The sequence below is a fragment of the Bradyrhizobium sp. genome (genome assembly GCF_052389815.1).
Classification (GTDB): domain Bacteria; phylum Pseudomonadota; class Alphaproteobacteria; order Rhizobiales; family Xanthobacteraceae; genus Bradyrhizobium.
In genome coordinates this window covers 1-50732 of record NZ_JBQTHN010000130.1, presented here as the reverse complement: position 1 = coordinate 50732, position 50732 = coordinate 1, and the positions used below count along the sequence as shown (strand labels likewise).

Below are 50732 nucleotides of genomic sequence, written 5' to 3'. Positions count from 1 at the left end.
GCTGATCGGCGTCGACCAGGCGCTGCATCACCTGCCCGGCTTCGGCCTGTCGATCTTCATGGCGGCGAATTGAGGGGACCCGCCTCCCGACAATACACATCGAGTTCATGCGGTCCGACGCCGCGCTCGATCATCGTCCAGCCCAGCCGCCGGTAGAACTCTGCCATGCGTGCCCGCGCGCAGAGATGAACTCGCTGCCGGCCGAGCGCGAAGCAGGCTTCCGTCGCGCGATTGACCAGCGTGCCGCCGACACCAAGCTTGCGTGCATCTTCCTCGACCCAGACAGCGGCGACCCATGGCGTGAGCTGCGGCCGTTCCTCGAGGTCCGACGCGATCACCGATGACGTGCCGAGGAATCGTGGGCCCTCGTGAGCGACCAGTGCGAATGGGATCGATGTATCCGCCATGCTTTCGGTGAGACGCGCTGCGATGTACCCGCGCGGAAAACCGGAAGGCTGCCACCACGCCTGCCAGATGCGGTCGGCGACGATGTCGAAGAACTGCGGCTGTCGGCGCAAGTCGGAGATGGCGAAGGGCATGGCGATTTTCTCTGTATTCTCCCGGTGCTTCTTACTTCACCTCTCTCGCCCAGGGGAGTGCTGCGCCGATTCGCGGCCTTGCAACACCCCCCGGGAGAGTACCGGCGGGCAGGGTTAACCCTTCGTTAGAGAATTGCGGCGCATCTTCCCAAACAGGAGAACTGCAATGTTTTCAAGCCGCAACGTCTTCGAGAACGATTTCTGCCCGGTGCGGGACGAGTTGCTCGGCGAGATGTATCGCGCCAGCGAGCACGGTTTGCCGAAACTCGTCGAAAGCGTTTCGCCCGAGGTCCGCGCCATGCTGGCGCTGTTTTGCTATCGCCGCAGCCACCTGCATCAGCTGGCGCTGGCCATTGCCGCAAGCTGCAGCGAGCGCGAGCTGATCGAGATCGGCGGCCGCGTCGGCTCGACCCTCTACGCATTGTCGCGTGAGCCGGCGGCGCGCACCTCCGCCTCCACCTCGAGCGGCAACCGCAAGCCGATCACGCTCTCGACCAAGCCGCTCTCCGCGTTCAAGCCGCTGGAGGACGTGCTCGACGACGAGGACGTCGCGGCGGCCGTCACGGCGTAGTGTCGTGCCGGCGAAGCAGGCTGTGTAAAAACTCAAAGACCGCGAGTTTCGATAGAACAGAATGCTATGCGACCGGTTTTTTCTGGCGTTCGCGATGCATTCGATCTTCTCTTCCCACTCGCGATAGAATCAGATTCTAGCGCGAATCGCGATGCGCGAGTTTTTACACGGCCTGGAAGGCCGGAACCCATAACCTCGAAAGCCTTTTGTAGTAGAGGGCGTCTCTCCGATTGCCCAATCGCTAGATCACGCAGCATGGGCCCCGGCCTACGCCGGGGCGACAAGTGGAGAGAGCCCATGCCGCCGGCGCGCCATGTTGCATTCGTCATCGCCGGGCAGGCAGGTGCGGCAGACTTCCGGCCGTACTGCGTAGATCGCGCATGACGTCGCAGCCCCGACATCGCCGGTCAGCGCCGAGCAGCGTTCGCCCTCGCAGCGCATGCCGGACTGTCGTTCGTTGACATACTTCGCCGGGATCAGATCGAGCGCCGCGTCGTCCTCGATGGTGAAGCGCGGCCAGTTGGCCGAATAGGCGCAGCAGGCGCCGCAGCTCTGGCAGGGATTGTCGGCGATCGCGGCCATCACGGTTCCTTCGGCTGTCCCCACACCATGCTCTGTCGCCATTTCGCCCGCAACACGTCGCGCCTTTCCGGATATTTCTCCTCGAGATAATCCGCATCGATCACGCGGTCGGTGCGGAAGCTGCGAAAGTCCTTGCGCAATTCGCACCAGGCCGCCAAGAGCCGCACCGCCTCGTGATAGCCGATCGCGATCGGCCAGATCGTGCGCTCGCTGTCGCGGCCATGCTCGTCGCGGTAGCGCAGCGCGATCTTCCTGCCCTCGTGGATCTGCGAGCGGGTCCGCGCCATGTCGATGCGGTCGGGCTCGCGCCGCCAGTTGGGGCGCGCGCCGCTCGCCGGCTCCAGCACGAAGGGCCGCAGCCGCTCGGGCACCGTGTCGGCGATCTTCGCCTTGAGATCCTCGGCCGCGCGCGCCAGCACGGGATCGGCATTGCCCGCCACCCATTGCGCGCCGAGCACGGCGGCCTCGATCTCGTCGGGCGTCAGCATCAGGGGCGGCAGGTCGAATCCCTTTTCGAGGATGTAGCCCATGCCGGCTTCGCCGCGGATCGGCACGCGCTGGCCGATCAGGGTGGCGATATCGCGATAGATGGTGCGCTTCGAGGTTTCGAGCTCGGCGGCGATCGCGTCCGCCGTCAAGGGCTTACGCGTGCGCCGAAGCACCTGGATGATCTGGAACAGCCGGTCGGCGCGTCTCATGGTCGTTCTCTTTTTCTCGGTTCACCGCACCGATGCTGACAGGATGTTGGCAGCAGGGGACGGGTACATCAGGGACAACGATCGAAGGGGATTTGTCCATGATGATTCTGTGCGAGCTCGGAAATTACCAGCCGCTCTGGCGGCTTCAAACCTGGATGCTGGAGCGCCTGGTCGCCGCCCAGCTCGGTTCCACCGACCTGCGCTGGGGCATGATCGCGCTGGTCCTGAACCTGCTTGCGGCCGCCGGGGCATTCGGACGCCGGCGGTTTGTATCGCCGCGGCCGCCTCGTGCAAGCGGCCGGCAAAACCCTGCTGACACCATGGTGGCAGCAGCCCTCCGCTAGCGTTTGCGCGATGTGCCTGAAGGAGCCCGAAATGATTACGTTATTTGGCTTCGGCGCCGGGTTTGGCCTGCCGGAAATCAGCCCGTTCGTCACCAAGACCGAGGTGCAGCTGCGCATGGCGGGCCTTGCCTACCGAAAGGAAAAAGCCATGCCGCCGGCTTCGCCGAAGGGTCAGTTGCCCTATATCGAGGACGAAGCCGAGCGCGTCGCCGATTCCACCTTCATCCGCGCCCATCTCGAGGGCAAATACGGCTTCGATTTCGATGCGCCGCTCAGCCTGCAGCAGCGCGCGCAGGCCTGGGCGTTCGAGCGCATGATCGAGCACCACGTGTACTGGGCGCTGGTGGGCGCGCGCTGGGTCAATCCGGAGAACTTCGCCAAGGGGCCGGCGCATTTCTTCGACCGCGTGCCGGAGCATCAGCGGGAGAAGGTGCGCGAGGACGCGCAATTCCGTGTCGCCGAGAACTACCTGTTGAGCGGCCTCGGCCGCCATGGCCCGGACGAGGATGTCGACCTCGCGGTGCGCTCGCTGTTTGCGCTCTCAGTGCAGCTCGGCGACAAGACCTATCTGATGGGAGAGGAGCCCTGCGGCACCGACGCCACCGCCTTCGGCGCGCTCGCGGGAATTTTGACGCCGTATTTCGATTCCGCCCTGCGCGAGCGGGCGGAAAAGTTCGACAACCTCGTTGCCTATGTCGATCGCATGATGGCCCGGTACTATCCGGAATTCGCCTGGAAGCCGCTGCAAGAGGCCGTGGCGGCGGCCTGATCCTTTAGCGTGCGGGAGCTGGCCGACCCTTCAGGGCAAGGAGCTCCGCCTCGAGCTCGGCGATGCGCGCGTCGCGCACAGCGAGCGCCGCTGTAACGTCGGCGGCGTCGAATTTTTGCGGGATGTGCTGCGGGCAGTTGGTGTCCCACGCCGTGATCCTGAACACCAGCGCCTGCTCGGGCCGCGCGCGATAGCCCTTCGGCATCAGGGCCTCGATCAGCGCAGGGTCGTCCTCGACCATGCGCGCCTCGCCCCAGAGCTTGACGCGGCGGCGATGCGCGTAGTCCATCACGAAGATGTAGGCCCTTGGATTCTCCGAGAGATTTCCTTGCGTGATGTATTGCCGGTTGCCGGCATAGTCGGCGAAGGCGATGGTGTTCTTGTCGAGGATTTTCACAAAACCTTTCGGTCCGCCGCGGTGCTGGATGTAGGGCTGACCGTCCGCCGTCGCCGTCGCAAGATAGAAGCTGTCGGCCTGGCCGAGGAAGGCCGCGAGATTTTCGTCGATCTCGGTGCGCCAGCCGCCGCGCGCTTCCTGCTCGGCATAGGCCTCGCGCGAGCCCTTGCGGGCCTGGATGGTTTTCACGGCCCGGGTAAAGGCGACGTCGCTGGAATAGGTATGAACGTCAGACATCGGTTTTTGTCTCCCGTATCGCCTCGACGGGGCGGCGCGCGGGAGGAGAGCCGCGCGACGCCCCTGCCGTTCATGCCGCCTTGCGCAGCGGATTGGTCGTTACCGCCGGGAAGTCGATCTCCGTCTTCACCGTCTCGTTGACGTAATTGGTGAGCGTATTGAGCGCGACGTGCAGCACGATCTCGATCACCTGCGCGTCGGTATAGCCGGCGTCCTTCACCGCCCCGACGTCGGCGTCGGACGGATGGCCGCGCCGTTGCGCAAGCTTGACGGCGAAGCGGACGGCGGCGTCGGCCTTTGCGTCGGTCGAGCCGCCGTCACGGTTGGCGGCGATTTCGGCGTCCGAAAGCTTGCTGAGGTTCTTGCCGAGATAGCTATGGGCCGAGGCGCAATAGTCGCAGCCGTTCACCTCGGCGATGGCGAGCGCGATCCGCTCGCGGGTCGCCGGCTCGAGCGCGCCCCTGGCCAGCGCGCCGTTCAGGCCGAGATAGCCTTCCAGCGCGGCGGGGCTGTTGGCGATGGCGCGGAACATGTTCGGCACGACGCCGAGCTGCTTGTGGACGGCCTGCAGCAGCGGCTGGGCGGCTTGCGGCGCGGCTTCGATCGAGGCGGGAGTGGCAATGCGGGGCATTGGCGTTTCCTTTCATCGGGATTTTGCGAGTGATCGGGGTGTGCGGGCGCCGCGCCCCACTCATATGTTCCAATTCGATCTGTGGGACAATTATGGGAATTGACACTTCATAATTGCAGATTATGAAATAATGAGCATGGACCGTATCGACGCCATGCAAGCCTTTGTGGCGGTGGCCGATCTGCAGGGCTTTGCGCCGGCAGCGCGCAAGCTGCGGCTTTCGCCCTCGGCGGTGACGCGTCTGATCGCGGCGCTGGAAGAGCGCCTCGGCGCCCGGCTGCTGCAGCGGACTACCCGCTCGGTCACGCTGACCGACGCCGGCACGCGCTTTCTCGAGCGGGCGCGGCGGATCCTGGCCGATGTCGAGGAAGCCGAGCTTGCGGCGGAGGGCGAGCGCACCCGGCCGAGCGGACGGCTGGTGGTATCGGCGCCGGTCGGCTTCGGCCGGCTGCATGTCAGCCCGCTCATGGCCGCCTATCTGCAACGATATCCCGACGTCTCCGCCGAGCTGCGGCTGGAGGATCGCATCGTCAACCTCGTCGAGGACGGCATCGATCTTGCCGTGCGCATCGGCTTCCTCGCCGACTCCTCGCTGGTGGCGCGCCATGTCGGCGAGATGCGGCGCATCGTGGTTGCCTCGCCCGATTATCTCAGGCGCCACGGCGAGCCCACGACGCCGGCCGAGATCGCCGGCCACCAGACCATCCAGTTCGGCGCGAGCAGCGTGACCGGCGAATGGCGCTTCACGGAGGCGGGCCGCGAGTTTCGCCTCAACATCGCGCCACGCTTCTCCTCCAACGGTGCCGACGCCGCGATCCAATATGCCGAGCAGGGTGGCGGGCTGACGCGCGTGCTCGCCTATCAGGCGGCGGACGGCATCCGGCGCGGCGCGCTCAGGATCGTGCTGCAAGAATTCGAGCAGCCGCCGCTGCCGATCCACGTCGTCTATCCGACCTCGCGCCTGCTCTCGGCCAAGGTGCGCGCCTTCATCGATCTCGTCACCGAGACCGCCGACTGGCATTTCGGTTAGCTCATGCTCTGGTGCCGCCGCGGACGCAGCGCAGCGCTTGCGGTGCGCTGCCGAGCCGGGGCCCATGTCGCTTCGCACGCGTGCGTGGGTCCCGGCCCTGCGGAGCAGCGTACACGCTGCACTGCGTCCGGGACACGAGCGCGCGTTACGCCTCCTTCCTCGGCACTACGCGGAACGTGGCGTTGGCGCGCGCGATCACGACGTCGTCGGCCTTGATCAGGCTTTGCGCAAAGCAGATGGTGCTGCCGGTCCTGATCACTTCGGTTTCGATCGAAAGCCACTGGCCGATGTCAGCGGTGCCGATGAAATCCACGGCAAGGCTGATGGTCACCAGCGACTTGCTCGTGTCCCATCCCATCGCCTGCGCGCAGCTGTAGCCCATCGTGTTGTCGGAGAGCGCCGCGATCAGGCCGCCATGGATGAGGCCGCGCGAATTGGTGTGCGCTCTCGCCAGCCGCAGGCCCATGTGCACGGCATTCTCCGTGCGCCTGGAATAGAGCGGTTCCCAGGGATCGGTGAGCGGGCTCTTGCGGAAGTGCGGCTCGAAGCCTTCGGGGATCGAAGTCAGCTCGGTACCGGTCATGGTCATGCGGCCTCGGATGTCATGCTGTCTTCGGCATTGAACGTGATCGTCGCGTCGAACGCACCGCCTACAAAGTTTTAAACGGTCTTGCAGCGCCCGTTTGAAACGCCCACCATTGCTTATCTAGACCAGTCTATATAGAATTGCCTTAACTGCCAACCGGGAACCATCGGGCATGCCGGCACCGCCAAAACATAGGGGCGCGATCGTGCGGGCGGCGGCGACGCTGTTTCGCCGCCACGGCTATGCCGCGACGGGCATCAACGAGATCGCCGAAGTGGCGGGCGCCCCAAAAGGCTCGCTCTACCACTACTTTCCCGACGGCAAGGACCAGATCGGCGAGGCCGCGGTGCGCTTCGCCGGGAGGGGCGTGGTCGCCACCCTGGAGAAGCTCGAACAGGAGCACGGGACCACGGCGGCGATGGTGCAGGCCTATTGCCGGCTGGTGGTCGGCTGGATGGCGAAATCCGGCTTCCGCGACGGCTGTCCGATCTCGACCACGCTACTGGAGTCCGCGCCGCAATCGGAGGCAATTGCGCTGGCCGGCCGGGAGGCCTTTGCCGCGTGGCGCGCCGTGATTGCCCGAGCGCTGTTGCGCGACGGTTTCTCGAAACTGGAAGCGCGGCGGCTGTCGACGCTGGCGGTCTCGGCACTCGAGGGCTCGCTGATTCTCGCCCGCGTGGAATGCAGCGGCGCACCGATCGAGGACATCGCGAAATCGCTGGCGGTTGTCCTGCGAAAGGACGCCCCGAACCGGAAGCGGGCGAACGCGTGAGAAGGAGGCTGTCTCATGGTTGACGTAAAAGACCGGCTCAGCACGGCCGAGATCGAGGCCTTTGCCACCTCGATGGACTTCGTGCGGGCCTATTCCATCGGCATCGTCTCTGTCTCGCCCGGCGAAGTGACGATCGAACTGCCCTTCGATGAGCGCTTTTCCGGCCCGCCCGGTCAGTTTCCGGCCTCCATCGTCGGCACCGCCGGCGATGTCGCCGCAGTCACCTCCTGCCTGTCGCTGCTGCCGCCGGGGTGGGCGCTGGCGACGCTCGATTTCACGGTCAAGATGACCGGCGCGGCCAAGGGCGACAGGCTCAGGGCAAAGGGCCGCGTGCTGCAGGCGGGCCGGACCAATTCGGTCGGCGCGGCCGATGTCTATGCCGTCTCCGGCGACAGCGAAATCCTGTGCGGAACGGTGCTTGCCACCACCCGCAATTTCCAGATCAAGCCCGAGAAGACCGCGGCATGAGCCGCGGCTTCGTCGCTTGCGCTCCTCGCAATGACGAACGTGAGACAGCCCGACTTAAAACGGCAGCCCGACGTAATTCTCCGCCAGCGACGTCGAGGCCGCTTTCGAGCTGACGAGATATTCGAGCTCCGCCTCCTGGATCCGCTGGCCGAATTCGCCCTGGTCGGGGAATTTGTGCAACATCGAGGTCATCCACCAGGAGAAGCGCACCGCTTTCCAGACCCGCGCCAGCGCGCGTGCCGAATAGGCGTCGATCCCGGCGGAAGATCCTTCGTCGTAGTATTCGCGCAGCGCCGTCGATAGATAGTGTACGTCGCTGGCGGCGAGGTTGAGGCCCTTGGCGCCAGTCGGCGGCACGATGTGCGCGGCATCGCCCGCCAGGAACATGCGTCCGAACCGCATCGGCTCGGCGACGAAGCTGCGCAGCGGCGCAATGCTCTTCTCGATCGATGGACCGGTGACGATGCTGTCCCGCGCCCGTTCGTCCAGCCGCGATTTCAATTCGTCCCAGAACCGCTTGTCCGGCCACTGGTCGATGTGATCGTCCAGCGGGCACTGCACGTAGTAGCGGCTGCGCCGCATCGAGCGCATGGTGCAGAGTGCAAAGCCGCGCTCGTGGTTGACGTAGATCAGCTCGGGCGAGACCGGCGGGGTCTCGGAAAGGATGCCGAGCCAGCCGAACGGATAGATGCGCTCATAGGTCTTGATCGCCTCGGGCTTGACGCTGGTGCGGCTGACGCCGTGAAAGCCGTCGCAGCCGGCGATGAAATCGCAGGCGATCTCGTGGGTAACACCGTCCTTGACGTAAGTGACGCGGGGATGGTCGGTGTCGAAGTCGTGCGGCGTGACGTCCGCCGCGCGATAGATCGAATGCAGGTTGGCGGCCTTCCGCGCATTCATCAGGTCGAGCGTGACCTCGGTCTGGCCGTAGATCATCATGGACTTGCCGGTCGGGCCGTGCAGGTCGATGCGATGCCGCAAGCCGCCGAAAGCGAGCTCCAGGCCGTGATGCACCAGCCCCTCGCGGCGGGCGCGCGCGCCGGCCCCGGCCTTTTCGAGCAGCTCGACCGTGCCTTCCTCGAGCAGGCCCGCCCGGATGCGGGCGAGCACATAGTCGCCGGTCTGCCGCTCCAGTATCACATTGTCGATGCCGTAGCGGTGCAGGAGCTGTCCGAGCAACAATCCCGCCGGCCCGGCGCCGATAATGACAACTTTCGTCCGCAAGCCCGTTCCCCGTGCGCATGTCAGGCGGTGAGAATACCGCCCGCCGCAGCCTCCTTGCCATGACAATTATACTGTATAACAGTCGCAGCAAGGACGATTGTGTGGGAGAATGCGACTTCGCTGCAAGGCAAGAAATGACCCCACGAATGACGTATGGCTGGGGCCCCGCCGTCGGTCAGGGTGTGTTCCGCCTTGAACGGTCCACGCAGGATAGATAACATGTTAATTAATGAGCCGGCGTGCAGCCGGCCTGCTAGAGGGAGAGGACGTCGATGAAGATGAGGATGACCTGTCTGGCGCTGCTCGTTGCCGCCGGTGTGACGCCCGCGTTGGCGCAGGACAAGACTTTCGAGCTGAAGATCTCGCATTGGGTGCCGGCCTCGCACCCGCTGCAGAAGTCGCTGGAGGACTGGGCGGCCGCGGTCGACAAGGACTCCGGCGGCACCATCAAGTCGAAAATCTTCCCGGCCCAGCAGCTCGGCAAGGCCTTCGACCATTACGACATGGCGCGCGACGGCATCGCGGACGTCACCTATATCAATCCCGGCTACCAGCCCGGCCGCTTCCCGGTCATCGGCGCGGGCGAGCTGCCCTTCCTGATGTCGGACGCCAAGGGCGGCTCGATGGCGCTGGATGAGTGGTATCGCAAGTACGCCGGCAAGGAGATGAAGGACGTCAAGTTCTGCCTCGCCTTCATCCATTCTCCGTCGTCGTTCCATTCCCGCGCCAAGAAAATCGTGGTGCCCGACGACGTCAAGGGCATGAAGATCCGCCCGGCGCATGCCACCATGGCGAACTTCGTGACGATGCTCGGCGGCACCAACGTGCAGTCCTCGGCGCCGGAAGTGCGCGACATCATCGAGCGCGGCGTCGCCGACGCCGTCACCTTCCCGTGGGGGTCGCTGCTGCTGTTCGGCATCGACAAGGTCACCAAGTACGACATGGAGGCGCCGCTCTACGTCACGACCTTCGCCTTCGTGATGAACAAGGACAAATACAACCAGATGTCCGACAAGCAGAAGAAGGCGGTCGACAACAACTGCAACACCGAGACCGCAGGCAGGGTCGGCGAGCACTGGGGCAAGATGGAGGATGCCGGCATCGCGAAGATCAAGGCGGAGCCGAGTCACGAAGTCTACAAGCTCACGCCGGAGCAGATCGCGCTGTGGAAGAAGGCGTCGGAGCCGCTGGCCAAGACCTGGGGCGAGGGCGTCAAGAAGAACGGCGTCGATCCGGACCCGGCAATGGCCGAGCTGCGCGCCGCGCTGAAGAAGCACAAGGCACTGGCAGACTGACCTGATCCCCTGGCGCGGCGCGGCGGATCGTCCGCCGCGCCTTTTCCTTACCCTGGTCAGCCTTCGGAGCGGACATGAATCGCGTATGGATGGACCGGTTCATCGACACCATCGAATGGATCGCGGCCGCCTTTGTCGGCATCGTTGCGCTGAACATCTTCCTTGCCGTGATGCTGCGCAACACGCTCAGCTACAACATCCCGGATTCCTTCGATATCGGGCGTATGCTGCTCGGCATCCTGATCTTCTGGGGCATCGCCGCCACCTCCTATCGCGGCGGACACATCACGGTTGACCTCGTCTGGGCCAATGTCGGCCCGACCTACAAGCGCATGATCGACGTGTTCGCCACCCTCGTGCTGCTTTTCGTGGTGGCGGCGCAGACCTGGACGCTGTTCGACAAGGTGCGCGGCACCTACAACGACAACGTGCTCACCTTCGACCTGCACATGCCGACCTGGCCGTTCTTCGCGCTGGCCTGGGCCGGCGATTTCGCCGCGGTGCTGCTGATCGCGATCCGCACCTATCGCCTGATCTTCCATCCCGAGGAGATGCAGGAAGAGCCCAAGATCAAGGCCGTGGAGTAGGCGATGAGCACGGATGCGGTCGCGGTGCTGGGATTCGTCGCGCTGTTTGCGCTGATGCTGCTGCGCGTGCCGGTCGGCATGGCGATGGGCCTCGTCGGCGTCTGCGGGTTCGGTTACCTCGTCGGCTTCACGCCGGCGCTGAAGCTGGTCGGCCAGACCTCGATGCGGACCGTCACCGACTACACCTTCGGCGTCATTCCGATGTTCCTGCTGATGGGAGCGTTCGTCAGCAATTCGGGCATGAGCCGCGAGCTGTTCCGCGCCGCCAACGGTTTTGTCGGCCATCTACGCGGCGGACTTGGGATAGCCACGGTCGGCGCCTGCGGCGGCTTTGCCGCGATCTGCGGCTCCTCGGTCGCGACCGCCGCGACGTTCTCTGCGGTCGCCTATCCGGAGATGCGTCGTTTCGGCTATCCGCAGTCCTTCGCCACCGGTGTGATCGCCGCCGGCGGCACGCTGGGGGCCATGCTGCCGCCGTCCACCGTGCTCGCGGTTTACGGCATCATCACCGAGCAGGACATCGGCAAGCTCTTCATGGCCGGCATCGTTCCCGGCCTGCTCGCCATAGCCATGTACATGCTGACGATTGCGCTGATCGGCTGGCTTCGCCCCGGCTTCCTGCCGACCGGCAAGCAAACCAGCTGGCGCGAGCGTTTCGCCGGCCTGAGGAATATCTGGGCGCCGGTGCTGCTGTTCGTCTTCGTCATCGGAGGACTGTACGGTTTGCCGTTCCTGCCGCGCTTCACCCCGACCGAGGCCGGCGGCGTCGGCGCCACCGGAGCATTCCTCATCGGCGTCCTCACCGGACGGCTCGACAAGCAGAAAATCCTCGGTTCGCTGCTGCAGGCGACCCGCACCGCCGCCGCGGTCTTTACCATCCTGATCGGCGCGTTGATCTTCGGGTACTTCCTCACCGTGACGCAGACGCCGCAAAAGGTCACGGAGCTTCTCACCGGCCTCGGGCTCGGGCCCTACGGCGTTCTCGCACTCATCATGGTGATGTATCTGGTGCTCGGCTGCCTGATGGACGCGATGGCGATGATCATCCTCACGGTACCGATCATCTTTCCTGTCATCACTCACCTCGGATTCGACCCGATCTGGTTCGGCGTCATCATCGTGATGACGGTAGAGCTCGGATTGATCTCGCCGCCGGTCGGCATGAACGTCTTCGTCATCAAGAGCGTGATCCACGACGCATCGTTCGCTACGATCTTCCGGGGCGTCATGCCCTTTGTGGTGACCGACCTGATCCGGCTCGTCATCCTGATCGCATTTCCGATGCTGGCGCTATGGCTGCCCGCGCGCATGATGGCGCACTAGGAGCACGCGCGATGGCTCCGACGCTGGAAACAAAATACGTCTTCACCATCACCGCACGCATCGCCGAGGTGACGACCGTCGGCGACATCGGCCACGGCGTCCGCCGTATCATTCCCATCATCGGCGGAGAGGTGAGGGGCGAGGTCAACGGCAAGGTGCTGCCGTTCGGCGCCGACTTCCAGATCATCCGCCCCGACGAGTTGATCGACCTCGAAGCCAAATACGCCTTCGAGACCGACGACGGCGCGGTAGTCTATGTCGAGAACAGGGGCATCCGCTTCGGGCCGGTCGAGCTGCTGCAGAAGCTGAAGCGGGGCGAGCCGGTCGACCCCAAGCTGATCTATTTCCGCACGTTGCCGAAATTCGAGACCGGCGCCGAAAAATACCGCTGGCTCATGCACCACATCTTCGTCGCCTCCGCCGCCCGCCACGCGGACCGGGTGGTGATCGACGTTTTTCAGGTGATGTAGGGATTCCAGCCAGCGTTCCCCGGATGCCGCGCAGCACGGAAAGCGCGTTCACGCGCGTCTTTGACGCGCTATGGTGATGCGCCGCTGATCCGGGGTCCATCGCTCCCATCCATGGGCCCCGGCTCTGCGGCGCAGCGTTTCACGCTGCACCGCGTCCGGGGCGCGAGAACTGGCCTTGTTGACTCCCGCGTCATTCGTTATAAAGTATAACTATTCTGAAACGGAAGCAATGAACCCATGGGAAACGCCGCCCCCGCCCAGCCAGCGGGTCAATCCGAACTGCTGAAGATCGAGCAGAAAGGCGCGGTGCTGACCGTGGGCCTCAACCGCCCCGCCAAGCGCAATGCGCTCAATGACGGCATCATCCTCGAGATCGGCGATTGCTTCGCCAGGCTCCCCGACGGCGTCGGCGCCGTCGTGATCCATGGCGTCGGCGACCATTTCTCCTCCGGTCTCGACCTTTCCGAGCTCACCGACCATGACGCCACCGGCGGCCTGCTGCATTCGCAGATGTGGCACCGCGTGTTCGACCGCATCCAGTACAGCCGCGTGCCCGTCATCGCAGCGTTGAAGGGCGCCGTCATCGGCGGCGGGCTGGAGCTGGCCTGTGCCGCGCATATTCGCGTCGCCGAGCCGTCGGCCTATTTCGCGCTGCCCGAGGGCCAGCGCGGCATCTTTGTCGGCGGCGGCGGATCGGTACGGCTGCCGCGGCTGATCGGCGTGCCGCGCATGGTCGACATGATGCTGACGGGGCGCGTCTACTCCGCGACCGAAGGCTCGTCCTACGGCTTCTCGCAATACCTGACCGAGCCCGATGGCGCGCTGCCCAAGGCGCTGGAGCTCGCCGCGCGCGTCGCCGCCAACGCGCCGCTGACCAACTTCGCCGTGTTGCAGGCGCTGCCGATGATCGCGGAGGCCAACCCGCAGACCGGCCTTCTGATGGAGTCGCTAATGGCGACGGTGGCGCAAAGCGACAAAGAGGCAAAACGCCGCATCCGTGCCTTCCTCGATCACAAGACCGCCAAGGTGAAACCGGGCAAATGAGCGCCAAGGCCAACACGTCAGCCTCTCACGGTTCAGGCCGCGGCGCCGCCGGCCATCCGCTGCGCGCGATCTCGTTCGGCACGCCCGCCGTCAATGTCGAGCGGCGCCCCGACGGCACCATCTACCTGCGGCCGAAGGCGCCGCTCGGCGACTATCCCGTGCGCATCACCGACCGCTTGCATCACTGGGCCAATGCCGAGCCGAACCGCGTGTTCATGGCCGAGCGCAACAAGAGCGGCGGCTGGCGCGAGATCACCTATGCGGAGCTGCTGGTCTCGAGCCGGCACATTGCATCTGCCTTGCTGGCGCGCGGGCTCTCGGCGGAGCGGCCGGTCGTCATCCTCTCCGGCAATTCCATCGACCACGCGCTGCTCGCCTTCGGTGCACTTTATGCCGGCATTCCCTTCTGCCCGGTATCCCCGGCCTATTCACTGGTCTCCAGGGATTACGGCAAGCTCGGCTATGTCATCGGGCTCCTGACGCCCGGCCTCGTGTTCGCCGACGACGCCGACAGGTTCGCCGATGCGCTGAAGGTCAATGTGTCCCTGGGGACGGAGATCGCAGCGTCCTTTGGCGCGGTGCCCGGCCGCACCGTGACCAGGCTCGCCGATCTCATGGCAGCGCCCATCCACCCCAAGCTCGATGCGGCGCATGCCGCGATCGGGCCGGATACGATTGCGAAATTCCTGCTCACCTCCGGCTCGACCGGCAATCCCAAGGCCGTCATCAACACCCAGCGCATGATCTGCGCCAACCAGGTGATGCTGCGCGAGACGCTGGCCTTCCTGAAGGACGAGCCGCCCGTGATCGTCGACTGGCTGCCGTGGAATCACACCTTTGGCGGCAACCACAATATCGGGCTGACGCTGTACAACGGCGGCTCGATGTATCTCGACGAGGGCAAGCCGATGCCCGGCGGCATCGAGGAGACCGTGCGCAATCTGCGCGAGATTTCGCCGACGGTCTATTTCAACGTACCCAAGGGCTATGAATCGCTGCTGCCCTATCTGCGCGACGATGCGGGCTTGCGGGAAAAATTCTTCGGCCGGCTGCATGCGATGTTCTTCTCGGGCGCGGCGCTTTCGCCTTTCGTCTGGAACAGACTCGACGAGCTCGCGGTACAGGCCAAGGGCTATCGCGTGCCGATGCTGACGGGCCTTGGCGCCACCGAAACCGCGCCGTTCTTCATGTCGGTCAATCCCGTTACCAGCCGCTCCGGCCATGTCGGCCTGCCGGTGTCGGGCAACGACGCAAAACTGCTGCCGAACAACGGCAAGCTCGAGGTCCGCGCCAGGGGGCCGAACGTGATGCCGGGCTATTGGCGCAAGCCGGATCTGACCGCGGCTGCCTTCGACGAGGAAGGCTTCTACAAGCTCGGCGATGCGCTCAAGCCTGCCGATCCGGACGACTTCAACGCGGGCTTCGATTTCGACGGCCGCATCGGCGAGGACTTCAAGCTCGCCAGCGGCACCTGGGTTTCGGTAGGTCCGTTGCGCGCGCGGTTCGTTGCGGCTTGTGCGCCGCTGGTGCGCGACGTCGTCATCGCCGGCATCAACCGCGACGAGATTTCGGCCCTCGTCGTGCTCGATCTCGACGGCTGCCGGCTGATCAATCCGGCGCTGCCGCACGACGATCTCGCAGCGGTCGCCGCCGATCCCCTGGTGCGCGCCGCCTTCCGCGAGCGCTTCGTGAAATTCCTCGCCACCGCTACCGGATCCTCGACCCGCATCACCCGCGCGGTGCTGCTCGATACGCCGCTGTCGATCGACCGCGGCGAGGTCACCGACAAGGGATCGATCAACCAGCGTGCGGTGCTGGAGCATCGCAGCGGCCTGATCGAGGCGCTCTACGCAGAACAACCGCCGGCGCAAGTCATCGCGCTCGGCTAGCTCAGGATTTTCAAGGAGAAAAAAACATGCAATTGAAGGATCAGGCCGCCATCGTCACCGGAGGCGCATCGGGATTGGGCGCCGCCACCGCGCGGCGGCTGGCCTCGCTTGGCGCAAAGGTCGCGGTGTGCGACCTCAACACCAAGCTTGCAGAGGCCGTCGCTGCCGAGATCAAGGGCGTTGCCGTCACCTGCAACGTCGCCGATGCCGCTTCCGCCGAAGCCGCGGTCGCCGCGGCCGAGAAAGCGCACGGCCCGGCGCGGGTGCTGGTGAACTGCGCCGGCATCGGCGTTGCCAAGCGCGTGATCGGCAAGGAAGGCCCGATGCCGTTCGCCGATTTCGACAGGGTGATCCAGGTCAACCTCAACGGCACCTTCAACATGATCCGGCTTGCCACGGCAGCGATGGCGAAGCTCGAGCCGCTCGCGACCGGCGAGCGCGGCGTCGTCATCAACACCGCTTCCGTCGCCGCCTATGACGGCCAGATCGGCCAGGCGGCCTATTCCGCGTCCACGGGCGGCATCGTCGGCATGACCCTGCCGATCGCGCGCGAGCTCGCGCAGTTCGGCATCCGCGTGCTCACCATCGCGCCGGGCCTTTTCCTCACGCCGCTGCTCGCCAACCTGCCGCAGGAAGCGCAGGACTCGCTCGCAGCCGCGATCCCGTTCCCGCGCCGGCTGGGTGCGGCCGACGAGTTCGCCTCGCTCGCCGCGCACATGATCGACAATCCATATCTGAACGGCGAAGTGGTGCGGCTTGATGGCGCACTCCGCATGGCGCCGCGCTGACTATGGTTGCGAGATGATGCGAGATCGTACGGCAGGTTCAATTCCACCTCTCCCTATGGGAGAGGTGGCGTACTGCCATTTCCGAACGATTGGGGATATCTAGCAACCATGTTCGTCAACCGGCGCGACGTACAGATCCAGTGGGGCGATTGCGACCCCGCCAACATCGTGTACTACCCGCGCTATTTCGCGATGTTCGACGACTCGACCTCGATCATGTTCGAGGCCGCCGGTTACTCGAAGCAGGACCTGGTGCACAAATATGGCCTGGTCGGCATCCCCATGGTGGACACGCGGGCGAAATTCTACGTCCCCTCCACCCATGGCGACTGGATCGCCATCGAAAGCCGGATCGAGAGCTTCAAGCGTTCGAGCTTCGAGGTGATGCACAAGGTGTTCAAGAAGGATGCGCTGGCGATCGAAGCGTGGGAGACCCGCGTCCTCGTCGGCAAGCACCCCGACGATCCCGACAAGCTGAAATCCGCACCCATACCGCAGGAGATCGTCGACAAGTTCGTGCGGGGCTGACAATCGCCCCGCATCACCACCAAAGGAGGGGCTGAACCCTCTTTCGCTATCTGGTTTAACGAAGTCAACGTCCAAGGGAGGAGTTAATGAAGAAGTTCCTGCTGTCTGCTGCCGTTGTCGCAGCGCTGGCGCTGCCTGGTGCAGCTCTCGCGCAAAGCAACGAAATCGTCATCGGCATCTCGATTTCCACAACGGGTCCAGCCGCGGCGCTCGGCATTCCCGAGCGCAACTCGCTGGAGTTCGTCGCCAAGCAAATCGGCGGCGTACCGCTCAAGGTCATCGTGCTCGACGACGCCGGCGATCCCACCACCGCCACCACCAACACCCGCCGCTTCGTGACGGAGTCCAAGGCCGACATCATCATGGGCTCGTCGACCACGCCGTCGACCATTGCGGTGGCCAACGTCGCCAACGAGGCGGGCATTCCGCACCTCGGCCTGGCGCCATTGCCGATCACGCCGGAACGCGCCAAGTGGTCGGTCGCGATGCCGCAGCCGATCCCGATCGTCGGTAAGGTCATGTACGACCACATGAAGAAGAACAACGTCAAGAACCTCGGCTTCATCGGCTTCGGCGATTCATACGGCGATCTCTGGCGCAACGATCTCAAAAACCAGGCCGAGCCGATGGGAATCAAGGTCGTCGCCGAGGAGCGCTTTGCGCGTCCGGATACCTCGGTCGCCGGTCAGGCGCTGAAACTCGTCGCCGCCAATCCCGACGCGATCCTGGTCGTCGCCTCCGGCACCGCCGCCGCGCTGCCGCAGTCCACGCTGCGCGAGCGCGGCTACAAGGGCCTGATCTATCAGACCCACGGTGCCGCCAGCATGGACTTCATCCGCATCGCCGGCCCTGCGGCTGAGGGCGTGCTGATGGCCTCCGGTCCGGTGATGGATCCGGAAGACCAGCCGGATACGGCGCTGACCAAGAAGCCGGGCCTTGCACTCAACAAGGCCTATGAAGGTAAGTACGGGGCGAACAGCCGCAGCCAGTTCGCCGGCCACTCCTACGACGCCTTCCTCGTGCTCGAGCGGATCGTTCCAGTGGCGTTGAAGAAGGCAAAGCCGGGAACGCCGGAATTCCGCGAGGCTCTTCGCCAGGCCATGCTGACCGAGCGCGAGATCGCCGCGAGCCAAGGCGTCTACAACTTCACCGAAAAGGACCGCTACGGCGTCGACGAGCGCTCCCGCATCCTGCTGACGGTGAAGGGCGGGAAGTACCAGCTGGTGAAGTGAGGCACACTGTCATCGCCCGCGAAGGCGGGCGATCCAGTACGCCGCGGCCCCTGAAACAAGCTTCGACGTCTCGGCGTACTGGATGCCCCGCTTTCGCGGGGCATGACATTTTGAGCGGGGAATTCGTGGGGTGGGCAAAGGCGCTTCGCGCCGTGCCCACCTTCCTTGCACCGTGCCGGAGAAGGTGGGCACGGCGCACGCGCGCCTTTGCCCACCCTACAGCATCCGGACTGGGATCACACCGCGCTCGCGCCTTCGTGCGTAAAGCCGAGATAGCTGGCGGCGACGCGGCTGTTGGCGGCGATCTCCTGTGCCGAGCCTGACAGCACGAACTCGCCGAGCTCCATGACATAGGCGCGGCCGGCGATCTTCAGCGCGGCTTGCGCGTTCTGCTCGACCAGCAGCACGGAGACGCCGCTCGCGCGCAATTCGCCGATGGTGCGGAAGATATCGGCGACGATGATCGGGGCGAGGCCGAGGCTCGGCTCGTCCAGCATCAGCAGGCGCGGCGCGCCCATCAGGGCGCGGCCCATGGCGAGCATCTGCTGCTCGCCGCCGGACAGCGTGCCGGCAAGCTGCTTGCGCCGCTCCTTCAGCCGCGGGAACAGCGTATAGACGCGCTCGAAGGATTGCGCGGCGGTCGCCTTCGGGATTCGGAAGGCGCCGAGCTGCAGATTGTCCTCGACATTCATGGTCGCGAACAGGCCGCGGTGCTCCGGCACGAGACTGAGGCCCAGCGCGACGCGGTCCTCGATCTCGAGCCGCGCCATGTTTTCGCCGGCGAAATCGACGCGGCCCTTCAGCGGCAGCACGCCCATGATGGCATTGAGCAGCGTGCTTTTTCCGGCGCCATTGGCGCCGATGATGGTGACGATCTCGTTGCTCCCAACCTCGAGCGAGACGCCGCGGACGGCCTCGACCTTGCCGTAGGCGATATGGACGTCGGTGACCCCCAACAGCGCGCTCATGCCGCCGCTCCGAGATAGGCCTTGATGACTTCGGGATTGGTCTTGATCGCCGCGGGCGTGCCTTCGGCGATCTTGGTGCCGAAATCGAGCACCACGACGCGGTCGGCGAGATCCATCACGAATCCCATGTCGTGCTCGACCAACAGCACGGACATGCCGCCATCGCGCAGTTGCCGGAGCAACGCGGCGAGCCTTTGCTTCTCCATATGGCGCAGGCCGGCGGCCGGCTCGTCGAGCAGCAGCAGCACGGGGTCGACGCAGAGCGCGCGCGCGATCTCGACGATGCGCTGCTGGCCGAGCGAAAGCGAGCCCGCGAGCTGGTCGATCTGGTCGCCGAGCCCGACGCGCTCGATCTGCCGGGTGGCTTCCGCCAGTAGCCTTGCCTCGTCGGCACGGTCGAGCCGCAGCATGCTGGAGATCGCGCCGGAAGTCCCGCGCAGATGCGCGCCGATCGCGACGTTCTCCAGCACGGTCATATCGGGCACCAGCTTGACGTGCTGGAAGGTCCTGCTGATGCCGAGCTTGACGATCTCCTGCGGGGCGGCGTTGTCGACGTGCTTGCCGAGGAAGGAGATGGCGCCGCCGGTGGTGGGCAGCACGCCCGTGATCAGGTTGAAGGTCGTGCTCTTGCCGGCGCCGTTGGGGCCGATCAGGGCGACGATCTCGCGCGCCTGCACGTCGAAGGAGACGTCGTTGACCGCGATCACGCCGCCGAACTGCTTGCGGGCCTTGTCGATCTGCAGCAGCACGGCGGGCTCGGCCGGCGAGCGCACGCGGGAGGGCAGGGTAAGCGCCTTGTCCGCGTGCTTGCGGCCCGATTTGAACGGCAGCCACGACATCAGCCAGGGCCAGACGCCGGTCGGTGCGAGCTGCAGCAGCAGCACCAGCAGGATGCCGAACACGATGGTCTCGAGCTGCGCCTTGCCGCCGAAGACGTAGGGCAGGTAGCTCTGCAGCACTTCCTTCAAAATCACGACGATGCCGGCGCCGAGCACGGCACCCCAGACATAGCCGGCGCCGCCGACCACGGCGATGAAGAGATACTCGATGCCGGCATGCGCACTGAACGGCGTCGGCGTGACCGCGCGCTGGAAATGGGCGTAGAGCCAGCCAGAGAGTCCGGCGAGCACGGCGGCATAGATGAACACCAGCAGCTTTGCACGCGGCGTCTGCACGCCGAAGGCCTCGGCCGCGACATGCCCGCGGCGCAGCGCGCGGATGGCGCGGCCGGTGCGGGAATCCAGCAGGTTCATCGACAGCACCGCCGAAATCAGCACCGCGACCCAGATTACGAAATAGATGCTGCCCGGATCGAGCATTCGCAGCGTGCCGATCGACAGCGGCGGGATGTTGGAGATGCCGTCGTTGCGGCCGATGAATTCGAGCTTGCTGAAGAGATAATACAGGCCGATGCCCCAGGCGATGGTGCCGAGCGGCAAATAGTGGCCGGAGAGGCGCACGGTGATGATGCCGAGGATGACGGCGGCAATGCCGCTGACGATCAGCGAGGCCGGCAGGGTCAGCCAGGGCGAAACGCCATAGGTGGTGGCGAGCACCGCCGTGGTGTAGGCGCCAAAGCCGCAGAACGCAGCCTGGCCGAAGGAAGTGAGACCACCCAGGCCCGTGAGCAGCACGAGCCCCATCGCGACCAGCGCGGCGAGACCGATATTGTCGAGCAGCACGATCCAGAACGGCGGCACGCCGGGAAGCAGCGGGATCGCCGCCATCACGGCGGCAAAGACGAAGAAAGGCCAGCGGTTCATCATCGCTTCAGTCTCCCTCTTCCTCGACCGCGGGCGCGGCAAGCGAGCGCAGCACCAGCACGGGGATGATCAGGGTGAATACGATGACTTCCTTGAAATTGGAGGCATAGAACGAGGAGAACGCTTCCACCGTGCCGACGACCAGCGCGGCGATTGCGGTCAGGGGATAGCTGACCAGGCCGCCGATGATCGCGGCAATGAAGCCCTTGAGGCCGATCAGGAAGCCGGTGTCGTAATAGAGCGTGGTGATCGGCACGATCAGGATGCCGGAGATGGCCCCGATCACCGCTGCCAGCAGGAAGGCGATCTGCCCGGACAGCGTGGTGCGGATACCGACGAGGCGCGCGCCGAGGCGGTTGACGGCGGTGGCGCGCAGCGCCTTGCCCATCAGCGTGGCGCCGAAGAACAGCCACAGCGCGACGATGAAGGCGACGGTGACGACATAGACCGCGATGCTCTGGCCGGTGAAGCGCAGGTCGCCGACGGTGAAGGCGGCATTCGACAGCGGCGGGCCGCGCAGGCCCTCCGCACCGAAGAAGACGAGGCCGAGGCCCTGCAGCGCCAGATGACAGCCGACCGAGGCAATCAGCAGCACCAGCACCGAGGTGTGCGCCAGCGGCTGGAAGGCGAGGCGATAGAGATACAGTGAGATCGCCGCCACGGTCAGCAGCGCGAGCACGATGTTGACCGCGATCGGGGTCTTGGGGCCGACGAGCAGATAGGTCGCCGCCAGCAGGGCGGCGGGGAAGACGATGTTGAGGGCGAGGCTGCGGGCGAGCTTCCGCAGATGCAGCCCGCGGCGGGCGGCGAACAGGTCGAAGGCGAAGGCACCGGCCCCCATCGCCATCGCCAGCCACACCGTGCCGGGCACGTTGCCGGCGCACAGCATGGCGTAGCTCAGCGCGCCATAGGTGACGAATTCGCCTTGCGGAATCAGGATGACGCGGGTGACGGCGAACACCAGCACCAGCGCCAGACCGAGCAGCGCGTAGATCGCGCCGTTGGTAATGCCGTCCTGGATCAGGAACAGCATGATTGTCGTATTCAACCGGACGCTCCCCCTCGACGCCAGCGGACCGGGCCTTGGATGGTCGCCGGGCCGCCCCAACTCGCCGGTTGAAAATTACCGGCATTTGATATACTGGATAACAATTATCGAGTATAACCTCAAGGCCCGACCGGCCCAACGGGCGCATCGCGTGTCCCCCGGGCTTTTTAGCGGGATTGCGAGCTTGGAGCGATGACTGTTTCAAAGACCGCCGGCGCCGACGCCAGCAAGCCGACCCGCCCGCCTCGCAAGGAGAACGGCCAGGGCGATGAGCCGGCCGCGCTGCAGCTCGGCGAGCTTTCGGAACTGCTCGGCTATTCGCTGAAGCGAGCCCAGCTCAGGGTGTTCGAGGATTTCCTCAATTGCGTGGCGCCGCTGCAGCTGACGCCGGCGCAGTTTTCCGTGCTGCTGCTGCTCGACCGCAACCCCGGCCGCAACCAGACCGAGATCGCCAATACGCTCGGCATCCTCAGGCCGAATTTCGTATCGATGCTGGACGGGCTCGAGAGCCGCGACCTCTGCGCGCGGATGCGCTCGACCAATGACCGCCGCTCGCACATTCTGGTCCTGACCGACAAGGGCCGTGCCGTGCTGGCCCGCGCCAAGAAGCTGGTCGCCACCAAGCACGAGGCGCGGCTCAACGAAGTCCTCGGCCCCGCCAACCGCGCCGCGCTGCTCGAGATGCTGGCAAAACTCGCGCGGGAGTTTTGATTCGGATCCACAACACTTGTAGGGTGGGCAAAGGCGCGCACGCGCCGTGCCCACCTTTCAATCCTGCTCGAGATGGTGGGCACGCTTCGCTTTGCCCACGCTACAATTTTGGAAGTGGTCGCCAGGGTCGCGCGGAAGTTTCAACGGCGGCTCAAGCGACCGCCGCGGTCTTGCTATCGTCTCGCCCCGGCAGCCGCGACAGGAACAGCCGCTCGATCTCGGCAACGGGCAGCGGTTTGGAGAACAGGTATCCCTGCATCTCCGTGCAGCCGACGGCCGCGATGTTGTCGCGTTGCTCGGTCGTCTCGACGCCCTCGGCGGTCGCCGTCATGCCCATGCCTTTCGCCAGCGCCGCCACGGCGCGCACGATGTAGAGCGAGCCGGCATTCTCCGCGATGTCCTGCACGAAGGAGCGGTCGATCTTGATCTTGTCGAATGGGAACGATTGCAGGTAGGTCAGCGAGGAATAGCCGGTGCCGAAATCGTCCATGGCGATGCGGACGCCGAGCGCGCGCAGCTGGTGCAGCACAGCCAGCGTCGCTTCGCGATCCCGCAGCAGCACTGTTTCGGTGATCTCGATCTCGAGCCGCGTCGGCTGCAGGCCGGATGCCGCCAGCGCATTGACGATGACGGGCAGCAGGCTGGTGCCGCGGAACTGCACGGCCGAAATATTGACGGCGACCTTGAGATGCTCCGGCCATCGCGCCGCGGCGAGGCAAGCCTCGCGGATCACCCATTCGCCGAGCGGCACGATGAAGCCGATCTCCTCGGCCAGCGGAATGAAGATCGAGGGCGGCACCTGGCCGGCGTCCGGACGATTCCAGCGGATCAGGGCCTCAAGGCTCGAGATATCGTTGCTTTCCAGGTTCACCACCGGCTGGTAGTAGAGCTCGAACTCGCCCGCCGGCAGCGCCTTGCGCAGGTCCTGCTCCATGATGCGGCGGGCCTGCATCTGCTCGTCCATGTCAGGCTCGAAGAAGCGGAAGGTACTGCGGCCGTCGCCCTTGGCGCGGTACAGCGCCAGGTCCGCATTGCGCAGCAGCTTGTCGGGCGCATTGCCGTCGCCGGGGCTGACGGCGATGCCGACGCTGGTGCCGACGATCGCCTGCTGGCCTTCGATGTCATAGGGCTCGCTGATCCAGCCGATGATCTGCTGCGCCAGCGTGGTTGCCTCGGTGGGGTCCGATATCGGCGCCTGGACGATGACGAACTCGTCGCCGCCGGTCCGCGCAATGGTGTCCGTCTCGCGCACCAGGGCGCGCAGGCGGTCAGCCACCGTCTTGAGCAGCTTGTCGCCCGTGGGGTGGCCGAAAGTGTCGTTGACCGCCTTGAACTGATCGAGGTCGAGGTGATGCACCGCAACTTTCTGGGCGCCGTGGCAGCGATTCAGCACCTGCTCCAGCCGCTCGTTCAAGAGCGCCCGGTTGGCCAGATCGGTCAGCGCGTCGTGGTGCGCCATGTGCTCGATCTTGACTTCGGCCTGCCGCTGCTCGGTGATGTCCTCGTGGGTGGCGACCCAGCCGAGATCGGGCATCGGCCGATGGCGGATCTTGAACGTCTTGCCGTTCTTCAGCTCGACGATGCTGTCCCTGGCCTCGTTGGACATCCCGATGTTGGTGCGCCACCGTACGTATTCGTCGCGGGGCATCGCCGGACAGCTGCCGGCCTCGTAGCGAAGGTCGACGATTTCGCTCAGCGTGGTGCCCGGCCCGACCTTGTCGGCTGGAATGTCGTAAAGTTCGAGAAAGCGGTCGTTGCAGATGATCAGCTTGTGGTCTGCGTTGAAGAAGCACAGGCCCTGCGACATGTTGTTGACCGCGGCGTCGAACTGGAAATTGCGGACGCGTAGCGCGTCTTCCTGCTCCTTGCGGCGCTCGCACTCCTGCTTGAGACGCGCCTGGAGCTCTTCGCGCTCGGTGATGTCCTCGTGCGTCGCGATGCCGCCGCCGTCGGGCAGCGGGCGGACCGTGTAGGCGATGATCCGGCCGTCGGTGAATTCCTGCACGGTGGTGTCGAGCGCGATGTCGCGGCCGATCCGCTCGCGGATGTATGCGTCGTGCGATCCCCCGACCTTCAGGCCGAGGTCGAGCCGGCGCCGGATCAGTTCGCTGGTCGGCGTGCCCGGCTTCACCTGTTCGGGCGTAAGCCCGTACATCTCCACGTAGCGCCGGTTGCAGAAGACGACCTTGCGGTCCCTGTCGAAGATGACGATTCCAAGGGACAGGCTATGGATGGCTTCCTCGAGCCGCGTCTGCAGGCCGGCAGGCCCGGCCTCGGCGGCTGGTTGCTCGCTATCTGTCATATGGCGTTTCCCGTCGCCATTTGCGGCGTCCCTTATCGCAGGTCGTCGCCATTACAAACCAGCGCGGGTGAATTGCATCCTAGAAGCATCGCAAATTGCGGCGGGTTCCTGCGAACGCGCTGAACAAAGCGTTAATGGTCCGGTAATTCTCCGGATGCGGGGAGAGGGTCTGCTAGACTAATCCACCAGGATCACTCTGACGTCGTTGACGTTGGTCAGCGTCGGGCCGGTGAGCAGGAGATCACCGGTCTGCGAAAAGAATCCGGTCGCATCGTTGTCGGCGAGATACGCCACGGGATCGAGGCCGAGCGATTTCATCTTCGAAAACGTCGCCGCATCGATGACGGCGCCGGCCGGATCGGATGCGCTGCCGCCGCCGCCGTCGGCGCCGTCGGTGTCGGCTGCTAGCGCTGCGACGCCGCCCGTGTCCTGGAGCAGCCCGGCCAGCGCCAGCGCATATTCCTGGTTGGGCCCGCCGCGGCCGTTGCCGCGCACGGTCACGGTGAGCTCGCCGCCGGAAACGATCGCGGTGCGCTTGCCCTCGGCTCGCGCCTCGATCGCCATGCGCGCGTGACCGGCGGCGACCTCGCGGGCCTCGCCTTCGAGATCGGCGCCGAGCGCGATGGTGCGGTAGCCGGCATCCCGCGCAACCTTCGCCGCCGCTTCCAGCGCGACCTTCGGCCTTGCAATCAGCTCGAACGTCGCGCGGGCGAAGGCGGGATCGCCCGGTTTGCAGCTTTCGTTGGCGGGATCGTCGAGCGCGCGGCGCACGGCGTCGTCGACGGCGAGATCGTACTTGGCGACGATGGCGCGCGCATCCGCAAGCGTGGACGGATCGGGCACCGTCGGGCCCGACGCGATCGCCGAGGGATCGTCATGCGGCACGTCCGAGATCGCGAGCGTCACGATGGCGGCGGCGCGCTGGCCGGCGCGCGCCAGCCGCCCGCCCTTGATGCGCGACAGATGTTTTCGAACGATGTTCATCTCGCCGATCGGCGCGCCCGAGCGCAGCAATGCGCGGTTGACCTGCTGCTTCTGCGCGAAGGAAACACCCTCGGCCGGCGCCAGCCAGTTGGCCGAGCCGCCGCCGGTGATCAGCACCAGCAGCAGATCGTCCGCGGTCGCTTCCGCGGCCAGGCGCAGCGTGTCGTCGGCGGCCTTCAGTCCGGCTTCGTCGGGCACGGGATGGCCGGCTTCGATCACCTTGATCCGCCGCGTCGGCAGGCCATGGCCGTGGCGGGTGGTGGCGATGCCGAGCAGTCGCTGTGGTTCGAGCTTCAGCGCGTCGAGGTAATGCCGCTCGCAGCTCGCGGCCATCGCCGCTGCGCCCTTGCCGGCGGCAAGGCAGATCACCCGGCCCTTCGGCGGCGGCGGCAGGTGCCGGCCGAGCACCACATCGGGATGGGCCGCCGCGACCGCCGCATCGAAAATCGCGCGCAGGAGAGGGCGTCGGTCGGTCATCGCGGTCACGGGTCCATGCTTTGAAAGGCAGGAGGCCGTTATCCGATTTCTCCGCGCAAAAGAAAACCCCCGCGGGACGACGTCCCGCGGGGGCTCCGGTTTTTCCTCCTATCGGCCGATAGGATCCGGCAATCAGCCGCCGGCGGCCTGGCCGTCCATGACCTCGCCGAAGCGCTCCCAGGTCTCGCCCTTGAACTTCACCAGCTGCAGCTGCGAGATCGGCGCGAAGTCGGTCGCCGAGGTGTTGACCTTGACGCCGGGCAAGAGGCCGCCGAGCTCGAGATCCTTGATGCTGGCCGCCTGCTTCATCACGTTGGCGCGGGTGAGGTCGTCGCCGCACTGCTTGAGTACCTGCACGAGGCCCTGAGCCACCGTGTAGCCGTACATCACCGAGCCGTCGGCGCGGTTGGCTTCCGGATAGTATTTATCCAGGAATTCGTTCCACGCCTTCATGCCGGCATCGCTCTTCCACTGCGCGTCGGTCGGATCCTTCAGATACGCCGAGGAGATGATGTCCTGGCCGTTCTCGAATCCGGCCGGCTTCATCACGCTGCCGACGGAGGCCGAGACGTTGTTGAGGAAGTGCACGGGCTTCCAGCCGATCTCGGCGTTCTTCTTGATCGCCTGCGCCGCGAATTTCGGCGTGGTGATGTTGACGAAGACGTCGGCGCCGGAGGCCTTGAGCTTGACGATGTGGCTGTCGATGGTCGGTGCGGAGACCTCGAAGCTCTCCTCCAGCACGATCATCGAGGTCTTGGAGCCGAGGCCGTCCTTGAGACCCTTGAGGTAGTCCTTGCCGTAGTCGTCGTTCTGGTAGAGCACGCCGATCTTGGCGTTCGGATGGTTCTTCAGGATGTACTTGGCGTAGATCTGCGATTCACTCTGGTAGTTGGGCTGCCAGCCCATGGTCCAGGGGAAGCCCTTCGGATCGTTCCACTTGGTGGCGCCGGTGGCGACGAACAGCTGCGGCACCTTCTTGGAATTCAGGTATTTCTGGATCGCCGTGTTCGGCGGCGTGCCGAGCGGATTGAAGACCAGCAGCACTTCGTCGCTCTCGACCAGCTTGCGCGCCTGCTCCACCGTCTTCGGCGGAGAATAGCCGTCGTCATAGCTGACGAAGTTGATCTTGCGGCCGTTGATGCCGCCTTCGGCGTTGATCTTCTTGAAGTAGGCTTCCTCGGTCTTCCCGATCACGCCGTAGGCGGATGCGGGGCCCGAGTAGGGCATGATGTTGCCGATCTTGATCTCGGTATCGGTTGCGCCGGTATCGTATTTCTTTTGCGCCAGCGCGCCGCTCGAAGAAGCGGCGATCACGGCGAGTGCGGTAGAAAGCACCGCGAGTTTGGTCGTAACGGACATTAACGTCTCTCTCCCTTCAAGTTGAAGTCACGTTTGCCCGGCTTGTGGCGCAGGGCTGTTCTTGACATGTGGTAACTACCATTTCGCCCGCGACATCACAAATTAAAAGCCCCCGCGCTGGTCGCGCGAGGGGCTGCGTCGCTCAGACAGCAGGGGTCGGCGGCTAGCCGCCGACGTCGCCGCTCAGGATTTCGCCGAACAGCTCCCAGGTCTCGCCCTTGAAGCGCATGAGTTGCAGTTGCGAGATCGGGGCGAAGTCGGTCGGCGAGGTGTTGGCCTTGACGCCCGGGAGGACGCCGCCGGGTACGAAGTTCTTGAGGCTCGCCGCCTGCCGCATCACGTTCTCGCGGGTCAGGTCGTCGCCGCACTGCTTGAGCACCTGCACCAGCGCCTGGGCAACGTTGTAGGCGTACACCACCGCGCCGTCGGCCCGGTTGGCTTCCGGGTAGTATTTGTCCAGGAACTCGTTCCAGGCCTTAAGGCCCGGATCGTTCTTCCATTGCGCGTCGGTCGGGTCCTTCATGTAGCTCGAGGAGATGATGCCTTGCGAATTCTCGAACCCGGCGGGCTTCATCACCGTGCCGACCGAGGCCGCGACGTTGTTGAGGATGTGCATCGGCTTCCAGCCGACCTCGGCCATCTTCTTGATCGACTGCGCCGCGAATTTCGGCGTGGTGACGTTGAAGAACACGTCGGCGTCCGTCGCCTTCATCTTGACGATGCTGGAGTCGATGGTGGGCTGCGACACCTCGTAGCTCTCCTCCAGCACGATCATCGAGGCCGCCTTGGCGCCGAGACCGTCCTTGAGGCCCTTGACGTAGTCTTTGCCGTAGTCGTCGTTCTGGTAAAGGATCGCGATCTTGGCGTTCGGTTTCTCCTTCAGGATGTACTTGGCGTAGATCTGCGATTCGCTCTGGTAGTTGGGCTGCCAGCCCATCGTCCAGGGGAAGTTCTTCGGGTCGTTCCACTTGGTGGCGCCGGTGGCGACGAGCAGCTGCGGCACCTTCTTCTGGTTCAGATATTTCTGGATCGCCGTGTTGGGCGGCGTGCCAAGCGGGTTGAAGATCAAAAGGACCTCGTCGCTCTCCACCAGCTTGCGCGCCTGCTCCACCGTCTTCGGCGGGCTGTAGCCGTCGTCATAGCTGATGAAGTTGATCTTGCGGCCGTTGATGCCGCCCTCGGCGTTGATCTTGTTGAAGTAGGCGGCTTCGGTTTTGCCGATCACGCCATAGGCGGATGCGGGGCCCGAGTAGGGCATGATGTTGCCGATCTTGATTTCGGTGTCGGACGCACCGGTGTCGTATTTCTTCTGTGCGAAAGAGGGGCTGCTGGTCGCGGCAAGCAATGCGAGGGATGCCGCAACGGCTCCCAGTCGCAGGTGGTTGATGGGCATTCTGGTCTCCCTGGATCCGGTTTCGTGTTTCTTGTTGTTATCGACAGGCACTTCGCGGCCTTTGATGGTATTCAATACCTTCTGCCGCCCGCCAGCAACAAAAAGCCCCCGGCGACGGGGTCGCAGGGGGCTTCTTTTTTGGTCGAATGCGCTGCGTGGTTAACCGCGCAGCGGAATATTTCGCCGGTCAGCTCATTTCCTGAACTTGCCGATCAGCTGCTGGGCAACGATCGCCACCTGCCTAGCGCCGTGCGGCACGAGGAAGATCACGATGAACAGCAGCACGCCGAACACGGCGCCGGAGAGCCCCTTGTTGATGCTCTCGGCGATGTTGGGCACGTAGATGATGAAGGCGGCGCCGACGAACGATCCCGGCAGCCAGCCGACGCCGCCGACCACCATGCCGAGGAACAGCGCGATCGCGAGGTTGATCGTGTAGCTGTCGGGCGCCACGAACGCCACCACGATGGCGCTGAGCCCGCCGGCGATGCCGGTGATGCCTGCGGAGACGCCGAAGGCAAGCGTCTTGTACTTGGCGACGTCGACACCCATGGCGGAGGCGGCGATCTCGTTGTCGCGGATCGACATGAAGGCGCGGCCCGAGCGCGAGCGCAACAGGTTGACCGACCCGAGATAGATCGCAACTGTGATGGCCAGGGTGAAGTAATAGAGCCACTTGTCCTGGCTGATCGGCAGGCCGAACGGCGCATCGGGCTTCACGACGACGAGGCCCTGCACGCCGCCGGTCCAGGACTCGAAGAAATGCAGCTTGAGGAACTGCGGCATGGCGACCGCGAGCGCGAAGGTGGCCAGTGCCAGATAGATGCCGGAAAGCCGCAGCGCCGGCTTGCCGAACAGATAGCCGGCGCCGAACGAGACCAGCCCGGCGATCGGCAGCGTCAGCGCATAGTTCACGTTGGCGTTTTCCATCAGGACCGCCGACGTGTAGGCGCCAAGCGCGTAGAACGCGCTCTGGCCCAGCGAGAACTGGCCGGAGCCGCCGGTCAGGATGTTGAGCGCCAGCACCGCGATCCCGTAGATCATGACCATCGTCATCTGGAAGGCGATGAAGTTCTTCACGAACATCGGGAGGATGAGCAAGACCCCCAGGATCACCAGCGAGGTGCCGGTGCCAAGCGTCATGGCGCGCTTCGGAACGGCCTCGACGGCCGGGGCTTCTGTGACGGCGTCTTCTGCAGCTGCGCTCATGATCAGACTCGCTTGACGATGGCTCGGCCGAACAGACCGGCAGGTTTGAAGACCAGGACGATGATGATCAGCGCAAGCGCGATCGGCAGTTTCAGCTCATTGCCCACGACGGGGATGTAGGTGCCGGCGAGGTTCTCGAAGACACCCATCAGGAAGCCGCCGACGACGGCGCCGAGCGGCGAGGTGAGGCCGCCGAGCACCGCGGCGGCGAAGCCGTAGACCAGCACGCCGCCCATCATGTTCGGCTCGAGGAAGACGACGGGGGCGATCAGGATGCCGGCGACGGCGCCGATCGCGGAGGCCATGCCCCAGCCGAGCGCGATCATCCAGCTGGTGTTGATGCCGACGAGGCGCGCCGATTCCGGCAGCGCGGCGGCGGCGCGCATTGCAAGGCCGATCCGGGTGAACTGGAAGAAGACATAGAGACCGACCAGCATCAGAAGCGTGACGCCGATCATGCCGGCCTGGTGGGTCGAGATCAGCTGGCTGCCGAGGAACGCCGAGGAGCCGAACGGGGTCGGGTATTGCTTGATGGTGAAATCCCAGATCAGGCCGGCCACCGAGTTGACGATGGCGAACAGCGCGATGAAGCCGGCGACGTTGGTCAGCACCGGCGCCTTCGCCAGCGGCTTGAACAGCAGCCGCTCGATCAGGATGCCGCCGGCGAACGAAACCGCGATCGTGATCAGGAACGCCCACCAGTACGGTATGCCCCACTGCATCAACTGCCAGGAGATGAAGGTCGAGAACATCGCCATCTCGCCCTGGGCGAAGTTCAGATGGTCGATGGCCTGGTAGATCATCACTACCGCGAGCGCCATGCAGGCGTAGATCGCGCCGGTGGAGACGCCGGCCAGGACCTGATTGACAAAGAGTTCCATCGTCCCGGCTCCTCAGTAACCCAGATAGGATTTGCGGACGTCTTCGTTGTTGGCGATCTCTTTGGCGTCGCCCGACATCACGATGCGTCCGGTTTCGATGACGTAGGCCTTGTCGGCGAGCTCGAGCGCGAGTTGGGCGTTCTGCTCGACGACCAGGATGGTGACCTTGTCCTCGCGGTTGATCTTGCCGAGGATCTTGAAGAGGTCACGAACCACCAGCGGCGCCAGGCCGAACGACGGCTCGTCCAGCAGCATCAGGCGCGGCCGCAGCATCAGCGCGCGGGCCACCGCGAGCATCTGCTGCTCGCCGCCCGACAGCGTGCCGGCCTGCTGGGAGTAGCGTTCCTTCAGCACCGGAAAGTGCGCGTACATGCGCTCGATGTCGGAGACGATGCCGGCCTTGTCCTTGCGCGAGATCGCGCCGAGCTGCAGGTTTTCCTCCACCGTCATGGTGGTGAAGGTGCCGCGGCCCTGCGGCACGTGCGCGATGCCGAGGCGGACGATGTTCTCGGTGGACTTGCTTGCCAGCGGCGCGCCCTCGAACTCGATGGCGCCGGTCGAGCGCACCATGTTGCAGATCGCCCGCAGCGTCGTGGTCTTGCCGGCGCCGTTGGCGCCGAGCAGCGTGGTCAGCGAGCCTTCGTTGAGCGAGAAGGAGAGGCCGTGCAAGGCCTGGACCTGGCCGTAATAGGCGCGCAGGTCCTTGACGTTGAGCATCGCGGTCATTGGTCCTTGCTCCCGAGATAGGCCTTGATCACGTCAGGGTTGGCCTGGACCTGGGCCGGGGTTCCCTCGGCCAGCTTGCGGCCGAAATTCAGCGCCACGACATGGTCGGCGATCGACATCACGAGGCCCATGTGGTGCTCGACCAAGAGCACGGTCATGTGCCGCTCGTTGCGGATGCGGCGGATCAGGTCGCCGAGCACATGGACTTCCTCGTGGTTGAGGCCGCCGGCCGGCTCGTCGAGCAGAAGGATCTTCGGATCGGCGGCGAGCGCACGCGCCAGCTCGACGCGCTTCTGGGTGCCGAAGGGCAGGCCCGACACCGTGGTGTGGGCGACGCTCCCCAGATCGAGATAGGCGAGGATCTCCTCGACCTTGCCGTTGATGCCGTCCTCGCTTCTGCGGACCCAGGCGAGCTTGAGCGAGTCGCTGATGATGTCGCTGGATGTTCGGGCGTGGCAGCCGACGCGGACATTGTCCATCACGGACAGGTTGGGAAACAGCGCGACGTTCTGGAAGGTGCGGCCGATGCCGATCTCGGCGATCTTGTGCGCCGGCCGCGTCAGGATGCTCGAGCCTTCCATCAGGATGTCGCCGGACGACGGCTGATAGAGCCGCGACAGGCAGTTGAACAGCGTGGTCTTGCCGGCGCCGTTCGGGCCGATCAGGCCGAGGATCGCGCCCTTGTGCATGTCGAAGGTGACGCCGTTAAGCGCGATGATGCCGCCGAACACGACGCTGACGTCGCGAACCGCTAGCAGGGGGGCATTGCCCTGCGCGAGCTGTGCCTGCGTCATATTGCTGCGCCCGCCAAGATCGGGCTGACGCGACCTCGTGAGTGCATGCGCCGGTCGCTCGCGCGACGGCTATCGGATCCCCTCGACAACACGCGTTCTCCCTCCTCTTGCCTTCTTGCTTTCATCTTTTTTTGCTGTGGCAACGACACCGCCCAGCGCCGTTTCGATGTTCCTTACCATCGCAACCATGCGAGGTCCAATGTCGTTGACCAGGCGATCTTCCGTGAAACGGAATGCGGGCGCGCCGCAATTGAATGCATAGGGCCCGGTTCCGTCATTCAGCTTCAAGGCTACGCCAACCGCGTGGACGTCGTCCTGCCACTCACCTGCAGAAATCGCGAAACCACGGCGCGCCACCATCTCGCCCGACCGCTCGATGCCGTCGCGCATCTTGGGCCACCGGCTGCCATAATGTTCGCGCAGCTCGCGGAGCAGTGCGGCACGATCCTCCGGCGGCAGTGCCCAGATATACGCACGACCCATCGCCGTGGTTGCAATTGGTATCCGCGAACCGACGTCGAGCTGGACGCCGAGCGTCAGCCCGTTACGGCTCTGCCCGAAATAGATCATGCTGAGACGGTCGCGCGCGCCGACGGCCACCGCACCGCCGGTCTCGCGCATGACTTCTTCGCGGAAGGCTTCCGACAGATGCCGGACCCCCAAATTCGCCAGGGCGGCATACCCCAGCGCCATGGCTGACGGGGCGAGCTGATACTTCTCGAAACGGGGGACGGGTGTAAGGTAGCCGAGCTTCGTCAGGGTGTAGGTGAGCCGGGAAACGGTCGGCTTCGGCAATTTGGTACGTGCGGCAAGCTCTTGATTGCCCAAGAGGCCATCATTGGGATGGAATGCGCGCAATACATCGAGGCCGCGGGAAAGCGCGACGACGAAGCTGCGGTCGGCCGCCGGTTTCTTGGCTGGACGTTTCATTCCCTGCTTGGTTTTCTGTCCTCGTTGACAACGGACGTGCTTCAAAATAACCCTCCGTGTCAAGATGTGGAATTTAATTTCGCAGTGCGAAACTAACTTCCGGCGCAGCTCCTGAACGCAAGTTCGGCAGCTGCTCAACGCAAGTTAAGCAAACGAAGAAAAGATCTGAGGGAGAGTCTCGTGAACGCAGTGGTCAAGCTCGAACGTCATGACGTCATCGGCATCGTCACGGTGGACAGCCCTCCCGTGAACGCGCTGAGCGCAGCGGTGCGCGGCGGCATTTTCGACTGCATGAAGGAGGCGATCGCCGATGGCGGCATCCAGGCCATCGTGCTGACTTGCGGCGGCCGCACCTTCATTGCCGGCGCCGACATCACCGAATTCGGCAAGCCGCCGAAGCCGCCGGGCCTCGCCGAAGTGCTGACGCTGATGGAGAATTCGCCGAAACCGATCGTTGCCGCCATTCACGGCACCGCGCTCGGCGGCGGCCTCGAGGTGGCGCTGGCATGCCACTTTCGCGTGGCGGTGAAGGAAGCCAAGCTCGGCCTGCCCGAGGTGAAGCTCGGCCTTCTGCCGGGCGCCGGGGGCACGCAGCGCCTGCCGCGCGCGGTGGGTCCGGAGCTTGCCGTGAAGATGATCGTCAGCGGCGATCCGATCGGCGCGGCCGAGGCGCTGAAGAGCGGCCTGATCGAGGAAATCGTCGAGGGGCCTGCTTCCGGCGGCGAAGCCTTCGCCCGCAAGCTGATCGCGGAAAAGCGCCCGCTGCGCAAGCTGCGCGACGACGACAGCAAGCTGGCCGCGGCCAAGGCCGACATCTCGATCTTCACCAATGCGGTAGCAGCACTGACCAAGAAGGCGAGGGGGCTGGAAGCGCCGTTCGCCGCGGCCGACGCCGTGCGCGCCGCCATCGAGCTGCCCTTCGACGAGGGCCTGAAGAAGGAGCGCGAGGGCTTCATGAAGCTCCTCACCAGCGACCAGTCCAAGGCGCAGCGTTACGCTTTCTTCGCCGAGCGCGAGGCCTCCAAGATCGCGGGCGTCCCTGATGGCACCAAGCCGCGCAAGGTCGAGCGCGTCGCCATCATCGGCGCCGGCACCATGGGCGGCGGCATCGCGATGTCCTTTGCCAATGCCGGCATTCCGGTCACGCTGATCGAGACCGGCGAGGAGGCGCTGAAGCGCGGCATGGGCGTGATGCAGAAGAACTGGGAAGCCACCGCCGCCCGCGGCGGCATCCCCGCGGACGCGCCGGCCAAGCGCATGGCGCTGATCGACGGCAAGGTCGGCCTCGAAAACGTCAAGGACGCTGACCTTGTGATCGAGGCCGTGTTCGAGACCATGGCGGTGAAGAAGGACGTGTTCGGTGCGCTCGACCAGCACGCCAAGCCGGGCGCCGTGCTCGCCTCCAATACCTCGTATCTCAACATCGACGAGATCGCGAAAGTGACCAAGCGTCCGCAGGACGTTCTCGGTATGCACTTCTTCTCGCCCGCCAACGTCATGAAGCTGTGCGAGATCGTCCGCGCCGACAAGACCGCGCCCGATGCGCTGACCACCGCGGTGTCGATCGCGCGCAAGATCGCCAAGGTGCCGGCGGTGGTCGGCGTCTGCGACGGTTTTGTGGGCAATCGCATGCTGGCCCAGCGCGGCAAGCAGTCGGAGAAGCTGCTGTTCGAAGGCGCGCTGCCGCAGCAGGTCGATGCGGTGGTGACAAAATTCGGCATGCCGATGGGTCCGTTCGCGATGGGCGATCTGGCCGGCCTCGACATCGGCTGGCGCTCGCGCAAGGACCGCGGCATCAAGTCGGAGATCGCGGACGCGCTCTGCGAAGCCGGCCGCTTCGGCCAGAAGACCGGCAAGGGCTACTACAAGTACGAAGGCGGCTCGCGCTCGCCGCTGCCCGATCCCGACGTCGAGAAGCTGATCGAGGAAACCTTGCAGAAGCTCGGCAAGAAGCGCCGCGTCGTCAGCGACGAGGAGATTCTCGAGCGCATGATGTATCCGATGATCAACGAGGGGGCGCGCATCCTCGAGGAGGGCATCGCGGCGCGTCCGAGCGACATCGACGTGATCTGGCTCTATGGCTATGGCTGGCCGATCTACCGCGGCGGCCCGATGTTCTGGGCCGACACGATGGGGCTCAAGCACATCGCCGATCGCCTCTCCTACTACGCCAAGGAGACCAACGATCCCTCGCTGGAGCCGGCGCCGCTGCTCAAGCGCCTTGCGGCGTCAGGCGGCACCTTCGCCTCGCTCGCCGCGCCGTCGAAGGCGGCTTGATGCCCAACTCTAGCCACTCGTCATTCTCCGATGCGCAATTGCGCATCGGAGATGCGCCGCAAGGCACAGGCCCGGAATCCATAACCACCATCGTGAGTATGGATTCGCGGCGCCCTGGAATGACGAATTCAATCTGATGCACTGAAATCCCCATGACCCATCCCGGCGAGCAACATTATCCGCAAGGCGTCCGCTGGGACGATACGATCGAGCGCGGCACGCTGCCCGACCTGCTGTCGCAGGCGGCCTCCGATTACGGCGCGCGCCCCGCCATCGAATTCCGCGACCGGCCGATCGGCTATGCCGAGCTGGAAGACAGGGTCGAGACCGCGGCCGCCGCCTTCCTGCGCGCCGGCTACGGCCGCGACAAGTCCGTCGCGCTGTTCCTCGGCAACACGCCGGACCATCCGGTCAATTTCTTCGGCGCGCTGAAGGCAGGCGCGCGCATCGTGCACCTGTCACCGCTCGACGGCGAGATCGCGCTGTCGCACAAGCTCACCGATTCCGGCGCGCGCGTGCTCGTCACCAGCAATCTTTCCGCGCTATTGCCGACCGCGCTGAAATTCCTCGACAAGGGCCTGCTCGACAGGCTCATCGTTTGCGAGGACGACGACTGGGGCAAGGCGGGCACGCCGCAGACGGCGCTGCCGGAGAATCCGGCCATCGTCACCTACAGGCAATTCGTCGACGGCGTAACGAAGCCCGCCACCTGGCCCGCCATCGACGTCGATGACGTCGCGCTGCTGCAATATACCGGCGGCACGACTGGTTTGCCCAAGGGCGCCATGCTCAGCCATGGCAATCTGACGGCATCCGTGTCCATCTACGACGTCTGGGGCCGGCCGGAGCGGCTCAAGCGCAACGCGATCGAGCGCGTGATCTGCGTCTTGCCGCTATTCCACATCTTCGCGCTGACGGTGGTGCTGCTGTCCTCGCTCCGCCGCGGCAACCTCATTTCGCTGCACCAGCGCTTCGACGTCGAAGCGGTGATGCGCGACATCGAGGCCAAGCGCGCCACGGTTTTCCCCGGCGTGCCGACCATGTGGATCGCGATCGCCGCGCTGCCCGATCTCGACAAGCGCGATTTCTCCTCGCTGGTCGTCGCCGGCTCCGGCGGCGCGCCGCTGCCGGTGGAAGTGGCGAAGATCTTCGAGCGCAAGGTCGGCATGAAGCTGAAGAGCGGCTGGGGCATGACCGAGACCTGCTCGCCCGGCACCGGCCACCCGAAGGAAGGCCCGGACAAGCCCGGCTCCATCGGCCTGATGCTGCCCGGCATCGAGCTTGACGTCGTCTCGCTGGATGACCCGACGAAGGTGCTGCCGGTCGGCGAAACCGGCGAAATCCGCATCAGGGGGCCGAACGTCACCAAGGGCTACTGGAACAAGCCGAAGGAGAGCGCGGAGTCCTTCGTCGGCGACCGCTTCCTCACCGGCGACATCGGCTACATGGACGCCGACGGCTATTTCCACCTGGTCGACCGCAAGAAGGACATGATCATCTCCGGCGGCTTCAACGTCTATCCGCAGATGATCGAGCAGGCGATCTACACCCACCCGTCCGTACAGGAAGTGATCGTGATCGGCATTGCCGACGATTACCGCGGCGAGGCGGCAAAGGCCTTCGTCACGCTGCGCGCAGGCGCTGCGCCGTTCACCGCCGAGGAGCTGCGCGCCTTCCTCGCCGGCAAGCTCGGCAAGCACGAGCTGCCCGCCGCGGTCGAGTTCGTCAGGGAATTGCCGCGCACGCCGGTCGGCAAGCTGTCACGCCACGAACTGCGCAAGGCGCAGCCGGCGGCGGAGAAGCAGCAGCAAGTCGCGGGAGGCCGTTCTTGAAGTCGCTCCGCCAACTCCGCGTCGTCCCGGCGAAGGCCGGGACCCATACGCCGCGGCTTTGCTTGAGGCACTCGGAGAGACGGCTTTCGCAGTAACTGAGTTCGGTGGTTATGGATCCCAGCTTTTCGCCGGGACGACAATTGAGAGAAGGAGGATCCGATGGATCTCGCTTTTACCAAGGAAGAAATCGCGTTTCGCGAGGAAGTGCGGCAGTTCTTCAAGGACAACGTGCCGCCGGAGACGCGGCGCAAGCTGGTCGAGGGCCGTCATCTGTCCAAGGACGAGATGGTCATCTGGTGGCGCATCCTCAACAAGAAGGGCTGGGGCGTCTCGCACTGGCCGAAGGAATATGGCGGCACGGGGTGGTCCTCGGTGCAGCACTACATCTTCAACGAGGAGCTGCAGGCCTATCCGGCGCCGGCGCCGCTCGCCTTCGGCGTCAGCATGGTCGGTCCGGTCATCTACACCTTCGGCAACGAAGAGCAGAAGAAGAAGTATCTGCCGCGCATCGCCAATGTCGACGACTGGTGGTGCCAGGGCTTCTCGGAGCCCGGCTCCGGCTCGGACCTCGCCTCGCTGAAGACCAAGGCCGAGCGCAAGGGCGACAAGTGGATCATCAACGGCCAGAAGACCTGGACCACGCTCGCCCAGCACGCCGACATGATCTTCTGCCTCTGCCGCACCGACCCCTCGGCGAAGAAGCAGACCGGCATCTCCTTCATCGTGTTCAGCATGAAGAGCAAGGGCGTCACCGTGCGCCCGATCCAGACCATCGACGGCAGCCACGAGGTCAACGAGGTCTTCTTCGACGACGTCGAGGTGCCTTACGAGAACATCATCGGCGAGGAGAACAAGGGCTGGGACTACGCCAAGTTCCTGCTCGGCAACGAGCGCACCGGCATCGCCCGCGTCGGCGTCTCCAAGGAGCGCATCCGCCGCATCAAGGAACTGGCCGGCAAGGTCGAGTCGGGCGGCAAGCCGATCCTGCTCGACCCCGCCTTCCGCGAGAAGCTCGCGGCCTGCGAGATCGAGCTCAAGGCGCTCGAGTTGACGCAGCTCCGCGTCGTCGCCGACGAGAGCAAGCACGGCAAGGGCAAGCCCAATCCGGCGTCGTCCGTGCTGAAGATCAAGGGCTCGGAGATCCAGCAGACCACCACCGAGCTGCTGATGGAAGTGATCGGCCCGCTCGCCGCGCCCTACGACGTCCATGGCGACGACGGCTCCAACGAGGCGATGGAGTGGACCGCGCAGATCGCGCCGAGCTACTTCAACAACCGCAAGGTCTCGATCTACGGCGGCTCCAACGAGATCCAGCGCAACATCATCGCCAAGGCGGTGCTGGGGCTGTGAGCAGTTCATACACACGTGTCGTCATGGCCGGGCTTGACCCGGCCATCCACGTGTTGACGCACAAAGAACGTGGATGCCCGGGACAAGCCCGGGCATGACGATGAAAAAGAATAGCCTGAGAGAGTAAGCAAGATGGATTTTGATTTGTCCGAGGAGCAGCGGCTTCTCAAGGAAAGCGTCGACGGTCTGCTGACCGACTCCTACGACTTCGATGCCCGCAAAAAGTACATGAAGGAGAAGGGCGGCTGGAGCAAGGCCGTATGGGGCAAGCTCGCCGAGCAGGGCCTGCTCGGCCTTCCCTTTGCGGAAAAGGATGGCGGCTTCGGTGCCGGCGGCGTCGAAACCATGATCGTGATGGAAGCGCTCGGCAAGGCGCTGGTGCTGGAGCCGTATCTGGCGACCGTGGTGATCGGCGGCGGCTTCCTGCGCCATGGCGGCACCGACACGCAGAAGGCCGCTTATGTGCCTGCCATCATCGACGGCAGCAAGACCTTTGCCTTCGCCCAGCTCGAGAAGAACTCGCGCTACGACCTGCACGATGTCACCACGACGGCCAAGAAGAAGGGCGATGCTTACGTGATCGACGGCGAGAAATTCGTCGTCCTCAACGGCGAGAATGCGGACACGCTGATCGTCACCGCGCGCACCAAGGGCGAGCGCCGCGACGAGACCGGCGTTGGCGTCTTCCTGGTGCCGGCCAGTGCCAAGGGCGTCACCAAGAAATCCTATCCGACCCAGGACGGTCTGCACGCCGCCGACATCACCTTCACCGGCGTCGAGGTCGGCGCGGATGCGGCGATCGGCAATCCCGAGGACGGCCTCGCCTTGATCGAGCGCGTGGTCGACGACGCCCGCGGCGCGCTGTGCGCGGAAGCGGTCGGGCTGATGGACGAGTCGCTCAAGACCACCGTCGAGTACATCAAGACCCGAAAGCAGTTCGGCGTGCCGATCGGCACCTTCCAGAGCCTGCAGCATCGTGCCTCCGACATGTTCGTCGCGGTCGAGCAGGCGCGCAGCATGTCGATGTTCGCCACCATGGCGTCCGACTTCGACGATGCGAAGGAGCGTGCCAAAGCGATCGCAGCGGCCAAGGTGCAGATCGGCAAGTCGCTGAAGTTCGTCGGCCAGCAGGCGATCCAGCTCCATGGCGGCATCGGCATGACCATGGAGGCCAAGATCGGCCACTATTTCAAGCGGCTGACCATGATCGAGAACACCTTCGGCGACACCGACTATCACCTGCGCCGCGTCACCGACGCGGGCGGATTGGTGTAGGTCTCTCTCCCGCCAGCCCGTGGCGCGCATTCGCGCGCCTCGGCCACACGCCATCCGCGTCATGGCCGGGCTTCGTCCCGGCCATCCACGTCTTGGCGGCAGCAAAGGAAGAACGTGGATGCCCGGGACAAGCCCGGGCATGACGAGAAATAATGGACATGAACCTATCGGAGCAGACGCCGTGAAATCCACCCCGTTCGATCTCACCGGCTCCGTCGCCGTCATCACCGGCTCCAGCCGCGGCATCGGACGCTCCGCCGCGGAGTTGCTGGCGAAGCTCGGCGCCAAGGTCGTGATTTCCTCCCGCAAGGCCGATGCCTGTCACGCGGTCGCCGAAGGCATCAGGAAGTCCGGCGGCGACGCCCACGTCATCCCCTGCAACATCTCGCGCCATGACGAGGTGAAGGCGCTGATCGCGGGCACTACGAAGCATTACGGCAAGGTCGACATCCTCGTCTGCAACGCCGCGGTCAACCCCTATTACGGCCCGCTGCTCGACATCTCGGACGAGGCCTTCGACAAGATCATGGGGAGCAACGTCAAGAGCAACATCTGGCTCTGCGCCGAGGCGATCCCGCAGATGGCCGCGCGCGGCAAAGGCTCGGTCGTCATTATCTCCTCGATCGGAGGCATGCGCGGCTCCACCGTGATCGGCGCCTACGGCATTTCGAAAGCCGCCGACTTCGCGCTGTGCCGCAGCCTCGCCGGCGAATGGGGCCCGAGCGGCGTGCGCGTCAATTGCGTTGCGCCCGGCCTCATCAAGACCGATTTCGCCCGCGCGCTGTGGGAGAACGAGGAGATGCTGAAGCACCGCACCGCCACCACGCCGCTCCGCCGCATCGGCGAGCCCGACGAGATCGCCGGCGCGGTGGCGTATCTGGCCTCGGATGCCTCCACCTTCATGACCGGCCAGACCATCGTCGTCGACGGCGGCGTGACGACGGCGGCGGCGTGAGTTGTCGCCCCGGCGTAGGCCGGGGCCCAAAACCACCGGGCTCTGTTGTTGCGAAGGCTGTGGCTCCAGCGAGCCCGGCAACGAACAGCTGTGGCTATGGGTCCCGGCCTTCGCCGGGACGACATTCGAATTTGTCGCGCCACCTCCTGCAACCTTGACCTTCCCCTCCCAATCCGCTGTCTTTGGCGCGACACGTCACAACAATCCTCCCGGGAAGAAACACCCCAATGTCCTTCGTCCTCGCCATCGATCAGGGCACCACGTCCTCGCGCGCCATCGTGTTCCGCAAGGACATCTCCATCGCCGCCGTGGCGCAGCAGGAGTTTCCGCAGCATTTCCCGGCTTCCGGCTGGGTCGAGCATGAGCCGGAGGACATCTGGACCTCCACCGTGATGACCTGCCGCGACGCGCTGGAGAAGGCGGGCCTGAAGGCCAAGGACATCGCCGCCATCGGCATCACCAACCAGCGCGAGACCACCGTGGTGTGGGATCGCGCCACCGGCAAGGCGATCCACCGCGCCATCGTCTGGCAGGACCGGCGCACCGCCGACGTCTGCGCGAAGCTCAAGAGCGAAGGCCACGAGCCCACGATCTCCAAAAAGACCGGCCTGATCGTCGACCCCTATTTCTCCGGCACCAAGGTCGCCTGGATCCTCGACCACGTCCCCGGCGCGCGCCAACGCGCCGAGCGCGGCGAGCTCGTATTCGGCACCGTCGACTGCTACCTGATGTGGCGGCTGACCGGCGGCAAGGCCCACGTCACCGACGCCACCAACGCATCGCGCACGCTGCTGTTCAACATTCACAGCGGCGAGTGGGACGACGAGCTCCTGAAGATCATCCGCGTGCCGCGCTCGATGCTCCCCGAGGTGAAGGATTCTTCCGCCAGATTCGGCGAGACCGATCCGGCCCTGTTCGGCGGCCCCATCGTCATATCAGGCATCGCCGGCGACCAGCAGGCCGCCACCATCGGCCAGGCCTGCTTCGAGCCCGGCATGATCAAGTCGACCTACGGCACCGGCTGCTTCGCTTTGCTCAACACCGGCACCACGCCGGTCGCCTCGAAGAACAAGCTGCTCACCACCATCGCCTACCAGCTCGACGGCAAGCGCACCTACGCGCTGGAAGGCTCGATCTTCGTCGCCGGAAGCGCCGTGCAATGGCTGCGCGACGGGCTCGGCATCATCAAGCAGGCGTCCGAGACCGGGCCGCTGGCGGACAAATCCGATTCCATGCAGAGCGTCTATCTCGTGCCGGCCTTCGTCGGCATGGGCGCGCCCTACTGGAATCCGAACGTGCGCGGCGCGCTGTTCGGCTTGACCCGCAACACCGGCCCCGCCGAGCTTGCCCACGCGGCCCTTGAAAGCGTCTGCTACCAGACCTACGACCTCTGGGCCGCGATGCGCGCCGACTGGCCGGAATCGAGCGCGGCGAAAACCGTGCTGCGCGTCGACGGCGGCATGACCGCCTCCGACTGGACCATGCAGCGCCTCGCCGATCTGCTCGACGCCCCGGTCGACCGCCCGTCGATCCTCGAAACCACCGCGCTCGGCGCCGCCTATCTCGCCGGCCTCCATGCGGGGGTTTATCCCGAGCCGAAAAAATTCGCCGACAACTGGCGCCTCGAACACCGCTTCAAGCCCGCGATGAGCGCGGCGACTCGCGAGCGGAAGCTGAAGGGCTGGGCGCGCGCAGTGAAGGGCGTGCTGGCGAGCGACGAGGGGGAGGGGTGATGCCGGCCGCCTCCCCTCGTCATCGCCGGGCTTGACCCGGCGATCCACGTCTTACTTTCTTTCCGCAGAGACGCGTGGATGGCCGGGACATCCAGCGCGAAGACGCGCTTCGCGCTTTTGCCCGGCCATGACGAATAGAGAGACCGCGCCATGATCCTCCCAGACGGTTACTCCGACGTCCCCGCAGGCAAGATCGCCGCGGTCGTCACGCATCTCGAAATGACCGAGCGTCCGGCGGCTTCGCCAAATCCGCCCGGCCTGTGGACACTGCGCAAGGTCACGCGGCCCAATCTCGCCTGGTACCGCGATCTCTATCGCCGCGTCGGCGAGGAGTGGCTGTGGTTCTCGCGCATCCGCATGACCGACGCCGAGCTTGCAGCGCGGCTGCATCATCCGCTGGTCGAAACTTTCGCACTCGCCGCCGACGGGAGCGACGAGGGGTTGCTGGAGCTGGACTTCCGCGAGCCCGGCGCCTGCGAGATCGGCATGTTCGGCGTCACCGCCAGGCTGGTCGGCAAGGGCGCCGGCGGCTTTCTGATGCATCACGCCTTGCAGCTGGCCTGGTCGCAGCCGATCAAGCGCCTTTGGCTGCACACCTGCACCTTCGATCATCCGGCCGCATTGCCGTTCTACCAGCGCGCCGGCTTCCGCCCGTTCCGGCGCCAGGTCGAGGTCGCCGACGACCCCCGCCTCGACGGCACCGCGCCGCGTGGTGTGGCGAGGCATGTGCCGGTGATCGAGTAGCGGAATGATGGGGCGTCTCTACGCCGCCCGCGCGCTCTCGAAATTCACCGCCGTGGTATTGGCGCCGCAGATCAGCACGCCGACGCGTTCGCCAGGTGCGGGACGATAGCGGCCGGAGAGCAATGCTGCGAACGCGGCCGCGCCGCCGGGTTCGGTCACCACGCGCAAGCTCGACCACAGCGCCGCCTGCGCCTGCCGGATCGCATCGTCGCTGACCAGCAGCACCTGCTCCACATGCGTGCGCGCGATCGGAAACATCAGCTCGCCGACACGGCGCGGTGCCAGCGAGTCGGCGGCGATGCCGCCCGCGGGCGCATCGACCGGCGCGCCTGCTGCGAATGCGGCGTGCAGGGTCGGCGATTGCTCCGGCTCGACCGCGACGATGCGCTTTCGCCCCGAGAACCACGCCGCGATGCCGCCGATCAATCCGCCGCCGCCGACCGCGACCAGCAGCGTGTCGAAGTCGGGCGCGTCCTGCTCCAGCTCCATCCCGACCGTGCCCTGGCCGAGCAGCGTCTCCGCCTGGTCGTATGCATGAACCGCCAGTGCGCCGGTGCGCGCGACATGCGCTTCACTCGCGTCCAGCGCGTCGGCATAGCGCGCGCCGCCGATGACAAGTTGTGCGCCATAGCTCCGGATGCGCTCGGCCTTGGCGGGCGAGGTGATGTCGGGCACAAAAATGGTGGCGGGTACGCCGAGCCGCTGCGCCGCATAGGCGACGGCCGCGCCGTGATTGCCGCCAGAGGCGGCCACCACGCCGGCCGCTTGCGGCTTGCGCAACAAGAGGTTGGCGAAGGCGCCGCGGGCCTTGAACGAGCCGGAATGCTGCAGCATCTCCAGCTTGAAGGCCACATGCGATGGCGGCAGGCCGAAATCGGCGAGATCGGTCCGCAGCATCGGCGTGCGGCGGACATATGGACGGATCACAGCCTCGGTCGCCGCAATGCGCTCGCGCGAAATTTCTTTTGTTGCTGCCATGGCGGTGCCCTTGTTAGCGCGTCCGGGACTTGACATCAATTAGTTAATTAGCAAAATAACTAAATGAATATTGCGATCGTTCTGCGGGCGCTGGCAAATGAGCGGCGGCTGCAGATCCTGGAATGGCTGCGCGAGCCGCGGAAACATTTTCGCGAGCAGATCGACGGCGATCTGGTCGAGGATGGCGTCTGCGGCCTGTTGATCGCCGAGAAGCTCGGGGTCAGCGCGCCCACGGTGAGCGAGCATATGCGCGTGCTCACCGCAGCCAAGCTGGTGCGCGTCAAGCGTATCAAGCAATGGACCATGTACCGGCGCAACGAGGCGGCGATCGCGATGGTGAAGCGCGCGATTGAAGAGAAAGTGTAGGGTTTCCTACGGGCGGCGTTGCCGAAAAATTGGGCGTCATCATCGGGCTTGTCGCGGTGGTCCACGTCCTTAATCTATCCTCGTTGATACAAAGACGTGGATGGCCGGGCATAGGCGAGCGGAAGCGACGCCGTCCTTCGGACGGCTATGCCCGGCCATGACGAAGAAGAGAGGCAATCGAATTCCATGTTCCTCATCGGCCAATACGACTCCCCCTTCGTCCGCCGTGTCGCGATCGCGATGCGGCTCTATGGCATCGGCTTCGAGCATAGGCCGTGGTCGACCTTCGGCGATGCCGACAAGATCGCTCCGTATAATCCGCTGCGGCGGGTGCCGACGCTGGTGCTGGATTCGGGCGAAGCGCTGATCGAGAGCACGGCGATCCTGGACTATCTCGACGAAACCGTCGGGCCTGACAGGGCGATGCTGCCCCCGCGCGGCGAAGCGCGGCGCAGGCAGCTGCGGCTTTGTGCGCTGGCGACCGGGCTCGGCGACAAGGCGGTCAGCCTCGTCTACGAGCGCGTACTCCGCAAGGAGCAGCTGAAGCTGTGGGTCGAGCGCTGCGAGGCGCAGATCGGCGGCGTGCTTGATGTGCTGGAGAAGGAGCGCGCCGGCGTCAAGACGCCGTATCTGTTCGGCGAGCGCATCGGCCATGCCGACGTCGCGGTCGCCTGCGTGCTGCGCTTCACGGGCGAGGCGCATGCTGCGCTGTTCAATGCCGCACGCTATCCGGCGCTGGCGGCGCATGCCGCGCATTGCGAGCAGCTGGCCCCGTTCAGGGAAATCGTGCAGCCGCTGGCGCCGCCGAGCGGCGATTGACATTACGCCTGCCGCTCAGGCGTAGATGCGCAGGACGCCGTAGAGGACGGTGCCGAGCAGAAGCGCGGACGCGACCAGCGTCAGCGCGGCGTATTGGGCGCGGGTCATGTGATCGCCCCCTGTGCCACGGTGGATCGCGGAACCCAGAGCTTCTGCACCAGCAGGACGACGGCAAGCACCACCAGTCCGATCACAGAGGTCACCAGATTGGGATCGATCAGCAGCAGGGCGGCCACCAGGAACAGCGCGCGCTCGAACCATGTCGCGACGCGCAGGCAGTATCCTTCCAGCGCGGCAGCGAGCGCAATCACGCCGATCGAGCCACTCACCACCGCACCCAGGATCGGGAGCCACGGACCCTGGAACAGCAGCGCCGGATTGTAGACGAAGAAGAACGGCACGATGAAGCCGGCGGCCGCGAACTTCACCGCCTGCACGCCGGAGCCCCATAGCCCGGCGCCGCCGATCGAGGCGGCGGCGTATACGGCCAGCGCCACCGGCGGGGTCACCGCCGACAGGCACGAGAAGTAGAAGGCGAACATGTGGGCCGCCATCGGTTCGACGCCGAGCTTCATGATCGCGGGCACCAGCAGCGCCGCCTGCATGATGTAGGCGGGGGTAGTCGGCATGCCCATGCCCAGAACGATGCCGGCGACCATGGTGATGAGCAGCGCCAGCAGCAGCGAGCCATAGGTGAAATCGATGAGGAACGCCGTGAACCGCAGCGCCAGCCCGGTTTGCAGCACGATACCGATCACGATCCCTGCGGATGCGCACGCCATCGCTACCGGCACAGTTTGCACGGCGCCGTCGCGCAGGCCGTCGAGGCACGCGCGCCAGCCGAGCCCGGTCGCAGGACGCAGCCACGAGATCGCGATCAGCGCGGCGGTGGCGATGATCGCGCCGTAGGTCGGCGTGAAGCCGAACAGCAGCAGCGCCAGCAGCACGATCACCGGAAGGAACAGATGCCCCTGGCGCACGATGATATAGCCGAGGATCGGCAGTTCCTCGCGCGGCAGGCCCTTCAGCCCGGAACGGACGGCGTTGAAGTGGATCGCCGCGAACAGCGCGCCGTAATAGAACAGCGCGGGGATGACCGCGGCGATCATCACCTTGGTGTAGCTGACGCCCTGGAACTCGGCCATCACGAAGGCTGCCGCGCCCATGATCGGCGGCATGATCTGCCCGCCGGTGGAGGCGACCGCCTCGATGGCAGCGGCGGCCTCCGGCTTGAAGCCGGTCTTCTTCATCATGGGAATGGTGAGCCAGCCGTCGACCATGACGTTGGCGACGGCGGAGCCGGAGATCGTGCCGAACAGGCTGGAGGAGACGACCGAGACCTTGCCGGGCCCGCCGCGCGCGCCGCCTGCAATCGCGTTGGCGAAGTTCATGAAGAACTCGCCGGCCCCGGATCGTTCGAGAAACGATCCGAAGATGATGAAGAGAATGACGTAGGTCGCGGCCACCGTCATCGGCACGCCGAAAATGCCCTCGGTCGTGAAGTAGGTCTGGTCGATCGCGATCTCGAGGCTCAGCCCCTTGTGGTAGGTCCAGCCGTAGAGCCAGGGGCCGGCGAAGGCGTAGAGTAGGAACACGATCGCGACGATCGGCAGGGCCGCGCCGATGGTGCGCCGCGTCGCCTCCAGCACCAGCAGCGTGGCGACGATGCCGACCGCCATGTCCGTTCGACTGAGCGAATCCGCGGTCGGGAAGCGGTTCACCACGTAGTCGTAGTTCACGAACATGTAGCCGATGCAGGCGAGCGAAAGGCCGGCCAGGACGAGATCCACCCATGGCACGCGATCGGGCGTCGTGCCCTTGCGCATCGGCCATAGCAGGAACGACAGCACCAGGCTGAAGGCGAGCGTGATGTAGAGCAGGGCCTGCTGATCGGGTGCGTATGTCGTCAGGCGCGCGTAGATATGGTACACGGACATCGCGACCGCGACCGTGCCGACGACGAGCCCCGCGTAACCTACGAGCTTGCGCATGCCGCCCGCTCTACTTCTTCAGCAGCCCCGCCTCCTTGTAATATTTCTCCGCGCCGGGATGCATGGGCATGCCGAAATTCTCCGCCATGTTCGCCCCCGTCACACCCTTCATGACGCTGGTGACGTTGCCGAACTCGTCGCGGCCTTCGACGATGGCCTTGGTGATCTTGTAGATCACGTCGGCTGACGTCTTGGAGGAGGCGATCAGCACGGTCGGCGACTGGAAGGTCTTGACCGCTTCGGTGACGCCCTGCTCCTTGTAGATGCCGGCCGGAAGCGTGTAGGGCACGAAGCCCGGATTGATCTTCTGCAGCGCGGCGATTTCCTCGTCGGTCACCCCGAGCACCCGCACCGGCATCGCCGAGCCGAGATCCATGATGAAGGACGCCGGCACCACCGTGAACCAACCGGCCGCCATCGCCTGCCGGTTCTTGATCGCCTCGGCATTGGATGACACCGGACCGTAGCTCTTGGCGCCGAGGTCGTTGAGCGTCATGCCGTTGACCTTGAGCAGGTACTCCCAGCCGGCCGCAAGGCTGGTATTGCCGCGCGATGGCAATGCCACCGGCTGACCCTTCAGGTCCTTGACGCTCTTGATCTCGCTGTTGGCGGGAACCACCAGCTGCCAGACGTTGGGGTAGAAGTTGGCGACGAACAGGCCCTTGTCGGTCTGCTTGCCCGCGAACTGACCTTCGCCTTTCTGCGCATCGGACATCACGGTCGTCATCGACCAGCCGATATCGGCCTTGTCGTTGCGGATCTTCTCCATGTTGACGAGCGCCGCACCCGGCTCGACCTGTACGTTCAACTCGGGATACCGCTTGTTGACGACCTGGGATGCCGCCGCCGCCATCGGCGTCCAGCTGCCGCCGGTCGGTCCGGCGCTGAAGATGACGTCGGTCTTCTGCTGGGCATGGGCGGCGCCGGTGACGGCAATGGTCATGGCTGCAGCAGCGGCCAGGCACAGGACTCGTCGTGAATCGCGAATCTGGACGAACCGAATCTGGACGAACATTGTCATCCCCTCCCTTGTGTTATTAGTTCTTCCTCTTGGCGCGCGGCTTGTTCGTGCTCTTTCGTTCGCAGATCGTCAGGAGCGTCTTCGTGCGCTCTCGTCGCATGCGATTTTCCGGCACTTGGCGCAGCGGGAACGCTACATTCACGCCGCTGCGGCTGTCAATGAATGAACCGAACCGGCTTGCTTGCATTGCACAAGACCGGGCCGCGGCTTGCGAAGCTCAACGCCGGCGCGGATACGCCTCGACGCGTCCTTGCCGCAGGCATAAGGTTGGGCGGCAAGACCGCTCCGCGAGGGCATGAGCATGAAGTCACGCCACACGCTTGCCGCCGCAGCCCTGACGTTCATCGGCACAATCTCCGCTGCGCCCACCCAGGCCCAGACCTACGATCCCAGATATCCGGTTTGCCTGCAGGTCTATAAGGGCTTCATGGACTACTATTACGAGTGCGCCTACACGTCGATACCGCAGTGCCAGATGTCCGCCTCCGGCCGCGCCGCCTCCTGCCTGGTCAATCCCTACTACGCCGGGCCGAAGGGCAAGCGCAGCAAGCAGCGGCCGCCGGGGTATTGAGCGCGTCCGGGGCGAGACGGCCGTAGGATGGGTAGAGCGAAGCCGTAAACACAACTGTCGTCCCGGACAAGCGAGCGTAAGCGAGCGCCGATCCGGGACCCATAACCACAGGAAATAGTTTTGCGGAAGCTGGAGCTCCAGCTCGCTCAAACAACATCTCCCTGTGGTTATGGGCCCCGGCCTGCACCGGGGCGACGCTTGGAGCGTTCCTCGCGCTACTACCCCGCCTTGGGCCGCATCGCCTCCGGCGTGTCCGGCTGCGCCAGCGGATGCGCGCGGGAAAATTCCGGCAGCGCCATTGCGGTGTCGAAGATGCGCTTCGCCGTCGGCCAGCGGTCGAGGCTCATCTGCAGCGTCCCGGCCTGGGTGCAATGACCGACCATGCAGATGTCGGCCATGGTCGGCGCATCGCCGTGGCAGAATTTTCCCGTCTGCTTGCTTCCGGCCAGATGCCCCTCCAGCGCCGTCAGCGTCTCGATCACCCAGTGCCGCCGCCAGGCCGTCTGCTGCTCGTCGCGCAAATTGAGCTCGCGGTCGAGATAGCGCCGCACCCGCGGCGTCAGCAGCGGGTGTCCCTCGCAGGCCACCATCAGCGCCAGCGCCCGCACCCGCGCGCGGCCTTTTGGGTCGGCGGGAAGGATCGGCGGGGCGGGATACTTCTCCTCGAGATATTCGAGGATCGCCACCGACTGGAACAGCACGGTGCCGTCGTCCTCCACCAGCGCCGGCAGCGCCATCTGCGGATTGATGCGGCGGTATTCATCGCTGCGATGCGCATCGGCATCGATGTCGACGAAAACGATTTCGGCCGGCAGCTTCTTCAGGTTGAGCGCAATGCGCACCCGAAAACTCGCCAGCGATCGCCAGAAGGAGAAGAATTTCATGAGGGAGGACTCACAACTCGTCGTGCCCGGGCTTGACCCGGGCATCCATCATCTTCGCGAAAAGCTTCTTGGAGATGGATCGCCGGGTCAAGCCCGGCGATGACGCGTACGCGAGCCTACCCCGCTCCCACAGCCTTCTTGCGCCACGCCAGATGCACGGCGCAGGTGCAGCCGGGCGGATGCGAGGCGACATCGTTGGCGGGCACGGCGGCCGGCGGTTCCTTCGGCATCGCCACCTTCACCGCGCGGTCGGCGGCGGACTGGTCCTGCGCGGGGATGTAGTTGAGGATCGGCGCCAGCCAGCGCTCGACCTCGGCCACCGTCATGCCCTTGCGCGCGGCATAGTCCTCGACCTGGTCGCGCTCGATCTTGCCGACGCCGAAATAG

At 65.2% G+C, this 50732-nt stretch carries 50 protein-coding genes and 1 pseudogene; 27 read left to right on the top strand and 24 right to left on the bottom strand.

What is annotated here, in order from left to right; translation table 11 throughout:
• A pseudogene (locus ACT4OC_RS21350) lies at positions 1 to 73 on the top strand (DUF3307 domain-containing protein); the annotation flags it as partial.
• Here ACT4OC_RS21350 and ACT4OC_RS21345 read toward each other — a convergent pair.
• A complete protein-coding gene (locus ACT4OC_RS21345; protein WP_444841017.1) occupies positions 57 to 539 on the bottom strand; it encodes a GNAT family N-acetyltransferase in 483 nt (160 codons plus the stop codon). The pseudogene ACT4OC_RS21350 and the gene ACT4OC_RS21345 overlap by 17 nt on opposite strands.
• Before the next feature lie 166 nt (positions 540 to 705).
• On the opposite strand from ACT4OC_RS21345, the gene ACT4OC_RS21340 reads away from it, so the two are divergent.
• Complete coding sequence (locus tag ACT4OC_RS21340) at positions 706 to 1110, top strand: hypothetical protein (RefSeq protein ID WP_444841016.1); 405 nt, start codon at positions 706 to 708, stop codon at positions 1108 to 1110.
• Between the two features lie 267 nt (positions 1111 to 1377).
• On the opposite strand, the gene ACT4OC_RS21335 is transcribed toward ACT4OC_RS21340, so the two are convergent.
• Positions 1378 to 1692: a YkgJ family cysteine cluster protein gene (locus ACT4OC_RS21335; protein WP_444841015.1), complete on the bottom strand. Its 315-nt coding sequence runs from the start codon at positions 1690 to 1692 to the stop codon at positions 1378 to 1380.
• Positions 1692 to 2390, bottom strand: a complete 699-nt coding sequence (locus tag ACT4OC_RS21330; RefSeq protein WP_444841014.1) for a helix-turn-helix transcriptional regulator — start codon at positions 2388 to 2390, stop codon at positions 1692 to 1694. The genes ACT4OC_RS21335 and ACT4OC_RS21330 overlap by 1 nt, the downstream gene beginning before the upstream one ends.
• A gap of 98 nt (positions 2391 to 2488) precedes the next feature.
• Here ACT4OC_RS21330 and ACT4OC_RS21325 point away from each other — a divergent pair, with 98 nt between their 5' ends.
• Together ACT4OC_RS21325 and ACT4OC_RS21320 are read left to right on the top strand one after the other, a co-directional pair.
• The gene (locus ACT4OC_RS21325) at positions 2489 to 2734 is read left to right on the top strand and encodes a hypothetical protein (RefSeq protein ID WP_444841013.1); all 246 of its coding nucleotides are present in this window, start codon (positions 2489 to 2491) and stop codon (positions 2732 to 2734) included.
• A gap of 31 nt (positions 2735 to 2765) precedes the next feature.
• On the top strand, positions 2766 to 3503 hold the full coding sequence (locus ACT4OC_RS21320; RefSeq protein WP_444841012.1) for a glutathione S-transferase family protein: 738 nt from the start codon (positions 2766 to 2768) through the stop codon (positions 3501 to 3503).
• A 4-nt stretch (positions 3504 to 3507) separates the two neighbouring features.
• On the opposite strand, the gene ACT4OC_RS21315 is transcribed toward ACT4OC_RS21320, so the two are convergent.
• Positions 3508 to 4137: a pyridoxamine 5'-phosphate oxidase family protein gene (locus tag ACT4OC_RS21315; RefSeq protein ID WP_444841011.1), complete on the bottom strand. Its 630-nt coding sequence runs from the start codon at positions 4135 to 4137 to the stop codon at positions 3508 to 3510.
• A gap of 70 nt (positions 4138 to 4207) precedes the next feature.
• Positions 4208 to 4768, bottom strand: coding sequence for a carboxymuconolactone decarboxylase family protein (locus tag ACT4OC_RS21310; RefSeq protein WP_444841010.1), 561 nt, complete (start codon positions 4766 to 4768; stop codon positions 4208 to 4210).
• A 136-nt stretch (positions 4769 to 4904) separates the two neighbouring features.
• Here ACT4OC_RS21310 and ACT4OC_RS21305 point away from each other — a divergent pair, with 136 nt between their 5' ends.
• Positions 4905 to 5798, top strand: coding sequence for a LysR family transcriptional regulator (locus ACT4OC_RS21305; protein WP_444841009.1), 894 nt, complete (start codon positions 4905 to 4907; stop codon positions 5796 to 5798).
• A 145-nt stretch (positions 5799 to 5943) separates the two neighbouring features.
• Here the strand turns inward: ACT4OC_RS21305 and ACT4OC_RS21300 are convergent, their stop codons facing one another.
• Positions 5944 to 6387, bottom strand: a complete 444-nt coding sequence (locus ACT4OC_RS21300; protein WP_444841008.1) for a PaaI family thioesterase — start codon at positions 6385 to 6387, stop codon at positions 5944 to 5946.
• 169 nt (positions 6388 to 6556) lie between these two features.
• Here ACT4OC_RS21300 and ACT4OC_RS21295 point away from each other — a divergent pair, with 169 nt between their 5' ends.
• Both ACT4OC_RS21295 and ACT4OC_RS21290 read left to right on the top strand, forming a co-directional pair.
• Positions 6557 to 7156: a TetR/AcrR family transcriptional regulator gene (locus ACT4OC_RS21295; RefSeq protein ID WP_444841007.1), complete on the top strand. Its 600-nt coding sequence runs from the start codon at positions 6557 to 6559 to the stop codon at positions 7154 to 7156.
• A 15-nt stretch (positions 7157 to 7171) separates the two neighbouring features.
• Positions 7172 to 7624: a PaaI family thioesterase gene (locus ACT4OC_RS21290; RefSeq protein ID WP_444841006.1), complete on the top strand. Its 453-nt coding sequence runs from the start codon at positions 7172 to 7174 to the stop codon at positions 7622 to 7624.
• Between the two features lie 54 nt (positions 7625 to 7678).
• Here the strand turns inward: ACT4OC_RS21290 and pobA are convergent, their stop codons facing one another.
• Positions 7679 to 8848: a 4-hydroxybenzoate 3-monooxygenase gene (gene pobA, locus ACT4OC_RS21285; RefSeq protein WP_444841005.1), complete on the bottom strand. Its 1170-nt coding sequence runs from the start codon at positions 8846 to 8848 to the stop codon at positions 7679 to 7681.
• Between the two features lie 278 nt (positions 8849 to 9126).
• Between pobA and ACT4OC_RS21280 the strand changes: the two genes are divergently transcribed.
• The 9 genes from ACT4OC_RS21280 to ACT4OC_RS21240 all read left to right on the top strand — a co-directional run bounded on the left by ACT4OC_RS21280 (position 9127) and on the right by ACT4OC_RS21240 (position 18004).
• Positions 9127 to 10143 (top strand): TRAP transporter substrate-binding protein, encoded by a 1017-nt coding sequence (locus ACT4OC_RS21280; protein ID WP_444841018.1) that lies wholly within the window; start codon positions 9127 to 9129, stop codon positions 10141 to 10143.
• A 74-nt stretch (positions 10144 to 10217) separates the two neighbouring features.
• Positions 10218 to 10730, top strand: coding sequence for a TRAP transporter small permease (locus tag ACT4OC_RS21275; protein ID WP_444841004.1), 513 nt, complete (start codon positions 10218 to 10220; stop codon positions 10728 to 10730).
• Between the two features lie 3 nt (positions 10731 to 10733).
• On the top strand, positions 10734 to 12053 hold the full coding sequence (locus ACT4OC_RS21270; protein WP_444841003.1) for a TRAP transporter large permease: 1320 nt from the start codon (positions 10734 to 10736) through the stop codon (positions 12051 to 12053).
• A gap of 11 nt (positions 12054 to 12064) precedes the next feature.
• Positions 12065 to 12523, top strand: a complete 459-nt coding sequence (locus tag ACT4OC_RS21265) for a DUF3237 domain-containing protein (RefSeq protein ID WP_444841002.1) — start codon at positions 12065 to 12067, stop codon at positions 12521 to 12523.
• 237 nt (positions 12524 to 12760) lie between these two features.
• Positions 12761 to 13567 carry a crotonase/enoyl-CoA hydratase family protein gene (locus ACT4OC_RS21260; RefSeq protein WP_444841001.1) on the top strand — a complete coding sequence of 269 codons (807 nt, stop codon included), beginning with the start codon at positions 12761 to 12763 and terminating at the stop codon, positions 13565 to 13567.
• Positions 13564 to 15456 carry a feruloyl-CoA synthase gene (locus ACT4OC_RS21255; protein WP_444841000.1) on the top strand — a complete coding sequence of 631 codons (1893 nt, stop codon included), beginning with the start codon at positions 13564 to 13566 and terminating at the stop codon, positions 15454 to 15456. Before ACT4OC_RS21260 ends, ACT4OC_RS21255 begins: the two co-directional genes overlap by 4 nt.
• A 26-nt stretch (positions 15457 to 15482) precedes the next feature.
• Entirely contained in the window at positions 15483 to 16244 is a 762-nt protein-coding gene (locus ACT4OC_RS21250) for an SDR family NAD(P)-dependent oxidoreductase (protein ID WP_444840999.1), read from the top strand.
• Between the two features lie 108 nt (positions 16245 to 16352).
• Positions 16353 to 16772: an acyl-CoA thioesterase gene (locus ACT4OC_RS21245; RefSeq protein ID WP_444840998.1), complete on the top strand. Its 420-nt coding sequence runs from the start codon at positions 16353 to 16355 to the stop codon at positions 16770 to 16772.
• 86 nt (positions 16773 to 16858) lie between these two features.
• The gene (locus tag ACT4OC_RS21240) at positions 16859 to 18004 is read left to right on the top strand and encodes an ABC transporter substrate-binding protein (protein WP_444840997.1); all 1146 of its coding nucleotides are present in this window, start codon (positions 16859 to 16861) and stop codon (positions 18002 to 18004) included.
• Positions 18005 to 18240: 236 nt separating this feature from the next.
• Here ACT4OC_RS21240 and ACT4OC_RS21235 read toward each other — a convergent pair whose 3' ends face one another.
• The 3 genes from ACT4OC_RS21235 to ACT4OC_RS21225 are packed head-to-tail and all read right to left on the bottom strand — an operon-like array spanning position 18241 to position 21783.
• Positions 18241 to 18972, bottom strand: a complete 732-nt coding sequence (locus ACT4OC_RS21235; protein WP_444840996.1) for an ABC transporter ATP-binding protein — start codon at positions 18970 to 18972, stop codon at positions 18241 to 18243.
• Entirely contained in the window at positions 18969 to 20738 is a 1770-nt protein-coding gene (locus ACT4OC_RS21230) for a branched-chain amino acid ABC transporter ATP-binding protein/permease (RefSeq protein WP_444840995.1), read from the bottom strand. Before ACT4OC_RS21230 ends, ACT4OC_RS21235 begins: the two co-directional genes overlap by 4 nt.
• 4 nt (positions 20739 to 20742) lie before the next feature.
• Positions 20743 to 21783, bottom strand: coding sequence for a branched-chain amino acid ABC transporter permease (locus ACT4OC_RS21225; protein WP_444840994.1), 1041 nt, complete (start codon positions 21781 to 21783; stop codon positions 20743 to 20745).
• Positions 21784 to 21975: 192 nt separating this feature from the next.
• On the opposite strand from ACT4OC_RS21225, the gene ACT4OC_RS21220 reads away from it, so the two are divergent.
• On the top strand, positions 21976 to 22494 hold the full coding sequence (locus tag ACT4OC_RS21220; protein ID WP_444840993.1) for a MarR family winged helix-turn-helix transcriptional regulator: 519 nt from the start codon (positions 21976 to 21978) through the stop codon (positions 22492 to 22494).
• 151 nt (positions 22495 to 22645) lie between these two features.
• Here ACT4OC_RS21220 and ACT4OC_RS21215 read toward each other — a convergent pair whose 3' ends face one another.
• The 9 genes from ACT4OC_RS21215 to ACT4OC_RS21175 form a co-directional block, all read right to left on the bottom strand.
• Positions 22646 to 24796, bottom strand: coding sequence for a sensor domain-containing protein (locus ACT4OC_RS21215; protein ID WP_444840992.1), 2151 nt, complete (start codon positions 24794 to 24796; stop codon positions 22646 to 22648).
• A 177-nt stretch (positions 24797 to 24973) separates the two neighbouring features.
• Positions 24974 to 26257: a glycerate kinase type-2 family protein gene (locus ACT4OC_RS21210; RefSeq protein ID WP_444840991.1), complete on the bottom strand. Its 1284-nt coding sequence runs from the start codon at positions 26255 to 26257 to the stop codon at positions 24974 to 24976.
• A gap of 132 nt (positions 26258 to 26389) precedes the next feature.
• Positions 26390 to 27616: an ABC transporter substrate-binding protein gene (locus tag ACT4OC_RS21205; RefSeq protein ID WP_444840990.1), complete on the bottom strand. Its 1227-nt coding sequence runs from the start codon at positions 27614 to 27616 to the stop codon at positions 26390 to 26392.
• 163 nt (positions 27617 to 27779) lie between these two features.
• Positions 27780 to 29009 (bottom strand): ABC transporter substrate-binding protein, encoded by a 1230-nt coding sequence (locus ACT4OC_RS21200; protein WP_444840989.1) that lies wholly within the window; start codon positions 29007 to 29009, stop codon positions 27780 to 27782.
• Positions 29010 to 29201: 192 nt separating this feature from the next.
• Positions 29202 to 30218, bottom strand: coding sequence for a branched-chain amino acid ABC transporter permease (locus ACT4OC_RS21195; RefSeq protein ID WP_444840988.1), 1017 nt, complete (start codon positions 30216 to 30218; stop codon positions 29202 to 29204).
• Positions 30219 to 30220: 2 nt separating this feature from the next.
• Entirely contained in the window at positions 30221 to 31099 is an 879-nt protein-coding gene (locus ACT4OC_RS21190) for a branched-chain amino acid ABC transporter permease (RefSeq protein ID WP_444840987.1), read from the bottom strand.
• Positions 31100 to 31111: 12 nt separating this feature from the next.
• Positions 31112 to 31825, bottom strand: a complete 714-nt coding sequence (locus tag ACT4OC_RS21185) for an ABC transporter ATP-binding protein (protein WP_444840986.1) — start codon at positions 31823 to 31825, stop codon at positions 31112 to 31114.
• The gene (locus ACT4OC_RS21180; RefSeq protein WP_444840985.1) at positions 31822 to 32619 is read right to left on the bottom strand and encodes an ABC transporter ATP-binding protein; all 798 of its coding nucleotides are present in this window, start codon (positions 32617 to 32619) and stop codon (positions 31822 to 31824) included. The genes ACT4OC_RS21185 and ACT4OC_RS21180 overlap by 4 nt, the downstream gene beginning before the upstream one ends.
• 69 nt (positions 32620 to 32688) lie before the next feature.
• Positions 32689 to 33549, bottom strand: a complete 861-nt coding sequence (locus ACT4OC_RS21175; protein WP_444840984.1) for an IclR family transcriptional regulator — start codon at positions 33547 to 33549, stop codon at positions 32689 to 32691.
• A 180-nt stretch (positions 33550 to 33729) separates the two neighbouring features.
• Here ACT4OC_RS21175 and ACT4OC_RS21170 point away from each other — a divergent pair, with 180 nt between their 5' ends.
• The 7 genes from ACT4OC_RS21170 (at position 33730) to ACT4OC_RS21140 (ending at position 43715) form a co-directional block, all read left to right on the top strand.
• Positions 33730 to 35826, top strand: a complete 2097-nt coding sequence (locus ACT4OC_RS21170; RefSeq protein WP_444840983.1) for a 3-hydroxyacyl-CoA dehydrogenase NAD-binding domain-containing protein — start codon at positions 33730 to 33732, stop codon at positions 35824 to 35826.
• Positions 35827 to 35978: 152 nt separating this feature from the next.
• Entirely contained in the window at positions 35979 to 37658 is a 1680-nt protein-coding gene (gene pimA / locus ACT4OC_RS21165; RefSeq protein ID WP_444840982.1) for a dicarboxylate--CoA ligase PimA, read from the top strand.
• 159 nt (positions 37659 to 37817) lie between these two features.
• Positions 37818 to 39008: a pimeloyl-CoA dehydrogenase large subunit gene (gene pimC, locus ACT4OC_RS21160; protein ID WP_444840981.1), complete on the top strand. Its 1191-nt coding sequence runs from the start codon at positions 37818 to 37820 to the stop codon at positions 39006 to 39008.
• 132 nt (positions 39009 to 39140) lie between these two features.
• A complete protein-coding gene (gene pimD / locus ACT4OC_RS21155) occupies positions 39141 to 40283 on the top strand; it encodes a pimeloyl-CoA dehydrogenase small subunit (RefSeq protein WP_444840980.1) in 1143 nt (380 codons plus the stop codon).
• 181 nt (positions 40284 to 40464) lie between these two features.
• Positions 40465 to 41238 (top strand): SDR family NAD(P)-dependent oxidoreductase, encoded by a 774-nt coding sequence (locus ACT4OC_RS21150; protein ID WP_444840979.1) that lies wholly within the window; start codon positions 40465 to 40467, stop codon positions 41236 to 41238.
• Positions 41239 to 41465: 227 nt separating this feature from the next.
• Positions 41466 to 42971, top strand: a complete 1506-nt coding sequence (glpK, locus tag ACT4OC_RS21145) for a glycerol kinase GlpK (protein ID WP_444840978.1) — start codon at positions 41466 to 41468, stop codon at positions 42969 to 42971.
• Between the two features lie 150 nt (positions 42972 to 43121).
• A complete protein-coding gene (locus tag ACT4OC_RS21140; protein WP_444840977.1) occupies positions 43122 to 43715 on the top strand; it encodes a GNAT family N-acetyltransferase in 594 nt (197 codons plus the stop codon).
• A gap of 18 nt (positions 43716 to 43733) precedes the next feature.
• Here ACT4OC_RS21140 and ACT4OC_RS21135 read toward each other — a convergent pair whose 3' ends face one another.
• The gene (locus ACT4OC_RS21135; protein ID WP_444840976.1) at positions 43734 to 44693 is read right to left on the bottom strand and encodes a threonine/serine dehydratase; all 960 of its coding nucleotides are present in this window, start codon (positions 44691 to 44693) and stop codon (positions 43734 to 43736) included.
• A 63-nt stretch (positions 44694 to 44756) separates the two neighbouring features.
• Between ACT4OC_RS21135 and ACT4OC_RS21130 the strand changes: the two genes are divergently transcribed.
• Together ACT4OC_RS21130 and ACT4OC_RS21125 are read left to right on the top strand one after the other, a co-directional pair.
• Positions 44757 to 45059: an ArsR/SmtB family transcription factor gene (locus ACT4OC_RS21130; RefSeq protein WP_444840975.1), complete on the top strand. Its 303-nt coding sequence runs from the start codon at positions 44757 to 44759 to the stop codon at positions 45057 to 45059.
• Positions 45060 to 45245: 186 nt separating this feature from the next.
• Positions 45246 to 45878 carry a glutathione S-transferase family protein gene (locus ACT4OC_RS21125; protein WP_444840974.1) on the top strand — a complete coding sequence of 211 codons (633 nt, stop codon included), beginning with the start codon at positions 45246 to 45248 and terminating at the stop codon, positions 45876 to 45878.
• 104 nt (positions 45879 to 45982) lie between these two features.
• On the opposite strand, the gene ACT4OC_RS21120 is transcribed toward ACT4OC_RS21125, so the two are convergent.
• A complete protein-coding gene (locus ACT4OC_RS21120; RefSeq protein ID WP_444840973.1) occupies positions 45983 to 47869 on the bottom strand; it encodes a TRAP transporter permease in 1887 nt (628 codons plus the stop codon).
• A 10-nt stretch (positions 47870 to 47879) separates the two neighbouring features.
• Positions 47880 to 48884, bottom strand: coding sequence for a TAXI family TRAP transporter solute-binding subunit (locus tag ACT4OC_RS21115; protein WP_444840972.1), 1005 nt, complete (start codon positions 48882 to 48884; stop codon positions 47880 to 47882).
• A gap of 307 nt (positions 48885 to 49191) precedes the next feature.
• Between ACT4OC_RS21115 and ACT4OC_RS21110 the strand changes: the two genes are divergently transcribed.
• A complete protein-coding gene (locus ACT4OC_RS21110; RefSeq protein ID WP_444840971.1) occupies positions 49192 to 49461 on the top strand; it encodes a DUF3551 domain-containing protein in 270 nt (89 codons plus the stop codon).
• A 218-nt stretch (positions 49462 to 49679) separates the two neighbouring features.
• Here the strand turns inward: ACT4OC_RS21110 and maiA are convergent, their stop codons facing one another.
• Positions 49680 to 50345 (bottom strand): maleylacetoacetate isomerase, encoded by a 666-nt coding sequence (gene maiA / locus ACT4OC_RS21105; protein ID WP_444840970.1) that lies wholly within the window; start codon positions 50343 to 50345, stop codon positions 49680 to 49682.
• Between the two features lie 116 nt (positions 50346 to 50461).
• On the bottom strand, positions 50462 to 50732 hold a 271-nt coding region (locus ACT4OC_RS21100), incomplete at its 5' end, for a hypothetical protein (RefSeq protein ID WP_444840969.1).

Excerpts from the sequence above, each read along its gene's own strand:
- ACT4OC_RS21345 (WP_444841017.1), bottom strand. The coding sequence starts at position 539 with ATGCCCTTCGCCATCTCCGACTTGCGCCGACAGCCGCAGTTCTTCGAC.
- ACT4OC_RS21340 (WP_444841016.1), top strand. The coding sequence starts at position 706 with ATGTTTTCAAGCCGCAACGTCTTCGAGAACGATTTCTGCCCGGTGCGG.
- ACT4OC_RS21335 (WP_444841015.1), bottom strand. The coding sequence starts at position 1,692 with ATGGCCGCGATCGCCGACAATCCCTGCCAGAGCTGCGGCGCCTGCTGC.
- ACT4OC_RS21330 (WP_444841014.1), bottom strand. The coding sequence starts at position 2,390 with ATGAGACGCGCCGACCGGCTGTTCCAGATCATCCAGGTGCTTCGGCGC.
- ACT4OC_RS21325 (WP_444841013.1), top strand. The coding sequence starts at position 2,489 with ATGATGATTCTGTGCGAGCTCGGAAATTACCAGCCGCTCTGGCGGCTT.
- ACT4OC_RS21320 (WP_444841012.1), top strand. The coding sequence starts at position 2,766 with ATGATTACGTTATTTGGCTTCGGCGCCGGGTTTGGCCTGCCGGAAATC.
- ACT4OC_RS21315 (WP_444841011.1), bottom strand. The coding sequence starts at position 4,137 with ATGTCTGACGTTCATACCTATTCCAGCGACGTCGCCTTTACCCGGGCC.
- ACT4OC_RS21310 (WP_444841010.1), bottom strand. The coding sequence starts at position 4,768 with ATGCCCCGCATTGCCACTCCCGCCTCGATCGAAGCCGCGCCGCAAGCC.
- ACT4OC_RS21305 (WP_444841009.1), top strand. The coding sequence starts at position 4,905 with ATGGACCGTATCGACGCCATGCAAGCCTTTGTGGCGGTGGCCGATCTG.
- ACT4OC_RS21300 (WP_444841008.1), bottom strand. The coding sequence starts at position 6,387 with ATGACCATGACCGGTACCGAGCTGACTTCGATCCCCGAAGGCTTCGAG.
- ACT4OC_RS21295 (WP_444841007.1), top strand. The coding sequence starts at position 6,557 with ATGCCGGCACCGCCAAAACATAGGGGCGCGATCGTGCGGGCGGCGGCG.
- ACT4OC_RS21290 (WP_444841006.1), top strand. The coding sequence starts at position 7,172 with ATGGTTGACGTAAAAGACCGGCTCAGCACGGCCGAGATCGAGGCCTTT.
- ACT4OC_RS21280 (WP_444841018.1), top strand. The coding sequence starts at position 9,127 with ATGAGGATGACCTGTCTGGCGCTGCTCGTTGCCGCCGGTGTGACGCCC.
- ACT4OC_RS21275 (WP_444841004.1), top strand. The coding sequence starts at position 10,218 with ATGAATCGCGTATGGATGGACCGGTTCATCGACACCATCGAATGGATC.
- ACT4OC_RS21270 (WP_444841003.1), top strand. The coding sequence starts at position 10,734 with ATGAGCACGGATGCGGTCGCGGTGCTGGGATTCGTCGCGCTGTTTGCG.
- ACT4OC_RS21265 (WP_444841002.1), top strand. The coding sequence starts at position 12,065 with ATGGCTCCGACGCTGGAAACAAAATACGTCTTCACCATCACCGCACGC.
- ACT4OC_RS21260 (WP_444841001.1), top strand. The coding sequence starts at position 12,761 with ATGGGAAACGCCGCCCCCGCCCAGCCAGCGGGTCAATCCGAACTGCTG.
- ACT4OC_RS21255 (WP_444841000.1), top strand. The coding sequence starts at position 13,564 with ATGAGCGCCAAGGCCAACACGTCAGCCTCTCACGGTTCAGGCCGCGGC.
- ACT4OC_RS21250 (WP_444840999.1), top strand. The coding sequence starts at position 15,483 with ATGCAATTGAAGGATCAGGCCGCCATCGTCACCGGAGGCGCATCGGGA.
- ACT4OC_RS21245 (WP_444840998.1), top strand. The coding sequence starts at position 16,353 with ATGTTCGTCAACCGGCGCGACGTACAGATCCAGTGGGGCGATTGCGAC.
- ACT4OC_RS21240 (WP_444840997.1), top strand. The coding sequence starts at position 16,859 with ATGAAGAAGTTCCTGCTGTCTGCTGCCGTTGTCGCAGCGCTGGCGCTG.
- ACT4OC_RS21235 (WP_444840996.1), bottom strand. The coding sequence starts at position 18,972 with ATGAGCGCGCTGTTGGGGGTCACCGACGTCCATATCGCCTACGGCAAG.
- ACT4OC_RS21230 (WP_444840995.1), bottom strand. The coding sequence starts at position 20,738 with ATGATGAACCGCTGGCCTTTCTTCGTCTTTGCCGCCGTGATGGCGGCG.
- ACT4OC_RS21220 (WP_444840993.1), top strand. The coding sequence starts at position 21,976 with ATGACTGTTTCAAAGACCGCCGGCGCCGACGCCAGCAAGCCGACCCGC.
- ACT4OC_RS21215 (WP_444840992.1), bottom strand. The coding sequence starts at position 24,796 with ATGACAGATAGCGAGCAACCAGCCGCCGAGGCCGGGCCTGCCGGCCTG.
- ACT4OC_RS21210 (WP_444840991.1), bottom strand. The coding sequence starts at position 26,257 with ATGACCGACCGACGCCCTCTCCTGCGCGCGATTTTCGATGCGGCGGTC.
- ACT4OC_RS21205 (WP_444840990.1), bottom strand. The coding sequence starts at position 27,616 with ATGTCCGTTACGACCAAACTCGCGGTGCTTTCTACCGCACTCGCCGTG.
- ACT4OC_RS21200 (WP_444840989.1), bottom strand. The coding sequence starts at position 29,009 with ATGCCCATCAACCACCTGCGACTGGGAGCCGTTGCGGCATCCCTCGCA.
- ACT4OC_RS21195 (WP_444840988.1), bottom strand. The coding sequence starts at position 30,218 with ATGAGCGCAGCTGCAGAAGACGCCGTCACAGAAGCCCCGGCCGTCGAG.
- ACT4OC_RS21190 (WP_444840987.1), bottom strand. The coding sequence starts at position 31,099 with ATGGAACTCTTTGTCAATCAGGTCCTGGCCGGCGTCTCCACCGGCGCG.
- ACT4OC_RS21185 (WP_444840986.1), bottom strand. The coding sequence starts at position 31,825 with ATGACCGCGATGCTCAACGTCAAGGACCTGCGCGCCTATTACGGCCAG.
- ACT4OC_RS21180 (WP_444840985.1), bottom strand. The coding sequence starts at position 32,619 with ATGACGCAGGCACAGCTCGCGCAGGGCAATGCCCCCCTGCTAGCGGTT.
- ACT4OC_RS21175 (WP_444840984.1), bottom strand. The coding sequence starts at position 33,549 with ATGAAACGTCCAGCCAAGAAACCGGCGGCCGACCGCAGCTTCGTCGTC.
- pimA (WP_444840982.1), top strand. The coding sequence starts at position 35,979 with ATGACCCATCCCGGCGAGCAACATTATCCGCAAGGCGTCCGCTGGGAC.
- pimC (WP_444840981.1), top strand. The coding sequence starts at position 37,818 with ATGGATCTCGCTTTTACCAAGGAAGAAATCGCGTTTCGCGAGGAAGTG.
- pimD (WP_444840980.1), top strand. The coding sequence starts at position 39,141 with ATGGATTTTGATTTGTCCGAGGAGCAGCGGCTTCTCAAGGAAAGCGTC.
- glpK (WP_444840978.1), top strand. The coding sequence starts at position 41,466 with ATGTCCTTCGTCCTCGCCATCGATCAGGGCACCACGTCCTCGCGCGCC.
- ACT4OC_RS21140 (WP_444840977.1), top strand. The coding sequence starts at position 43,122 with ATGATCCTCCCAGACGGTTACTCCGACGTCCCCGCAGGCAAGATCGCC.
- ACT4OC_RS21135 (WP_444840976.1), bottom strand. The coding sequence starts at position 44,693 with ATGGCAGCAACAAAAGAAATTTCGCGCGAGCGCATTGCGGCGACCGAG.
- ACT4OC_RS21130 (WP_444840975.1), top strand. The coding sequence starts at position 44,757 with ATGAATATTGCGATCGTTCTGCGGGCGCTGGCAAATGAGCGGCGGCTG.
- ACT4OC_RS21125 (WP_444840974.1), top strand. The coding sequence starts at position 45,246 with ATGTTCCTCATCGGCCAATACGACTCCCCCTTCGTCCGCCGTGTCGCG.
- ACT4OC_RS21120 (WP_444840973.1), bottom strand. The coding sequence starts at position 47,869 with ATGCGCAAGCTCGTAGGTTACGCGGGGCTCGTCGTCGGCACGGTCGCG.
- ACT4OC_RS21115 (WP_444840972.1), bottom strand. The coding sequence starts at position 48,884 with ATGTTCGTCCAGATTCGGTTCGTCCAGATTCGCGATTCACGACGAGTC.
- ACT4OC_RS21110 (WP_444840971.1), top strand. The coding sequence starts at position 49,192 with ATGAAGTCACGCCACACGCTTGCCGCCGCAGCCCTGACGTTCATCGGC.
- maiA (WP_444840970.1), bottom strand. The coding sequence starts at position 50,345 with ATGAAATTCTTCTCCTTCTGGCGATCGCTGGCGAGTTTTCGGGTGCGC.